This is a genomic window from Micromonospora sp. PLK6-60 (genome assembly GCF_019890675.1).
Lineage (GTDB): Bacteria > Actinomycetota > Actinomycetes > Mycobacteriales > Micromonosporaceae > Micromonospora.
This window is the reverse complement of sequence record NZ_JAIOAA010000020.1, coordinates 57540-99969: the sequence shown is the minus strand read 5'-3', so window position 1 is coordinate 99969 and position 42430 is coordinate 57540. Positions and strand designations below refer to the sequence as shown.

Genomic DNA, 42430 nt, shown 5'->3' with positions numbered 1-42430 from the left:
ACGGCGTACTGCGCGGCGAAGTTCGGGGTGGTCGGCTTCACCCGAGCCCTCGCCGCCGAACTCGCCGGCACCGTCGGCGTCACCCTGCTCATCCCCGGCGGCATGCGCACCGCCTTCTTCGACGACCGCGACGCCCAATACAAACCCGGACCCGACGCCAACCTCAACGACCCCGCCGACACCGCCACCGCCGTCATGTTCGCGTTGTCCCAACCACCCGGCTGCTCCGTACGCGAACTGGTCGTCTGCGCCGAACAGGAAACCTCCTACCCGTGATCCTCGTACTGCGCGCGCTCGGCGTCGGGGACCTCGCCACCGCCGTCCCCGCGCTACGCGCCCTACGCACCGCGTACCCCGACCAGGAACTGGTCCTGGCCGCACCCCACTGGCTCGCCCCACTGGTCGACCTCGTCGGCGGGGTGGACCGCCAGATCCACACCGACGACCTCGGCCCACTCGACCAGCCCGCCCCACCACCGCACCTCGCCGTCAACCTGCACGGCCGCGGACCCCAGTCCCACCGGATGCTCGCCGCCACCCGACCCGACCGGCTGCTCGCCTTCACCAACCCCGACGCCGACCACCACGACGGCCCGCCCTGGTGGGCCAACGAACACGAGGTGGACCGCTGGTGCCGACTGCTCGGCTGGTACGGCATCCCCGCCGACCGCACAAACCTGGCGCTGCACCGGCCCGCGCGGGGCGGCCAGCCGGCCGGGGTGACCGTCCTGCACCCGGGCAGCAAGATCGAGGCGAAGCGGTGGCCGGCGGAGCGGTTCGCCGCGCTGGCTCGGGCACTGGCCGACCGGGGGCACCGGGTGGTGGTCACCGGCTCGCCGGACGAGCGGGCGCTCGCGGTCCGGGTGGCGGCCGGGGCGGGGCTGCCGGCGGACGCGGTGCTCGCCGGCCGTACCGATCTCGGCGCGCTGGCCGCCCTGGTGGCCCACGCCCGGCTGGTGGTCAGCGGCGACACCGGGGTGGCGCACCTGGCGACCGGCTACGCCACCCCGTCGGTGGTGCTGTTCGGGCCGGTCCCGCCGGCCCGCTGGGGGCCGCCCCCGGAGCGGGCCCGGCATCGGGTGCTGTGGGGCGGTGACCAGGAATGGAGCCGGTCCGGCGGGGTAGCAGGCCCGGCGACGATGGCGGCGATTCCGCTGGACGCGGTGCTCGCCGCCGTGGCCGACGTGGAACGGGTGGTGCGGGTCTCCGGTGCGGTTGCGGCGTAGCGATCCGGGCCGGCCGGGGTACGGCCGCCGGCGGCGGGGCGAGGGCTGGCGGTACGTCGACCAGGCCGGGGCGCCGCTGCGCGACCCGGCGGAGATCGCCCGGCTGGACGGGCTGGTGATCCCGCCGGCCTGGCAGGACGTGTGGATCTCGCCGTACCCGAACGGGCACATCCAGGCGATCGGCGTGGACGCCGCCGGTCGCCGGCAGTACGTCTACCACCCCCAGTGGCGGCGCAAGCGGGACGAGGCGAAGTTCGACCACGTGCTGGAGGTGGCGCGCCGGTTGCCGAAGCTGCGCGAACGGGTCGCCGGCGACCTGGACGGCCGGGGCCTCAACCGGCTCCGGGTGCTGGCCACGGTGGCGAGGCTGCTCGACATGGGCATGTTCCGGGTCGGCAACGACCAGTACGCGGTCGGCGACGAGGCCACCTACGGGGTCTCCACGCTGCGCCCGGAGCACGCCCGGTCGCGGGGCGGCTGCGTGGTCCTGGAGTTCCCCGCCAAGGGCGGCGTGGAGCAGGTACGGCGGATCGAGGACGCGGAGCTGTGCCGGGTGCTGATGAACCTGCGGCGTCGGCGCCGCCGGGAGGATCGCCTCTTCGGCTACTGGGACGGCCGGGCGTGGCGGGACGTGCGCAGCGACGAGGTGAACGACTACCTGCGCGACGCCAGCGGCGGCGAGATGACCGCCAAGGACTTCCGCACCTGGCACGCCACGGTGCGGGCCGCGACCGAGTTGGCGGCGGCGGGACCGGCCGGCTCGGCGACCGGCCGGAAGAAGGCGGTGGCGGCGGTGATGCGGACGGTGGCCGAACTGCTGGGCAACACCCCGACGGTGGCCCGGACGTCGTACGTCGATCCGCGGGTGGTGGATTTGTTCCACGACGGCGTGGTGGCGGAGATCGCGGCCGGGACGCCCCGGGAGGACGCCGAGCGGCGGGTGCTGGCCCTGTTGGAGGACGCCTGACCGGCCCCGCCGGGGAACCTGGGGGATCGGCGGCGGGGCCGGAGTCGGCAGCGGCCGCTGGCTGGTCGGCCGGTCGGTGGCGTCACCGCGCCGAGGCCGCCCGCGGCCGTGGCCGCGGGCGCCTCGCCACGCCCCCGATACGCGGGGCCGCACCGGTCACCCGGCCTCGGCCCGTATTGATTATCGCCGGCCGGAGTTGACCGTGGACGCCACGAGGTTGACGATCCGCGCCGGCCCCGCCGCACGCCCGTCACCTCGCCGGTGGTCGACACGTTTCCCGCCGGTGGCCGGGGGACCAGCCGCCGTCGGCGGCCAGCGGGGGATCAGCGCCGGTGCCCGTGCCGCCAGGCCCGGGGGCTCATCCCGTACGCGGCGCGGAAGGCGCGGCTGAAGTGGGCCTGGTCGGTGAAGCCCCAGCGGCGGGCGATGGTCCCGACGGGCTGGTCGGCGAGCAGCGGGTCGGCGAGGTCGCGCCGGCACCGGTCCAGCCGGCGCCGCCGGATGTGCCCGGCGACGCTGTCCTCGGACTCGGCGAAGAGCCGGTGCAGCGTACGGAGGGAGACGTGGTGGGCGTCGGCCACGGTGCGCGGGGACAACGAACGGTCGCCGAGGTGGCGGTCCACGAATTCCCGGATCCGGGTCAGCGTGACCTGCTGCCGCACCTCGGCCGGCAGGGAGCTCTCGCTGTCGAGCTGCCGGGCCAGCAGGCTGGCGACCAGGCTGATCGTGACGTCGGCGAGGTACGGCGCCTCGGCCGGATGGAACTGCTCGGGGTGGCGGTTGACCCGGTGCAGGTGCTGGGCCAGCAGCGCGCCGGTGCCCTCGGTGCCGGAGATCCGGATGCCGGAGAGGCGGTCCACCCGGTTCTCGTCGAGGGGGAGCAGGCTGCGCGGGATGGAGGCGGTGATCGAGGCGGCCGGGAACCGGCCGCCCTGGCCACCCATGTGGCGTACCTCGTGTGGCCGTCCCCAGTCGATGAAGGTCATGTCGCCGGCGGCCACGGCGGTGTTCCGCCGCCGGGCGCCGACCGTGGTGTCGCCGGCCAGGACCAGGCCGACCTGGTAGATCTCCGGGTCGGTCTGCCGGATCAGCCGGGGGGTGCGCCAGCAGGTCAGCGACTGGTAGCGGAACCGGACCAGGCCCACCGGGCCGAGGTCGACCGTGCGGGCGTCGCCCTGGAAGTCGTGGGCGTGCTCACTGTGGAACGAGAGCGGGGTGGACACCCGGCCGGTCATCGCCTGCCAGAACGGCCAGCGGTCGGCGGGCGCCAGCGGCATGGTGTCCAGTGTCTCGGTGGCTAGTCCGCTCATCGTCCCTCCCTTCACGCGCCGGCCTCCATTCTCACCCGGCGCCGTCGGCGCGCTCAGCGCGGTGTGCTCCGGCCGCGCTCGTCGATCAGCGCGGCCACCCCGTCGAGCACCCGCTCCAGGCCGAAGACGAACTCCTCGTCGGGGTCGTCCGCGCGGTCCAGCGCGCCGGCCGCCAGCAGCCGGTTCAGCGCGGGGAACCGGTGCGGGTCGGCGACCCGGGCGACCAGGGCCCGGTAGCTGGGCATCAGCTCCTCGGACGCGACGCCGGCCGCCCGGGTTCCCTCGGCGATCTGGGCGGTCAGCAGGGACTCGTTGCGGACGTAGCCGGTGAGCAGCAGGATCGCCGACAGCTTCTCGTGTTCGGCCAGGGCGGTGTCGGCCAGACAGCGCAGGCCGTCCTCCAGCCAGGCCAGCGAGTTGGGGGTCAGCGGCGGCCCGGCGATCGGCACCCGCAGGATCCACGGGTGCCGGCGCAGCACGCCGCGGTCGGCCCAGGCCCAGCGGGCCAGCCCCGCCCGCCAGTCCGGGCCGTCGTCCGCGGCCCCGGGCGGTGCCCCGTACGCCGCGTCGACCATCAGGGTGAGCAGTTCGTCCTTCGCGCCGACGTACCGGTAGAGGGCCATGGTGCCGGCGCCGAGTTCCCTGGCGACCCGGCCCATCGAGACGGCGACCAGCCCTTCGGCGTCGGCGATCCGCACCCCGGCCTCGACGATCCGGGCGAGGGTGAGCCCGGGGCGGGGGCCCTTCGGTGGGCGGCCCCGCAGCCCCCAGGCGGCCTCGATGGCCGGGGGCAGCGCCGGTGCCTGACTGTCCGTCGTCGCGTCCACATCTCCTCCTTGCCCGCCATCATATTTCTGCGTATGGTCTACGCAATGAAGCGTATGGCATACGCAGAAGGGTGCGGATCATGACGGACATGGGGGTCGCGCCGGGACGGGCCGGCCGGCGGGAATGGGCCGGGTTCGGCGTGCTGATGTTGCCGCTGCTGCTGGTCTCGATGGACGTGTCGGTGCTCTACTTCGCCGTCCCGGCCATCACCGAGCAGCTGCGGCCCACGGCCACCCAGCAGCTCTGGATCTTCGACAGCTACGGGTTCATGCTCGCCGGCCTGCTGATCACGATGGGCGCGCTCGGTGACCGGATCGGGCGGCGCCGCCTGCTGCTGATCGGTGCCCTCGCGTTCGGCGCGGCGTCGCTGCTGGCCGCGTACGCCGACAGCGCCACCACCCTGATCGCCGCCCGGGCGCTGCTCGGCGTGGGCGGGGCGACGCTGATGCCGTCCACGCTGGCCCTGGTCCGCAACATGTTCGGCGACGAGCGGCAGCGGGGCACCGCGGTCGGCATCTGGACCGCCGTGCTGACCGGCGGGGTGGCCGTCGGGCCGGTGCTCAGCGGCCTGTTGCTGGAGCACTTCTGGTGGGGCTCGATCTTCCTGATCAACATCCCGGCGATGCTGCTGCTCCTGCTCCTCGTCCCGCTGCTGGTGCCGGAGTTCCGCAACCCGGCCGCCGGCCCGTTCGACCTGTTCGGCGCGGTGCTCTCGCTGGCCGCGCTGCTGCCGGTGATCTACGCGGTCAAGGAGATCGCCCGGGACGGCTGGTCACCCCCGCGCGGCGCCGCCATCGTGGCCGGGGTGCTGGTCGGCGCGGCCTTCGTGCACCGGCTGCGGACCCGGCCGCACCCGATGATCGACCCGGCGCTGTTCCGCCGGCGGGCCTTCGGCGGCGCGCTCGGGGTCAACCTGCTGGTGATGTTCGGCCTGGTCGGCTTCGCCATCTTCACCACCCAGCACCTGCAGTCGGTGCTCGGCCTCAGCCCGCTGCGCGCGGCGCTGTGGAGCGTGCTGCCGGCGCTGGTGGTCGGCGGCGTCGCCCCGGCCGCCACCGCGCTGGCCCGGCGGATCGAGCGGGCCTGGCTGATCGCGGCCGGCTTCGTCGTCGCTGCGGGCGGCTTCGCTCTGCTGACCCGGGTGACGCCACAGTCGCCGCTGTGGCTGCTGCTGCTCGGCGCGGCCGTCTGCGCGGCCGGCGCGATGCTGGTGATGCCCCTGGTCACCGAGCTGGTGCTGGGCGCCGCGCCGGCGGAGCGGGCCGGGGTGGCCTCGGCGCTGACCGAGTCCAGCAGCGAGCTGGGCGGGGCGCTCGGCATGGCCGTGCTGGGCAGCGTCGGCGCGGCCGTCTACCACCGCGAGGTGGTGCACGGGTTGCCCGCCGGCCTGCCCGACGAGACGGTCCGGGCGGCCCGGGAGACGTTGGGCGGCGCGCTGGCGGCGGCCGAGGGGCTGCCGTCGGGCACGGCCGACGCCGTGCTGCGGGCCGCCCGCGCGGCGTTCGTCGACGGGCTGCACCTCGCCGCGGTGGTGGCCGCGCTGATGATGCTGCTGGCCGCGGCGCTCGCGGTGGCCGTGCTGCGCGGCGCCCGGGTGCCGGCGGCGGAGCCGCCCGCCGGCCGGGCCCCCACCGGGACGGACGCGCTGGCGCCGGCGGGCCCACCCGCCGCCTGACCCGGGCCGCCTCCCGCCCGGCGGACGCAGGGAAACGCGCGTGATACCGCAGCGGGCATGTGCTGCCGCTGCGGTATCACGCGCGATGAACGCCCGGTGGGATCAGTCGTTGAGCACCTGGGAGAGCCGGTCGCGGAACCGCCGCTCGGAGTCGCTGACCACGTCGCCACCGATGCCGAGGAGGCCGCCGGTCGAGGCCGCGCCGACCACCTGCTCGGCGATCTCCACCAGCCAGTGCCGGTACGCCCCGCCCTGGCCCTCGTCCACCTTCGCCGCCAACAGGGCGGCGGCCTCGCCGGCCCGGGCCAACACGTCGTCGATCATGGCCGCCGGGTCCGGCGGCGAGATCACCGGCAGCTCCGCGCCCGCCTCCGGGTCGCCGACCCGGGAGATGACCTCACCGGCGACCGCGGCGACCAGCGGGCTGGCCGACTCCCGGCCGGCGGAGATGGTCTCCATCCCGGCGGCGTTCTCGGCCATCGTCCGGCGGGTGCCGTCGGATTCCGCGGCGCTCGCGGCGGTCACCACCGCCTGCGGCAGGCCGACCAGCAGCCCCCACTCCTCGTCGGAGAAGCCGAACCCGGTGTACGCCGGCTGCTCGATCACGGCAAAGCCTCCTCAGCACAGATGTCACGGTCAGCTGGCCCGGCCGGACGGCCGACCCGGCTCAGGCTAGTCCAGCGTCAGCAGGCCCTGTTCGGACACCACGCGCACGGACAGCGTCTTGTAGCCCACCTCGTCGAAGAGCACCGTCATCCGGTCCTCCTCGTAGTTGAGCACCAGGCCGGCACCCCACTCCGGGTGCCGGACCTGGCTGTGCACCGGGAACGGTCCGACCGCGCCGTCGTCGGCGGTGCTCGTCCCGGCGTGGCAGTTGTCGCAGTGCCCGCACACCTGGCTCATCTGCTCACCGAAGTAGGCCAGCAGGGCCTGCCCGCGGCAGCCGGTGGTCTCGGCGAAGGCGCGCATCATGTCCGTACGGGACCGGGTGACCGCCTGCTGGCGCTCCGCCTCGGCCAGGGCCGCCCGCGCCGAGTCGGCGGGCGTCGGGGCGTACCGGGGGGCGCCGATGCGCTGCTTCGCGCGGGGCTCGGCGGCACCCACCTGCTCCAGCAGCGACAGGTACTGGCCGAGCTTGCGTGGGCCCAGCCCGGTCAGCTCGCGCAGCTCCTTCTTGTTCCGGGGCTGCTTGCGCAGCACCGCCGCGAGCTCCTGGAGCTCCTGCTGGTCGGGCAGCCCGCCGGAGAAGTAGCGCTGCAGGCCGACGTCCTCGGCGCGCCAGAGCAGCAGCACCCGGGCCTGCTCGCCGTCGCGTCCGGCCCGGCCGATCTCCTGGAAGTAGCTGTCCGGGGAGTCGGGCAGGGCCATGTGCACCACCCAGGCGATGTTCGGCTTGTCGATGCCCATGCCGAACGCGGAGGTGGCCACCATGATCGGGACGCGGTCGGCGAGGAACGCCTCGTGCAGCTCGTGGCGGGCCGCGGTGGGCATGCCGCCGTGGAAGAACTGCGCCGGGAAGCCGGCGTCGGTGAGCTTGCCGGCCAGCTCCTCGGCGGCCCGCCGGGTGGGCACGTAGATGATGCCCGGCCGCCCGTCCTCGCGCAGCAGCGTGGTCAGCCGGCGCCACCGGTAGTCGTCGGTCGGGCAGTATGCCACCTCGAGGAAGAGGTTGGGCCGGTCCAGCCCGGAGACCACCACCTCGGCGTCGCGCAGCCGCAGCCGGGAGATGATGTCGTCGCGTACGGGCGGTGAGGCGGTCGCGGTCAGCGCCACCACCGGCGGCCGGCCGAGGCCCTCGATGAGGTGACCGAGGGCCAGGTAGTCCGGCCGGAAGTCGTGCCCCCAGGCCGAGATGCAGTGCGCCTCGTCGATCGCGACAAGCGCCGGCTTCAGCTCGCGTACCTCGGCCATCCGGTCCGGATTGCTCAGCGCCTCCGGGGTGATGAAGAGGAACTCGGCCCGCCCGTCGCGGATCTCGGCGATCGCCTGCGCCTGCTGCGCGGCGGTCTCGTCCGAACTGATCCGCACCGCCCGCAGCTCGGGACGCTGCCGCTCGTTGAGCGCGGCGATCTGGTCCTGCTGGAGGGCGAGCAGCGGGGAGATGACCACCGTGGGTCCGGGGATCAGGCTGGCCGGGATCTGGTAGATCGCCGACTTGCCGGCGCCGGTGGGCAGCACCACCAGCGCGTCGCGTCGCTTCATCACCGCCCGCATGGCGGCGAGCTGGTTGGGCCGCAGCGTGGTCCAGCCGAAGAGGTTCTTCGCGGCGCGGCGCAGTGTCGTGGCGTTCGTGGACAGCTTCATCAGTGGGCGCAGGTACCCGAGGGCCGACCGGACGAAACCGGCATTGACCGCGGCGATTCGCGGGGGCATTATGAGTGAGCGTTCATGAACAAGCGTTCATCACGGAGGGTCGCATGGAGACGCTGGTCAACGCCCACCAGGCCGAGGCGTGGAACGGCTACGAGGGGCGGCACTGGGCCGACCACCAGGACCGCTACGACGCGGTCAACGCCGGGTTCAACGAGCTCCTGCTCGCCGCCGTACGCCCCGGCGACCGGGTGCTCGACGTCGGCTGCGGCACCGGCCAGCTGACCCGGCTGGCCGCCCGGGCCGGCCACGCCGTCGGCGTCGACCTCTCCGCGCCGATGCTCGACCGGGCCCGGGCCACGGCGGTCGAGGAGGGCGTGTCGACTGTGGAGTTCGTCCGGGCCGACGCCCAGGTGCACCCGTTCCCGGCCGCCGCCTACGACGTCGCGCTGAGCCGCTTCGGGGTGATGTTCTTCGCCGATCCGGTCGCCGCCTTCGGCAACATCGGTCGGGCGCTGCGGCCGGGCGGCCGGCTCGCGTTCGTCTGCCTCGACGACTTCCACCGCGGGGACCTCGGCGCGGTGCTCGGCGCCCTCGCCGCGCAGCTGCCGCCGTCGGGCACCGACGGGACCGGCGCCGCCGAGCCGCTCTCGCTGGCCGATCCGGCGGTCGTCGCGCGGGTGCTCACCGCCGCCGGCTTCACCGGCATCGAGTGCGTCCCGGTGCAGGCGGTGGCGCACTGGGGCCGGGACGCGGTGGACGCCGGCCGCTTCCTGGCCGGCTGGGGCCCGATCCGCCACCAACTCGACCGGGTCGACCCGGCCACCGCGGCCCGGGCCCGCGCCGCGCTGGTCGAAGCCCTCCGGCCCTACCAGCACCCCGACGCCGTACGCCTGCGCGCCACAGCCTGGCTGGTAACCGCCCGGATGCAAGGAGGGGCCCCTTGTTAACGCCTCCGGTAGAGCAGGGGCCCCTTGTTAACACCGCTGGCCGGTGGACGGATCCTCCGGCGAACAGCCTTGCCTAGGATGCCGATGATGTCCCCGAGAAGAGCGGCCGCGCTGCGCGGTGGCGGCGAGCAGAGCCTGCGGGCGCACCTGATCGCCGCCGCCGGCCGGCTCGTCGCGCAACGCGGCACCGCCGGGCTCACCGTCCGCGACATCGCCCGGGAGGCCGGCGTGGCCGACGGCGTGCTCTACAACCACTTCGCCGACAAGGAGGAGCTGCTCGCGTACGCGTTGGACGCGCACCTGCGGGCCGTCGAGGCGGGGCAGCAGGACGCGCCGCCGCGGGCGGGGGAGCGGACCGTCGAGGCGAACCTGCGGGCGTACGTCGATCGCGCGCTGGCGCTGCACGCGGCGATCCTGCCGGCGTTCGCCGGCCTGCCCACCCAGCCGAAGTTGCTGGCCCGCCTCGGTGACCTGCCCACTCCGCTCGGGGGCGGGCAGTGGCTGCGCGAGGAACTGGCCGACTACGTCCGCGCGGAACGGGCGCTCGGCCGGATGGCAGCCACGGCCAGTCCGGAGGCCGTCGCCACGCTGGTCGTCGGGGTCTGCCACGACCTGATCCTGGGCCGGCTGCTCGACCCGGCCGGCGCGCCGCCGGAGCCCGCCCCCGAGCTGGTGGACGCGCTGGTCGCCACGCTGCTGCACGGCGTCCTGCCCGGCCCGCCGGCCGCCGGCCTGCCCGGCCCGCCGGCCGCCGGCCTGCCCGGCCCGCCACCCGCCGGCCTGCCCGGCCCGCCACCCGCCGGCCTGCCGGTCGCCGGGCCGGGCGGCGCCACGTGTTAACAGGGGGCCCTTCCGCTACCGAATGCGTTAACAAGGTGCCCTTCCTTGCACCGTCAGCGGAGGTGGGGGAGCACCTCGCGGCGGTAGAGGTCGAACAGGCCGGCCCAGTTCGGGCCGGTGTTGGCCACGTACACCTCGTCGAAGCCGGCCTTGGCGTACTTGTCGATCATCTCCAGGTGCGCGTCGGCGCTGTTGCCGCAGACGAAGGACTCCTTCATCATCTCCGGCCGCACCAGCTGCGCGGCCTGCTCGAAGTGGCGCGGCGAGGGGAGCACCTGGGACAGCTCGCCCGGCACCCCGGCGTTGGGCCACTTCTCGTACGCGATCCGCACGCCCTCCTCCTCGCTGTCGGCGTACGCCGCCTTGAAGCCGGCCTGGCACGGCTTGTCGCCGCCGCCGTTGTCCCGGAAGCGGCGCACCATGTCACCGTCGGGCATGGTGCTGACGTAGCCGTCGCCGATCCGGGCGGCCAGGTCGATCGCCTTCGGCCCGAAGCCGGAGACGTACACCTTCGGCGGGGTCTCCGGCAGCGTGTAGAGCCGGGCGTGGTCGACGGTGTAGTGCCGGCCGCGGTGGTTGACGAAGCCCCCCGCCCACAGCTCGCGCATCACCTCGACCGCCTCCTCCAGCATCTGCAGCCGCACGTCGGCCTGCGGCCAGGCGTCGCCGAAGATGTGCTCGTTGAGCGCCTCGCCCGAGCCGACGCCGAGCACGAACCGCCCGGAGTGCAGGACCGCGCTGGTCGCCGCCGCCTGGGCCAGCACCGCCGGGTGGATGCGGACCGTCGGGCAGGTCACCGCGGTGGTCACCGGCAGCGTGCAGACCTGGCTCAGCGCCCCGATGGTGGACCAGACGAAGGGGCTCTGGCCCTGGGCGTCCACCCAGGGGTGGTAGTGGTCGGAGATCCACAGTGCCTCGAACCCGGCCTGTTCGGCGCCACGGGCCTGCGCCAGCAGCTCCGCCGGGGTGTACTCCTCGCTGGACAGGAAGTAGCCGATCCTCATCTCATGTTCCCCTCGTCGCGTCCGCGTGCCGGACCCGAAGGGCGGTACCCCGTCGGGTCGGCTCGAACCGCCGCCGGGGATCAGCGCTTGAACATCGCCCGGATGGCGATCAGCAGGAACAGGCCGCCCACCACCAGGCCGAGCAGGCGTACGCCGGGGATGTCGGCTGCGCTGGTGGCGTCGGCGAGCAGCGGGGATGCCATGCCCGCACTCTTTCACGCCGGCCCTGCCGACGAAACAGTAAGGTTTCTTGACTGTTAGCCGGCCCGGGTGTGACCATGGCAGGCACGTGCCCGCCACCGGCGGGTGACGGACGGTGGCCGGCGAGCGTACGGGGACGGTGGGCGATGGACGATGCGGTGACCGCTCGGTACGCGGGGACGGGGACGGCGTGAGCTTCCCGGAACGCGAGCTGGCCCGGCTGGCCGCCACCGTCCTGCAACCCGGGTTCGTCGGCACCACCCCGCCGCCCTGGGTCCGGCGCTGGCTCGCCGACGGGCTCGGCGCGGTGGTGCTCTTCGCCCGCAACGTGGTCGACCCGGCACAGCTCGCCGCGCTGACCGCCGCGCTGCGCGCCGAACGTCCCGACGTGATCGTGGCCATCGACGAGGAGGCCGGGGACGTCACCCGGATCGAGTCGGCCCGGGGCAGCTCCCGCCCGGGCAACCTGGCCCTCGGCGCGGTGGACGATCCGGCGCTGACCGAGGCGGTGGCCCGCGACCTCGGCGCCGACCTCGCCGCCGCCGGCGTCACCCTGAACTACGCCCCGGACGCCGACGTCAACTCCAACCCGGACAACCCGGTGATCGGGGTGCGCTCCTTCGGGGCCGACCCGGCCCTGGTGGCCCGGCACACCGCCGCCTGGGTCCGCGGCCTGCAGGCCGGCGGGGTGGCCGCCTGCGCCAAACACTTCCCCGGACACGGCGACACCCGGGTCGACTCGCACCACGACCTGCCCGTCATCGAGGCCACCGGTGAACAGTTGCGCGCCGGTGAGCTGGTGCCGTTCCGGGCCGCGGTGGCGGCCGGCGTGCAGGCGGTGATGACCGGCCACCTGCTGGTGCCGGCGCTGGACCCCGCGCTGCCGGCCACCCTCAGCCCGTACGTGCTCGGCGGGCTGCTCCGCGAGGAGCTCGGCTTCCAGGGCGTGGTGGTGACCGACGCGGTGGAGATGCGCGCGGTGGCCGACCGGTACGGCCTGACCGGCGCGGCCGTGCGCGCCCTCGCCGCCGGGGCGGACGCGATCTGCGTGGGCGGCGAGCACGCCGACGAGGAGACCGTCCGCGCGCTGCGGGACGCCCTGGTGACCGCGGTACGCGCCGGTGAGCTGCCCGAGGAGCGGCTGGCCGAGGCCGCCAAGCGGGTCGGCCAGCTCGCCGCCTGGACGGTGGCCGCCCGCGCCGACGGCTCGGCCCGCGTCGATGGCTCGGCCGAGCCGGCGATCGGACTGGTGGCGGCCCGCCGGGCGGTCCGGGTGACGGTCGCACCGGAGGGCGCCGACGCGCTGCCGCTGACCCGGCCGCCGCACGTGGTGGAGTTCGTCCCGCCGCACAACATCGCGATCGGTCCGCAGACCCCGTGGGGCGTCGCCGCCCCGCTCGCCGAGCTGCTGCCCGGCACCACCACGGCCCGGTACGCCCACGACGACACGCCCGCCGACCCGACCGCCGGCGCCGCCGGCCGCCCGCTGGTGCTGGTGGTCCGCGACCTGCACCGGCACGACTGGATGCGGGCGGCCGTGGGCCGGGCGCTGGCCGTCCGGCCCGACGCGGTGGTGGTCGAGCTGGGCGTCCCGCACCTGGTCACCGGCGCGGTGCACGTCGCCACGCACGGCGCGACCCGGGCCGGCGCCCGGGCCGCCGCCGAACGCCTCACCGCGCCCTGAGCCGGTGACCGAGCCGCCGCCGAACGCCGCACCGCGTCCCTCAGTCGGTGACCGGGGTCGCCGCCGAACGCCGCACCGCGCCCCTTGAGCCCGGCCCGGACCGCGGAGGCCGTCAGGCGGCCGGGACGACCAGGTCGGCGTAGTCCGGGTGGCGCTCGATGAAGCTGGCCATGAACGGGCACCGGGGGACCACCCGGCCGCCGCGGGCCCGGATCTGGTCCAGCGTGCCGCGGATCAGCGCCGCGCCGACCCCCATGTTCCGGAACTTCGCGTCCACCTCGGTGTGCGTGAAGATCAGCACCTCGCCCCGGGGAAGGTAGGCGGTGAACCCGGCCAGGGCATCGTCGACCAGGATCTCGAACCGGTGCTTGGCGGGGTTCTCCTCGACCAGGAAGCTCACCGGGCCATTCTCCCCCCACGGGTGGCGATCCTGGCCAGTTCGGCCAGCAACCGGTCGACCTCCTCGACGGTGTTGTAGTGGTACACGCTGGCCCGCACCGCGCCGCCGTCGGCCCGCAACCCCATCCGCTGGAAGTACTCGTAGGCGTAGTAGTCGCCGTGCGACAGGCAGAGCCCGGCCGCGCCCAGCTCGGCGGCGGTGTCGGCGGGGGAGAGCCCGGCCAGCCGGAACGAGACGGTCGGGCAGCGCCGGGCCGGCGAACCGAGCAGGGTGAGCCCGGGCAGCGCGGCCAGGCCGGCGAGCAGCCGGTCGAAGACCGCCTCCTCGTGCGCCTGCGCGGCGGTCAGCCCGGCCCGCACCCGGGCCCGCCGGTCACCGGCCGCCGCCGGGTCCAGCGACGCCAGATGGTCCACCGCCGCGGTGACACCGGCCAGCAGCGGGAAGCTCGGCGTGCCGAACTCGAACCGGTCCGGCACCGCGTCGGCGGAGGGCAGCAGCTTCGCCGGCCGCAGCGCCGCCCACCGGGCCGGGTCGGCGACCATCGCGGCCAGGTGCGGGCCGGACCACTTGTAGGCGCTGGTGACCAGGAAGTCCGCGCCGAGCGTGGCCAGGTCGGTGGGCCCGTGCGGCACCGAGTGCACCCCGTCCACGCAGACCAGGGCGCCGGCGGCGTGCGCGGTCTTGGCGATCGCCGCGACGTCCGGCACGGTGCCGATCGCGTTGCTGCCGGCGGTCACCGCGACCAGCCGGGTGCGCGCGCCGACCAGATCGGCGTACTGGCCGGCGGGCAGCTCGCCGCTGTCGGGGTCGAACTCGGCCCAGCGCACCGTGGCGCCGGCCGCCTCGGCGGCCTGCACCCACGGGCGTACGTTCGCGTCGTGGTCCAGCCGGGACAGCACCACCTCGTCGCCCGGCCGCCAGGTCGCGCCGAGGGTGCGGGCCAGGGTGTACGTCAGCGCGGTGGCGCTCGGCCCGAGGACCACCCCGGCGGGTTCCGCCCCGAGCAGGTCGGCCACCGCGGCCCGGGCGCCGGCGACCAGCTCCAACGCGCGGCGGCCGGGCGCGAAGGCGGTGCTGCGGTTGCCGGTGGCGCCCCGCATCGCACCGGCGACGGCGTCGATCACCGGTGCGGCGGTCTGGGTGCCGCCGGCACCGTCGAAGTGGGCGAAACCCTCGGCCAGCGCGGGGTAGGCGGCCCGGACCCGGGCGACGTCGTACGGCATGCCGGGACCCTAACCCGCCGACCCGACGGTCCGAAAAAGATGATCATCCGACTGGTGACCGGCCGGCGGGCGTCTCGTACCCTTGCCCCGTGACGAACCGACCGTTCCTCCCCTCGTTCGCCCCCGCCGCGCGACGGGCCGGCGGCCTGCTGGCCGGCCTGGTGCTCGGCGCGGCCCTGCTCGCCGGATGCAGCTCCCAGGGCGCCTCCACCGACTGCGGGCTGGACGCCTGCACGATCACCTTCGAGCGCGGCGTCGAGGCCAGCGCCACCATCCTCGGCGTCGAGGCGAAACTGGTCGGCGCCCAGGGTGACCAGGTCACCGTCGAGGTGGCCGGCGAGCAGCTCTCGCTGACCGTCGGCCAGCAGGCCGCCTCGGCGGGGGACCTCTCGGTCAGCCTGGAGAGCGTCACCGACGAGCAGGTTCAGATCCGGGTTTCCCGGTAGTACGGGCAGGTGGCGCCGCGCCCGCCGGACCGGGTGGGCACGTTTGGAAATCTTCGCGTTCGGAGATTGAGGCGCCATGTCGGTTACCCGTAATGCTGAAGCCACCGCCGCCCAGGCGGCGAACAGTCGGTGGCTCGAACTGTTGACCCGGGCCGGTTTCATCGGCTACGGCATCGTGCACCTGCTCTTCGGCTGGCTGGCCCTGCAGATCGCCTTCGGCAACTCGGGCGAGGAGGGCAACCAGAACGGTGCGCTGCGGACCCTCGGCGAACAGCCGCTGGGCAAGTTCCTGCTGATCGTGATCGCGGTCGGCCTGATCGCGATGGCCATCTGGCAGGCGCTGGAGGCGATCGTCGGGCACCAGACGAAGCGCGGCAAGGAACGGATCTTCGAGCGGGTCGTCTCGGGGGTCCGTACCGTGATCTTCCTCTGGCTGGCCTGGACCGCCATCAAGGTCTTCCAGGACGCCAGCTCCAACTCCTCCGACCAGCAGCAGGCCTTCTCCGAGAAGCTGATGTCCTCCGACGGGGGCCGGTGGCTGGTCGGGCTGGCCGGCCTGGTCCTCGCCGCCGTGGGCGTCGGCATGGTCGTCTACGGCCTGAAGAAGAAGTTCCTGCGCAACCTCAAGACCGAGCAGATGAACCCGAAGACGCTGCGGCTGACCCGCCGGCTCGGCATGGCCGGGTACGCCGCCCGGGGCACCGTCTTCGCCATCACTGGTGTGCTGATCATCGTGGCCGCGGTGAACTACGACCCGGAGAAGGCCCGCGGCCTGGACGCCGCCCTGCGTACCCTGCGTGACCAGTCCTACGGCCCGGTGCTGCTCGCCCTCATGGCGCTCGGTATCGCCGCGTTCGGCGTCTACTGCTTCGTCCAGTCCCGCTACCGCAAGGTCTGAGCCTGGTCGATGCGACATCCGCCGGGCACCATTGGGCCTTTGCCCGAAACCGGGTGCCCGGCCGGAGGAGGACGCTGTGCAGAGCTACCTGACCACGATCGCCGCCGCGCTGGGCGCGGCGGCGATCGCGCTGCTGGTGGTGGAGGTGGTGCACCGCGTGATGCGCCGCCTCGGCCGCCGCTCGTTGCTGCTGACCGAGCTCACCGAGCACGCGCACCGGTCGTTCCAGGTGGCCGTCACCATCCTCGCCGTGCAGTTCGCGGTGCGCTTCACCACCCTGTACGCGGTGGGCACCCCCTGGCGGCAGATCGTGCTGCACACCCTGGTGCTCGCCGTGGTGGCCGCCGCGGCCTGGCTGGTCGCCTCGCTGCTGGTGGTGGTGGAGGACACCGCGCTGGCCCGGTTCCGGGTGGACGTGCCGAACAACCGGCACGCCCGACGGGTCCGTACCCAGGTGGTGCTGCTGCGCCGGCTGACCATCGCGGTGATCGTGGTGCTCGCCCTCGGCGTGATGCTGATGACCTTCCCGGCGGTACGGGGCATCGGCGCCGGCGTGCTGACCAGTGCCGGTGTCGTCGGTGTGGTGGCCGCGCTGGCCGCGCAGAGCCTGCTCGGCAACGTCTTCGCCGGCCTCCAGCTCGCTTTCAGCGACGCGGTACGCCTGGACGACGTGGTGGTGGTCGAGGGCGAGTGGGGCCGGATCGAGGAGCTGACGCTCAGCTACGTGGTGGTGCAGGTCTGGGATGACCGGCGGCTGATCCTGCCCACCTCGTACTTCACCAGCACCCCGTTCCAGAACTGGACCCGGACCGAGGCGGCCGTGCTCGGCACCGCCGAGTTCGACGTCGACTGGGCGATCCCGGTGCAGGCGATGCGCGAGGAGCTGCGCCGGCTGGTGGAGGGCACCGAGCTGTGGGACGGCCGGGTCTGCGTGCTCCAGGTCACCGACGCCACCGGCGGGATGGTCAAGGTACGCGCGCTGGTCAGCGCGGCCGACGCGGGCAGCCTCTGGGACCTGCGCTGCCTGGTCCGGGAACACCTGGTGGGCTGGATCCGGGACAACCGGCCGACCGCGATGCCCCGGGTGCGTGCCGAGCTGGGTGACTCCTCGGGCTCACTGCCCTGGCAGTGGGTGCAGCCGCGCCGCCCGGTCCGTCGCCGGGCCGAGGCGGAGATGCCGGACGACGCCCGGGTCTTCGGCGGCAGCGACGACGGCGATGCCCGCAGCGAGGCGTTCATCGGCCCGGAGGACCACGCCGACGCCCGGCGCTGAGCCGCTGTTACCGCACGAGTCGCCGTCGGCGGGCGGCGGTGCGAGCGGGCGGAGCGGCGCGGCGCGGCGCGGGGCAACGCGGTGCGGCGCGGGCGGAGCGGGGCGGCGCGGGCGAGCGGGGCGATCAGCGGCCCGCAGGCGATGCGCGCCGGGCGGATGCCCCTTGCCGTGCGCCCGGCGTGTAGCGCCCTCGTCGGCCGCATGCGCCCTGGGCGGATGTCGCCCCAATGCCGCACGCCCTCGGGGTGGTCGGTGGGCAAGCTACCAACTTGATGTCGTAGACGAATCAGGGTGGCAGCGGAATCCCGCCATCCGGTTGCTACTCCGCGCACGGTGATTCGTTTACGACATCAAGTTCGTAGGCTGCCCGGCGCACCCCCCGACGTCGGTCAACGCACTGGATGGTGTCGCTTGACCCGCCACGCCTACCCCCGGCCATGCCACCCCGGGGCCCCCGGGCCGCGCGGCGCCTACCCGGCCGTGCCTCCCCGGGCCGCGCCCACCGCACTCCGCGCCGCCGGGCCCGGCGGCGGGGGGATTGCCGGGTCGGTGCGTGACCTCCGGCGGCCGGGCGCGTTGGCCCGTACGCGGCCGAAGCGGCCGGAGCGGGCGGATCGGTGGCGGGCGGGGCGTTTGGCGGCCCGTTTCCCGGGGATTGCTGCGCACGCCCCGCGTCAGGATTGACGGGCGGCGACTCCGGGCATACAGCGCGGTGATGATGAAAGGAGGACAGCATGGCTGACGTCGCGAGTCGCAGCGCGTCCCGGACCGGGAGCGAGCCGTCCACCGCCGAGCTGGTGCAGCGGGCCACCGAACAGGTCTCCCGCCTGGTGCGGGACGAACTGGCGCTGGCCCGGGCGGAACTGACCGAGAAGGGCAAGCACGCCGGGATCGGCATCGGGTTGTTCGGCGGCGGCGGGGTGATGGCCCTCTACGGCGCGGGCGCGCTGGTCGCCACGGTGATCCTGCTGCTGGCGCTGGTGATGCCCGCGTGGCTGGCCGCCCTGATCGTGGCGGTGGTGCTCTTCCTGATCGCCGGGGTTCTCGCGCTGGTCGGCAAGAAGCAGGTCAGCCGTGCCGTCCCGCCAGTGCCGGAGGCGGCGGTCCGTAGCGTCCGGGCGGACGTGGACACCGTCACCGCCGCGGTGAAGGACGGGAGGCGGGCATGACGGGCAACGGGACCGGTGACCTGGAGGCGCTCCGTGCGGAGATCCGCCGGACCCGGGTGGAGTTGGGTGAGACGATGGAGCTGTTGGCCGCCAAGGCCGACGTGAAGGCCCGGTTGCGGTCCTCGGCCGAGCAGGCGAAGGACCGGGTGCGGGGGCAGGCCGCGCAGACCGTGGCCCGGGTGCGGGGCCAGGCGACGCGGCAGGCGCAGTCCGTGCGAGTGCACGCGGACGAGGGGAAGGTGGCCCTGCGCAGCGGCCCGGCGCCGTGGGCCGCGGTGGCGGCGGGCGCCGTGGCCACCATGATCGTGCTGTTGATCGTACGGGGGAGGCGTCGGTGAGCTCGAAGATCGGCAAGGCGGCGTACCGCCCCGTCGGGGTGCTGCTCGGTATCGCGGCCGGCACCCTGGCCGGGGCCATCTTCCGGAAGGTGTGGACGGTGACGGCCGGCGACGGGGAGGCCCCCAGCGCCACCGACGAGGACCGCCGGTGGGGCGAGATCCTCGCCGCGGCGGCCCTGCAGGGCGCCATCTTCGCGGTGGTCCGGGCGGCCGTGGACCGCGGCGGAGCGGTCGGGGTACGCCGGTTGACCGGCCACTGGCCGGACTGACAGCCGCGCCGAAAGACCCCCTGCCGCCGTTGTCGGGCGGGGGGTCTTTCGCCTGTCGCCGCCGTCCGCACAGCCGCTTTGGGCAACCGTCAGGTCACATGTCGGAGAATTTCGTCGGGTAGGCTGTGCAGAGTTTTTGCGTACGTGGTTTGCTGTTCCACGCTGTTGAGAGATGGCGTGGGTTGAGAGAAGTCTCCTTCACCGGGGGCCGCCTCCGGCGCCGCTGCTCGAAAACGGCCAATCGGCCGCGCCGGCGTGCTAGGCCGCCAGTTTTAGAAGGAGATACACATGGCGCAGGGAACCGTGAAGTGGTTCAACGCAGACAAGGGCTTCGGCTTCATCACCGTCGACGGCGGGGGTGCTGACGTGTTCGTCCACTTCTCGGCCATCCAGACCAGCGGCTACCGCACGCTGGAGGAGAACCAGCGGGTGGAGTTCGAGATCGCCCAGGGTCAGAAGGGTCCGCAGGCCGAGCAGGTCCGCCCCATCTGAGCAAGCAGATCCGGTCCGCCGTCGCGCTCGACGGTGCGGCTCCGGACTGATGTCAAGCCCCGTGTCCTCCCCGGACGCGGGGCTTTCAGCGTTCCGGGGCCCGGGCCGCGGGGCCCGCTTCAGGAGCGGCGACGAGAGAGCCACGGGCTCGCTTCAGGAGCGGCGACGCGAGCGCAGCCCGAGCCAGAGCACGACCAGTCCGACCAGGACGAGCACCGGTCCGATGACCGCCCAGACCCGCTGGCCGGTCATCACGCTGCCCTCGACGTAGCCGAGGCCCTGGACGGTCCACACCGCCCCGACGACCATGGCGAGCAGGCCGAGGGTGAGCGGCAGCCAGCCCTTCATCGTTCCTCCCTCCGTGCCCGTGCCGGTCCAGCATGCGGTGCGCGGACCCGCCGGGCGGGGACGCGACGCGGTGTGTTCACCACCGGTGGTGCACCTGCGGCCTGATCAGCTCGTCGTAGGTGTCGCGCACGGCCGCCTGCTCGACGTCGGTGAGCGGCGCCAGCCCGGCCGCGGCGGCGTTGCGCCGGGCCTGCTCGGCGTCGCGGGCGCCGGGGATGACCACCGTGACGCCCGGCTGGTCGAGCACCCAGCGCAACGCGAACTGGGCCATCGTGCGGCCGTCGCCGACCAGCGGCGCGAGCCGGCGTACCGCGGCCAGGCCGAGGTCGTAGTCGACGCCGGAGAAGGTCTCGCCGACGTCGAACGACTCTCCGTGCCGGTTGAAGTTGCGGTGGTCGTCGGCGGGGAAGGTGGTGCGCTCGTCGTAGCGGCCGGAGAGCAGGCCGCTGGCCAGCGGCACCCGGGCGATGATGCCGACCCCGGCCGCCGCGGCGGCGGGCAGCACCCGGTCGAGGGGCTTGAGCCGGACCGCGTTGAGGATGATCTGGACGCTGGCCACGCCGGGGCGGGCGATCGCGGTCAGCGCCTGCTCGCAGGTTTCCACGCTCACCCCGTAGCCGGCGATGCGCTGCTCGGCGACGAGGGTGTCGAGGGCGTCGAAGACCCGGTCGTCGGCGAAGACCGCAGTGGGCGGGCAGTGCAGCTGGACCAGGTCCAGGGTGTCCACCCCGAGGTTGGTCCGGGACCGGTCGGTCCAGGCCCGGAAGTTGTCCAGGGTGTACGCCTCGGGCACCTGGTCGACCCGGCGGCCCATCTTGGTGGCGACGGTCAGCCCGTGCCCGGGGCGCCCACGCAGGAACCGGCCGATCAGCTGCTCGCTGCGGCCGTCGCCGTACACGTCGGCGGTGTCCAGGAAGGTGACCCCGGCGTCCACGGCGGCGGCGAGGACGTCCATCGCGGCGTCCTCGCTGACCTGGCCCCAGTCGCCACCGAGCTGCCAGGCGCCGAGGCCGACGACACCCACCCGACGCCCGAGCCGGTCGAAGCTGCGCTGTTCCATAGCCACCGAGCTTAATGATCTGGTTGCCCGGACGCGCGTCGGGCCGCTACGGTCTAGCAAGACGTACGTACGGTTTGGAGAATGTCATGTGGGATCCGAGCACCTACCTGCGCTACGGCGACGAGCGCTCCCGCCCCTTCCACGACCTGCTCGCCCGGGTGCCGGCCGAGCGCCCCCGGGCGGTGGTCGACCTCGGCTGCGGTCCCGGCACACTGACCGCCACCCTCGCCGACCGCTGGCCGGGCAGCCGGATCAGCGGCCTGGACTCCTCCGCCGAGATGATCGACCGGGCCCGCGCCCTGACCCGGGCCGAGCCGATCTCCTTCACCGTCGGCGACGTCCGTGCCTGGCGCCCGGAGCCGGACCTGGACGTGCTGATCTGCAACGCCGTCCTCCAGTGGGTCCCCGGCCACCGGGAACTGCTCACCCGCTGGGCGGCCGAGCTGCCCGCCGGCGCCTGGCTCGCCTGCCAGGTGCCCGGCAACTTCGACGCGCCGTCGCACCGCGCGCTGCGCGAGGTCGCGGCCCGGCCGCGCTGGGCGGCGACCGTCGCCCCGCTGCTGCGCGCGGCCCCGGTGGCCGACCCGGTCGGCTACGCGGCCCTGCTGACCGAAGCCGGCTGCGCGGTGGACGCCTGGGAGACCACCTACCTGCACCTGCTGCCGGCCACCGGCGCGGACCACCCGGTGCTGGCCTGGATGGAGGGGACCGCGCTGCGTCCGGTGCGGGCCGCGCTGGACGCCGGTGACTGGTCCGACTTTCGGGCCGAGCTGGGGGCCGCCCTCACCGAGTCGTACCCGGTGCGGCAGGGTCGGGTGTACTTTCCGTTCCGCCGCATCTTCGTGGTGGCCCGTACCGGCGCCCGCGCAGAGGAGAACCCGTGACCGACCTGCCCACCTTCATCGCCGGACTGCCCAAGGTCGAGCTGCACGTGCACCACGTCGGCTCCGCCTCGCCCCGCATCGTCGCCGAGCTGGCCGCCCGGCACGAGGGGCGCAGCCCCGTCCCGGCCGACCCGGACAAGCTCGCCGACTACTTCGCGTTCCGCGACTTCGCCCACTTCATCGAGGTCTACCTCAGCGTGGTCGACCTGATCCGGGACCCCGAGGACGTCTGGATCCTCACCCACGAGGTGGCCCGCGAGCTGGCCCGTCAGCAGGTCCGGTACGCCGAGCTGACCGTCACGCCGTACTCGCACGTGCACCGCGGCATCCCCGCGCCCGCCTTCTGCGAGGCGATCGAGGACGCCCGCAAGCGGGCCGAGGCCGACTTCGGCATCGCGCTGCGCTGGTGCTTCGACATCCCCGGCGAGGCCGGCCTCCCGGCCGCCGAGGAGACGCTGCGGATCGCGTTGGCCGAACGCCCCGACGGGTTGATCAGCTTCGGTCTCGGCGGCCCGGAGATCGGGGTGCCCCGGCCGCAGTTCAAGCCGTACTTCGACCAGGCCCGGGCGGCCGGCCTGCGGTCCGTGCCGCACGCCGGGGAGACCACCGGCCCGCAGACCGTCTGGGACGCGCTGCGCGACCTGGGCGCCGAGCGGATCGGGCACGGCATCTCCGCGGCCCGGGACCCGGAACTGCTGGCCCACCTCGCCGAGCACCGGATCGCGCTGGAGGTCTGCCCCACCTCCAACGTGCGCACCCGGGCGGTGGCCACGCTCGCCGAGCACCCGCTGCGGCAACTGGTCGACGCCGGGGTGCTGGTCAGCATCAACTCCGACGACCCGCCGATGTTCGGCACCACCCTCAACGACGAGTACGCGGTCGCCGCCGAGCTGCTCGGGGTCGGACCGGAGGGGCTGGCCGGGCTGGCCCGGGACGCGGTGACCGCGTCGTTCCTGGAGCCGGCGGAGCAGGCCCGGATCAGCGGGGAGATCGACGCGTACCTGGCGGCGAACGGGCGCTGAGCCCGGCGCGGGTGTGGAGTGGCGCGCGGCGGGAGTCAGGTGTGGGGGGACCGACTCCCGCCGCGCGCGCCCCACCGGCCGTTGGATGGAACGGGGCGTGTGGCCGGCGGAACTGATGGGTTCGGATCTGATCCTGTCAGCTCCCGGCCGGTACGCCGCCGGGGTTAACCCGGATCTAAGGAAGACTTGCGTTCGGGCACAACCGTCGCGCTTGCGTCGTTCGCGACCGCGGGCTGGCGACCCGGCTCGTTCCTCGCGCTCACCGGCTCAGCCGTCCTCGGCGCGCTGCCGGGGCCAGCGCCGGCCGGTCTTCTGCTCCCGCGCCTCCCGGGCCATCCGCCCCACCAGCCCGAACCGGCTCACCTGCCGAGGGGTGGCGTCCGGGTCGGCGAGCAGCATCACCACGCTGGCCCCGCCGAGCCGGGCCCGGTCGATGCTCACCGAACCGTTGGCCTGCAACGCGACCCGTTTCGCGATGTCCAGGCCCAGACCGGTCGAACCGCGGTCGCTGGTGCCCCGGCGCAGCGCCCGGTCCGGGTCGGGGATGCCCGGTCCGGCGTCGTCGACCCGGATCGCCACCCAGCCGTCGCGGCGGGACACCGCCACCTCGAACGCGGTGCCCTGCGGGGTGTAGCGGAACACGTTGCCGATCACCGCGTCCAGCGCGGCGGCCAGCTCGGCCCGCGGCACCGGGGCGGGGATGCGCAGCTGGGCGCCGGTCACCCGGTGCGCCCGCTGCTGGTCGCCGGCGAGCGCCGACCAGAACACCATCCGCTCCCGGACCACCTCGCTGACGTCGCAGCTGCCGGTCGCGGCCTCGTGGGTCACCGCCTTGCGGGTGGTCTTGATCAACTGGTCGACCTCGCCCTCCAGGGTGGCGATGGCCTGCCGGATCCGGCGGATGCCGCGCCGACGGTCCAGCTCCGCCTCGGTGAACGTGCCGATGCTCGTGTCGTCGGACTCCAGCGCCTCGGCGTCCAGCCGCAACGCGGTCAGCGGGGTACGCAGCCGGTGCGAGAGGTCGGCCACCAGTTCCCGCTCGTCGGAGCGGGCCGACACCATCCCGTCGGCCATCCGGTTGAAGGCGTGGCCCGCCTCGGCCAGCTCCCGGGGGCCGCTCGGCGTCACCCGTACGCCCAGGTCACCGTCGCCCAGCGCGCGCGCCGCCCGGACCAGCTCCCCGGTGGCGTCGACGGCGCGGGCCGCGACCCGGTCGACCACCACCACCGACGCGCCGACCAGGGCGACCGCCACGGCCGCCAGCAGCAACCAGGTGCCCCCGGCGCCCTCGTCGAGCTGGTCCTCCGGCACGAACACCTCGATCACGGCGACCCGGTCGCCCAGCACCACCGGGTCGAGCCGGACCACCCCGCCGGGCACGTCGGTGACCACGGACCGCCGGTCCTCGCGGGCCCGGGCCAGGTCCGCCTCGCCGGCCCGCCCGGCCGGCGCGTCGGCCAGGCCGTGCACGACCGCGCGGGTCTCCGCGGAGTCGCCACTGGCCTGTACGGCCCGGCGGACGGCGGCCGGTTCGCTGCTGACCGCCAGCGCGCCGGTGACCAGGGCGGCCCGGCGGCCGGCGTCGGCGAGCAGCTCGTCGCGGGCCTCGTTGCGCAGGCTGATCCCGAGCGGGACGAGGAAGGCCAGGGCGACCAGGCTGCACATGCCGGCCGTGAGCCCGGCCAGCGCCGTCCTCAGTCGGGGGCCACCAGCCGGAAACCCACCCCCCGCACGGTGCGCAGGTAGCGGGGCTTCGCCGCGGACTCGCCCATTTTGCGCCGGAGCCAGTACAGGTGAACGTCGATGGTCTGGTCCTCGCCGACCGACGGCTGCCGCCATACCTCCTCCAAGAGTTCCCGGCGGGACACTACCCGTCCGGGTCGCGCGGCGAGATACGCCAGCAGGTCGAATTCCTTGCGGGTGAGCGCCAGCGGCTCCCCGTCGAGCACCGCGCTGCGCTCACCGACGTCCACCCGCAGCCCACCGACGGTGTGCACGGCCGGTTGCACCGTACGGCTGGCCCGGCCGACCCGGCGCAGCACGGTGGTGATCCGGGCGTCCAGGTGCGCCCCGGTGAACGGCTTGACCATGTAGTCGTCCGCGCCGGCCCGCAGCAGCCGGACGACCGACTGCTCGTCGTCGCGGGCGGTGGCGATGATGATCGGGACGTCGGTGATGCCGCGCAGCATCCGCAGCGCGTCCGACCCGTCCAGGTCGGGCAGGCCCAGGTCGAGGACCACCAGGTCGGGTGTCTCCGCGGCGACCCGGCGCAGCGCGTCCAGCGCGGTGCCCACGGCGTGCACGGCGTGCCCCCGGTCGGTGAGGGAGCGGAGCATCGCGCCGCGGACGACGTGGTCGTCTTCGACCAGGAGCACGGTGGCCACGTCAAGACCGTACTTCGCGTGGCAAGTTGATCGCGTTGCGGCACTCCCCGCGACCCGGCAAGCTGGGAAAGCGATGACGTTCACCCTGTTTCCCGACACCCGCGCGGCGCTGGCCCGGGACGCGCTGGCCGGGCTCTCGGTCGGCGACGCCCTCGGCGCGACCTTCTTCGTCCCCGGGCAGCCGGCGGCCCCGTGGGGCGAGCCGCCGGCCGGCCCCTGGCCGTGGAGCGACGACACCGAGATGGCCTGCTCGGTGCTGCGGGTGCTGGCCGAGACCGGCGCGGTGGACCGGGACGCCCTGGCCGACTCGTTCGCCCGACGCTACGACCCGGCCCGGCGCTACGGCGCCGGGGCGGTGCGGATCCTGGAGCTGATCCGCGCCGGCACCCCCTGGCCGGTGGCCGCCGCGTCCGCCTTCGAGGGGCAGGGCTCCTGCGGCAACGGGGCGGCGATGCGGGTCGGGCCGCTGGGCGCCTGGTTCGCCGACTCCACCCGCCGCGCCGCCGACCAGGCCCGGGCCTCCGCCGAGGTGACCCACGCCCATCCGGAGGGCATCGCCGGGGCGGTGGCGGTCGCGGTCGCCGCCTCGCTGGCCGCCCGGGCCCGGCTGACGGGGGACCGCCCGGCGCCGGCCCGGTTGCTCGCCGCGGTGGCCGCCGCGCTGGACCCCACCGGCGACGTCCACCAGGGGGTACGCCGCGCGGCGACGCTGCTCGGCGGCCCGCTGCCGCGCGCGGTCGACGCGCTGGGCAACGGTTCGCGGGTGACCGCCCAGGACACCGTCCCGTTCACCCTCTGGGTGGCGGCCACCCACCTGGACGACTATCCCGCGGCGGTACGGGCCTGCGTCGAGGCCGGCGGGGACGTCGACACCACCGCCGCCATCGCCGGCGCCGTGGTTGCCGCGTACGCCGGCATCGGCACCCCCGGCGGCGTGCCGGCGGGGTGGCTGGCCGCCCGGGAACCGCTGCCCGACTGGCTCGGCTGACCGGGCCCGCCGCGCTGGTCCCGGCCTGCCGCCGGCTGCGGGGCGGGCCCGGGCCCGCGCCGCCGCGGCCCTAGGAACCGGGCCGCCCGGTCGTTCCGGAGAGCACGGCCACCGGCTCCGGCCGGGTGGCATCCGGTGCCGCGCCGGAGCCCCGACCGCTGCTCGTGGCGGCGGTGGTCGCCGGTTCGCCGTCCGTGGCGGTGCTGCCCGCTGGCGCGGCGGTCGCCGGCTCGGCGTCCGTGGCGGTGCTGTCCGCTGGCGCCGCGGTCACCGGCCCGCCGTCCGTGGCCGTGGGGTCCGTGCGTGCGCTGTCCGCGGAGTCAGCGGTCGCCGGCTCGCCGCCGCCACCGCCGTCGGTCTCCGGGCGCCGGCGCCAGCGGCTGGCCGCCCAGCCGAGCACCGCGCCACCACCCAGTCCGGCCAGCAGGCCGCCGCCGAGCAGCAGGTCGGCGCTGGGCCCGTCGCCGCCGGCCGGCCGCGCGCCATCCGGTTCGCCGGCGACCGCCGGGCCGTGCCCCCCGGACTCCGGGCCGGTGAGGCCCGCGTCGTGCCCGCCGGTGCCCGGCCCGGTCCCGCCGGTGTCGTGCCCGCTCATGCCCGGGCCGGTCCCGCCGCCGTCGTGCCCGGGCGCCCCCGGCGGGGCCGCTGCCAGGGCGAGCGCCGGGGCCGGCCGCTCCCCGCCGGCCGGGTCGGCCCAACGGACCACCGTGCCGTCGGCGTACGTCTGGATCACCTCGAAGGCGAGCCGGTCGGTCTCGGGCAGCGGCCCGAGGGAGAGCCCGAGCCGGGCCGGGCCGGCCGGCGCCCCGGTGCCCCGGGTCCAGATCACCGAGGCGGTGACGCTGTCCACCTGCCCGCCGTGGATGCCGGGCATCGGCGTGTCCAGCTTCCGGTAGGTGAGTTGGGGGCCCCAACCCGGCACCGACATCGGGAAGACCTCGGCGATCGGCGCCGCCGCCGGCAGCCGTACCTCGATCTTCTCGGTGCGGCTGCCGGCCCGCTCCTCGGGCACCACGAAGGTGAGTTCGGCCGCGCCACCCCGCTGCGCCCGGTCCGGGCTCACCGTCACGTCGGCCAGCGCCGCACCCGGCCCGGCCAGCGCCCCGACCACGGCGGCGGCCAGGGCGGCGGCCGCCCGTACCCGCCCGCGACCACGGGTCCTCGTCATCCGCGTTCCCTCCCTCGCCGGCCGGCACCGGCTCCGGCCACACCTGATGGTTCGGACGGCGGGCCGAAAAGGTTCAATCCGCCGGGCCCCGACCCCGGACGGGCGGGGTGGGACGCGACAAAGACCGACGCCCGGGTGGAAAGAGGCGCCCGATAGCATCGTCACCAGCCGTCACCGGCGGTGTCCGTACGTCCGCGTCTTCTCGAGGAGTTCACCGTGTCCGCACCCCGTACCCCCGTCGTGGCCGACCCCGTCGTCGTGGCCGCCGGGACCACGGCGGCCGACGCGGTGGCCGCGGCCGGCCTGCCGATGACCGGCCCGAAGGCCGTCGTGGTGGTCCGTGACCCGCAGGGCCAACTCCGTGACCTGGACTGGCAGCCGGCCGAGGAGACCAGCGTCGAGCCGGTCGCGCTCGACACCCCGGACGGGCTGAACGTGCTGCGCCACTCCACCGCGCACGTGCTCGCCCAGGCCGTGCAGGACGTCTTCCCCGAGGCGAAGCTCGGCATCGGCCCGCCGATCGAGAACGGCTTCTACTACGACTTCGCGGTCGACAAGCCGTTCCAGCCGGACGACCTGGCCAAGCTCGAGAAGCGGATGCAGGAGATCGTCAAGTCCGGCCAGCGGTTCCGCCGGCGCCGCTTCGACAGCCTGGACGAGGCGAGGACCGAGCTGGCCGCCGAGCCGTTCAAGCTGGAGTTGATCGAGGTCAAGGGGGAGGGGCTGGACTCCTCCGAGGTGATGGAGGTGGGCGGCGGCGAGCTGACCATCTACGACAACCTCGCCGCCGGTGAGGACAAGGTCTGCTGGTCGGACCTGTGCCGCGGCCCGCACCTGCCGAACACCCGGCTGATCGGCGCGTTCAAGCTGATGCGCTCGGCCGCCGCGTACTGGCGGGGGAGCGAGAAGAACCCGCAGTTGCAGCGGGTCTACGGCACCGCGTGGCCGACCCGGGACGAGCTCAAGGCGTACCTGCGGTTGTTGGAGGAGGCCGCCCGGCGCGACCACCGCAAGCTCGGCGCGGACCTGGACCTGTTCAGCTTCCCCGACGAGATCGGCTCCGGCCTGGCGGTCTTCCACCCCAAGGGTGGCGTGATCAAGCGGGTGATGGAGGACTACGTCCGGGCCCGCCACATCGAGGAGGGCTTCCAGTACGTCGGGACGCCGCACATCTCGAAGGAAGGGCTGTTCCACACCTCGGGCCACCTGCCCTACTACGCCGATGGCATGTACCCGCCCATGGAGCTGGAGGGCGCGGACTACTACCTCAAGGCGATGAACTGCCCGATGCACAACCTGATCTACCGGTCGCGCGGGCGGTCCTACCGTGAGCTGCCGATGCGGTTGTTCGAGTTCGGCTCGGTCTACCGGTACGAGAAGTCCGGTGTGGTGCACGGGCTGACCCGGGTGCGTGGCCTGACCCAGGACGACTCGCACTCCTACTGCACCCGGGAGCAGGCGCCGGCCGAGATCAAGCACCTGCTCGGGTTCGTGCTCAGCCTGCTGAAGGACTTCGGCATCGACGACTTCTACCTGGAGCTGTCGACCCGGGACGAGTCGAAGCCGGAGAAGTTCGTCGGCTCCGACGCGGACTGGGCGACGGCCACCGAGGTGCTCGAGCGGTGCGCCCGGGAGACCGGGCTGGACCTGGTGCCGGACCCGGGCGGCGCGGCCTTCTACGGCCCGAAGATCTCGGTGCAGGCCAAGGACGCGATCGGCCGGACCTGGCAGCTGTCGACCATCCAGTACGACTTCAACCAGCCGAAGGGCTTCGGCCTGGAATACCAGGCGGCCGACGGCACCCGGCAGCAGCCCGTCATGATCCACTGTGCGAAGTTCGGCTCCATCGAGCGGTTCATCGGCGTGCTCACCGAGCACTACGCCGGCGCGTTCCCGGCCTGGCTGGCCCCGGTGCAGGTGGTCGGCATCCCGATCCGCGACGACCACGCCGACTACCTCCAGGAGTTCGTCACCACGCTGCGCAAGCAGGGGATCCGGGCCGAGGTCGACTTCGGCGACGACCGGATGCAGAAGAAGATCCGCAACGCCCAGCAGCAGAAGATCCCGTTCATGGTGATCGCCGGGGACGACGACGTGGCCGCCGGCACGGTGTCGTTCCGCTATCGGGACGGGTCTCAGCGCAACGGGGTGCCGGTGGGGGAGGCTGTTGCGCACGTGGTGGAGGTGGTGGGGTCGCGGACGAACACCGGGCCTTCGGCCACGGTGTAAGGAGGGTGCCCTTGTTAACGCATTCTGTATAGGAGGGGCCCCCGCTTAACACCCCGCCCGGGTCGGTGCCGGGCGGCGCGGCTCGGCGTGCCGGTGGCCCGGACCGTAGGATCGCCGGTGTGACAGGGGCGGAGCGGCACACCGGCGACGGCATCCAGGGCGGCCTGGCGGACGGCCTGGAACGGCTCTGGACGCCGCACCGGATGACCTACATCTCGGGAGAGGACCGGCCCGAGGGCGGCTACGAGAAGCCCGCCGGCTGCCCGTTCTGCCTGGCGCCGGACCTGCCGCCCGAACAGAGCCTCGTGGTGGCCCGGGGCGAGCGCGTCTTCGCGCTGCTCAACCTGTACCCGTACAACCCCGGGCACCTGCTGGTCTGCCCCTACCGGCACGTGGCCGACTACACCGAGCTGGACGGGCCGGAGACCGCCGAGCTGGCCGCGTTCACCCAGGACGCGATGCGGGTGGTGCGGCGGGTCAGCAACGCGCACGGCTTCAACCTGGGCATGAACCAGGGCGGGGTGGCCGGCGCGGGCATCGCCGCCCACCTGCACCAGCACGTGGTGCCGCGCTGGGGCGGCGACGCGAACTTCATGCCGGTCGTCGCCCGCACCAAGGTCCTGCCGCAGTTGCTCACCGACACCCGCGACCTGCTCGCCAAGGCCTGGCCGGCCTGACCGCCCGCGCGGCCTGACCGCCCGCGCGGCCGGGTCCGTCGGGGTAGCGCGGGGTCCGTCGGGCAACCGGCCGGTCCGCCGGGGTCAGCCGGTCGCGCGTAGCGCGGCGACCACCTCCGGCCAGCTCTCCACCCGGCGTACGGCGCCGAGGTGGAGCACGTGCGCCGCCACCTCGGCCGGGCGCGGGCGGAACAGGTACCGGTGGTCGACGGTGCCCAGGTAGCCGAGCACCTCGAGCCGGTCGTCGACGAAGTGGGTGAGCCCGAGCCGGGCGGCGATCGGCGCCTTCTCCGGCCGGGAACGGCAGAAGTGCAGCCGGTCCGGCCCGATCCCGGTCCGGGTGTGGAAGTCGTGGTGGGCCAGCCACTCCCGGGTCCGCTGCTCGGTCGCCTCGCCGCACTTGGACACCACGTGCACCTCGTCGACCAGCCCGACCAGGGTCGCCAGAGCCTCGAACGCGCCGGCCACCGCCGGGGTGCGGCGCCAGTGCGCCCCGAAGAACGAGGTGTCCTCGTCGGAGTCGGCCGGCTCGATGATCACGCCGCCGACGTCCACCCCCATGCGCCGCATGTGGTCGATGATTGCACCATCGGTGACGATCCCGCCCGCCCGCTCCGTCGAGATGGCACGATGCCCCGGTGGCAGTGACGACGCGGACGTTGGGCCGCAGCGGCATCGAGGTCAGCGCCCTGGGCATGGGGTGCTGGGCGATCGGTGGCCCCTGGACCGAGGCGGGCCGGGCGTTGGGCTGGGGGCAGGTCGACGACGAGGAGTCCGTCCGCGCGGTCCGCCGGGCGCTGGACCTCGGCGTGACGTTCTTCGACACCGCCGACACGTACGGCGCGGGGCACGGCGAGCGGGTCCTCGGCCGGGCGCTGGCCGGCCGGCGGGACGAGGCGGTGGTCGCCACCAAGTGGGGTTACACGTTCGACGAGTCCGCCCGGCAGGCCACCGGGGAGGACGCGAGCCCGGCGTACCTGCGGCGGGCGGTGACCGCCTCGCTGCGCCGGCTCGGCACCGACCGGATCGACCTGTACCAGCTGCACCTGGGCGATCTGCCGGTGCCGCGGGTCGAGGCGCTGCTCGGCACCGCCGAGGAGCTGGTCGCCGAGGGCCTGGTGCGGGCGTACGGCTGGAGCACCGACCGGGCCGACCGGGCCGCCGTCTTCGCCCAGCGGGGCCGGCACGCCACCGCCGTGCAGCACAGCCTGTCGGTGTTGCGCGACGCCCCCGAGCTGCTCGCCGTCTGCGACAAGCTCGACCTGGCCAGCGTCAACCGGGGGCCGCTCGGCATGGGGCTGCTCACCGGCAAGTACGGCGCCGGCGCCACGCTGCCCCGCGACGACGTACGGGGGAGCGCGCCGACCTGGCTGGAGTGGTTCCGTGGCGGCCGGCCCGCCCCGGAGTGGCTGCGCCGGGTCGCCGCGGTCCGCGACGTGCTGACCGCGGACGGCCGTACGCCCGCCCAGGGGGCGTTGGGGTGGATCTGGGCCCGCAGCGGCCGGACGGTGCCGATCCCCGGCTGCCGCACGGTGGCCCAGGTCGAGGAGAACGCCGGGGCGCTGCGCCTCGGCCCGCTCGCGCCGGACCACTTCGCGGAGGTGGAGCGCCGCCTCGCCGCGGTCCGCTCGGCCGCCCTGCGCGACGCCGACCGCCCGCACTGGCCGATGCCCCCCATCCCCTCCGCCCGCCCCTGACCCGCCCCCGACCCGCCCGATGCCGTTGATCATGAAGTTTGCGCCCCGGGAAGCGCTCCCCGAGGGCGCAAACTTCATGATCAACGGGGTGGGCTCGACGGTCAGGCGGGGGTGTGTTCCTTGCGGATCTGGTCGGCGAGGTGGGTGGGCATGGGGTCGTAGCGGGCGAATTCGCGGCGGAAGGTGCCGGCGCCGGCGGTCATCGAGCGCAGCTCGACCGCGTAGCGGAGCAGCTCGGTGGCGGGGACCTCGGCGCGGACCAGGGTGCGGCCCTCGGCGTCCGGGTCCGGTTCGGTGCCGAGCACCCGGGCGCGCCGGCCGGACAGGTCGCCGAGCACCGTGCCCACCGCGGAGTCGGGCACCCGGATGGTCACCTCGTCGACCGGTTCCAGCAGCGCCGGCTGGGCCTTCTCGGCGGCGTCGCGCAGGGCGAGCGCGCCGGCGGTCTGGAAGGCGGCGTCGGAGGAGTCGACGCTGTGCGCCTTGCCGTCGAAGAGGGTCACCCGAAGGTCCACCACCGGGTGCCCGGCGACCAGCCCCCGCTCCATCTGCGCCCGGACGCCCTTCTCCACCGACGGGATGTAGTTGTGCGGCACCGCCCCGCCGACCACCTTGTCCACGAACTCGAAGCCGGTGCCCCGGGGCAGCGGCTCCACCTCGATGTCGCAGACGGCGTACTGGCCGTGGCCGCCGGACTGCTTCACGTGCCGGCCGTGCCCCCGGGCCCCGGCGGTGAAGGTCTCGCGCAGCGACACCCGCACCGGTTCGGTGTCCAGCTCCACCCCGCCGCTGCGCAGCCGGTCCAGCACCACGTCGGCGTGCGCCTCGCCCATGCACCAGAGCACCAGCTGGTGGGTCTCCGGGTTGCGCTCCAACCGCATGGTCGGATCGCCGGCGACCAGCCGGGCCAGGTTGCGCGCGAGGGCGTCCTCGTCGGCGCGGCTCTTGGCCACGATCGCCACCGGCAGCAGCGGCTCGGGCATCTCCCACGGGGCGATCAGCAGCGGTTCGTCCTTGGCGGAGATCGTGTCACCGGTCTCCGCGCTGCCCGACTTGGTGATCGCGCAGATGTCGCCCGCGACGCAGGCGGGAACCTCGCGCAGGCTGGCACCGAGCGGGCTGTAGAGGTGGCCGACCCGCTCGTCGGCGTCGTGGTCGGGGTGCCCGCGGTCGGTCATGCCGTGCCCGGACACGTGGATCAGCTGGTCGGGTCGGAGCGTGCCGGAGAAGACCCGGACCAGGGAGACCCGGCCGACGTGCCGGTCGACGGTGGTCTTGACCACCTCGGCGACCAGCGGGCCGTCCGGGTCGCAGGTCAGCGGGGGCCGGGGCGAGCCGTCCACGCCGGTCACCGCGGGCAGGTCGTGCTCCGGCGGCGACGGGAAGCCGGCGGTCAGTACCTCCAGCAGCGCGTCGAGGCCGACCCCGGTCTCCGCGCAGACCGGCACCACCGGATAGAAGTGGCCGCGGGCGACCGCCTTCTCCAGGTCCTCGATGAGGATCTCCGTGCCGATCTCCTCGCCGCCGAGGTAGCGGTCCATCAGGGTCTCGTCCTCGCTCTCGGCGATGATCCCCTCGATCAGCTCGTTGCGGGACTCGGCGATGGCCGGCAGGTGCTCCGGGTCCGGCTCGCGCACGTCGGCGGGGAGCCCGCCGGTGTAGTCGAAGACCCGCTGGGTGATCAGCCCGAGCAGGCCGGCCACCGACACCCCGTCGTCGCCGAGCATCGGCAGGTAGAGCGGGAGCACGTTGTCGCCGAAGACCCGCTGGCACAGCGCCACCGCCTCGTCGAAGTCGGCGCGCGGGTGGTCCAGCCGGGCCACCGCCACCGCGCGGGGCATGTCCACCGCCGCGCACTCCTCCCACAGCGCCGCGGTGGCCGCGTCCATCCCGTCCACGGCGGAGACCACGAACAGCGCCGCGTCGGCGGCCCGCAGCCCGGCCCGCAGCTCGCCGACGAAGTCGGCGTACCCGGGGGTGTCGAGGAGGTTGACCTTGACGCCGTCGTGCACCAGCGGGGCGCAGCACAGGCTCACCGAGCGCTGCTGGCGGACCGCCGCCGGGTCGTGGTCGCAGACCGTGGTGCCGTCGACGACACTGCCGGCCCGGCCGATCGTGCCGCTCGCCACGAGCAGCGCCTCGACCAGACTGGTCTTGCCCGCGCCGGAGTGCCCGACGAGCACCACGTTGCGAACCCTGTCGGGCCCGGTCACCACCGGCGCTGCGCCGGTGACACCCTTCTCCTGATTCCTCTGCGCCATTCGGGCGCACCTCCCTCAGCCGGTGGTTGGTGGCGACCGCCGCGCGCGACGGGGAAGCGGCCCGGGCGGGTTCCGCGGCGATATCCTCCGGGGGTCTGCTGCCAAGCGGGTACGGGACGGGCGGCGGGGTGAGCTGGCTCACCCGCCTGGTCCGATCTCACACCCGTTTGCCGGGCCGGCACAAGCCTCCAGGCTGACCGGGCGTATCGCGCGACCTCGCCGGCCGTTATCGTGGGACCGCCATGGCGAAGATCTTCCAAGTGTCGGCCCGCGCGGGGATGACCCGCGTCGTCGAGCCGCTCGCGCGCGGCCTGCTCCGCGCCGGCGTGACCCCCAACGCGGTCACCGTGACCGGTACCCTCGGCGTGCTCGTCGGCGCCCTCGCCTTCGGCGCCCGCGGCCACCTGGTCGCCGGCGCCCTGATCGTGACGGTCTTCGCGCTGACCGACCTGCTGGACGGCACGATGGCCCGGATGAGCGGCGGCGCGACGCGGTTCGGCGCCTTCCTCGATTCGAGCATGGACCGGGTCGCCGACAGCGCGGTCTTCGGCGCGGTGGCCTACTGGCTGGCCACCGAGGGCGACCGGGCCGGCACCGCCGCCGCGCTGATCTGCCTGGCCGCCGGCGGGCTGGTCTCCTACGTCAAGGCCCGCGCCGAGGGCCTCGGCATGAGCTGCAACGTGGGCATCGCCGAGCGCACCGAGCGGCTGCTGATCGTCGGGGTGGGCGGCCTGCTCACCGGGCTGGGCGTGCCGCTGGCCCTGGAGATCGCGCTCTGGCTGCTGGCCGCCGTGTCGATCTTCACGGTCGGGCAGCGGATGGCGCACGTCTACCGGCAGGCCCAGTTGGTCGGCACGGAGTGAACCTCACCGAGCTCGGCTACCTGGCCGGCTGGCGCCTGGTCCGGGCGTTGCCCCGGCCGGTCGCGGCGGCGGCCTTCCGGGCGGGCGCGGACCGCGCGCACCGCAAGGGCGGCGGGGGTACGGCCCGACTCCGCGCCAACCTGCGCCGGGTGGTCGGCCCCGACCTGCCCGAGGCCGAGCTGGACGACCTGGTCCGGGCCGGGCTGCGCTCGTACGCCCGGTACTGGCTGGAGGCGTTCCGGCTGCCGTCGCTGAGCCGGGAGCAGATCCTGGCCGGCTTCCGGCTGGACGGGGTGGAGAAGCTCGCCGCCGACGTGGCCGCCGGGCGGGGCGCGGTGGTGGCGCTGCCGCACGCCGGTAACTGGGACGCGGCGGGCGCCTGGGTGGCCGCCACCGGCTGGCCGATCACCACGGTCATGGAGCGGCTCAAGCCGGAGGGCGTCTACGAGCGGTTCCTGGCCTTCCGGAATGAGCTGGGGATGGAGATCCTGCCCACCCACGGCGGCCCACGCCCGGCGTTCGACGTGCTGGTGGACCGGCTGCGGGAGGGGGCGGTGGTGCCGCTGCTGTCCGACCGGGACCTCTCCGCCCGGGGCGTGGAGGTCGACTTCTTCGGCGGCCGGACCCGGATGCCCGCCGGCTGCGCGCTGCTCGCGATCCGCACCGGCGCCCCGCTCTACGTCGCCTCGATGTGGTACGAGCCGGACGCCGCCCGCGCGTCGATCGACGGCCCGCTGCCGCTGCCCGACGAGTCGACCGGCCCGCTGGACGAGCGGGTCAGGGTGCTGACCCAGCGGATTGCCGACGGTCTGGCGGCGGGCATCGCCCGGCATCCGCAAGACTGGCACATGTTGCAGCGGATGTGGCTCGACCAGCCCGGCCGGGGTGGTGGGGCGGCCCCGACCCGGCCGGCCGCCGCCGGCCCGGTCTGAGTGGGCCCCGCGGTGGACGTGGCGCGACGGAACCCCACGGGCGCGGACGAAAGGCATTGACGTGCGGATCGGCATCGTGTGCCCGTACTCCTTCGACGTCCCCGGCGGGGTGCAGAACCACGTGGTGGACCTGGCCGAGGCGCTGATCGGGCTGGGCCACGAGGTAAGCGTGCTGGCCCCGGCCGACGACGACGCCCCGCTGCCGCCGTACGTGGTGTCGGCCGGGCGGGCGGTGCCGCTGCCGTACAACGGCTCGGTGGCCCGGATCGCGTTCGGCCCGGTCTCCACCGCCCGGGTGCGGCGCTGGATCAACCGCGGCGAGTTCGACGTGCTGCACGTGCACGAGCCGTTGACGCTGAGCCTGTCCATGCTGGCCGTGCTCTGCGCCCGGGGCCCGGTGGTGGCCACCTTCCACACCGCGATGACCCGGTCCCGGGTGCTGGCCGCCGCGCAGGGCGTGCTGCGGATCGTGCTGGAGCGGATCACCGCGCGGATCGCGGTCAGCGCGCTGGCCCGCAAGGTGCAGGTCGAACACATGGACGGCGGCGCGGTGGAGATCCCCAACGGGGTGACCGTGGCCCGGTTCGCCGGCGCCCGCCCGCTGCCCGCCTGGCCGGGGGAGTGCGGCCCCGGCCAGGGCGGCACGGTCGGTTTCCTCGGCCGGTTCACCGAGCCGCGCAAGGGCTTCCCGATCCTGCGCGACGCCTTCGTCGCGCTGGCCCCGCACCGGCCGGGGCTGCGCCTGCTGGTGGCCGGCCCCGGTGACCGGGACGACCTCTACGCGCGGTTCCCCGCCGAGCTGCGCGAGCGGGTGACCTTCCTCGGCCTGATCCCGGAGGTGGAGAAGCCGCGCATGCTGCGCAGCGTGCACCTGTACGTCGCGCCGAACACCGGCGGCGAGTCGTTCGGGATGATCCTCACCGAGGCCCTCGCGGCCGGCACCACGGTGGTCGCCAGTGACCTGGACGCGTTCCGCCGGGTGCTCGACGGCGGCCGGGCCGGGCGGCTCTTCCCCACCGGCGACGCGGTGGCGTTGCGCGCGGCGCTGACCGAGCTGCTCGACGACCCGGCCCGGCGGGCCGAGCTGACGGCCTGCGGCGACCAGGTGGTCGCGCACTTCGACTGGCCGGTGGTGGCCCGCCGGGTGCTGGAGGTGTACGCGGCCGCGATCGAGGCCACCGACGGGCGGGTCATCGACCAGGAGTGGGCCGGGCTGCCGGAACGGATGTGACGTTCGCGTGACGGCCGCCGCGTCCCCGATGACCGGAAACCCCGCCCCCGTACGATGCCGGGCATGTGGTGGCTGGTGGGTACGGGCCTGGTGCTCGGGCTGGTGGCGGCGTACCTGATCTGGACCGCCGGTCGGGTCGAGCGGTTGCAGGCCCGGGCGGAGCTGGCGGCCCGTGCGCTCGACGCCCACCTGCTGCGCCGCGCGGCGGCCGCCGCGGTGCTCGCCGAGCGCCGCTACGGCGTCGAGTTGTACGCGGCGGCCCGGATCGCGCTGGACGCCGCGCCCGACGAGCGGGAGGCGGCGGAGAACGACCTGACCCGCCAGCTGCGGACGGTGGACCTCGACCCGGCCGACCGGGACTGCGCGGCGGTGATCGCGGCCAGCCGCCGGCTGGCCCTGGCCCGCCAGGTGCACACCGACCTGGTGCGGGACGCCCGCTCGGCGCGCGGCCGGCCGCTGGTGCGGCTGTTCCGGATGGGGCGGCGGCACAGCTGGCCGCGCTACTTCGACATCGACGACCCGACCCTCACCGTCCCCGCCGACGTCACCACCGGCTGACCGCCCCGCCGAGGCCGGGCCGGTCCGCCGCATGTCGGCCGGTCCTCGTCTGGGTTGGGGGCCGGGATGCGGCATGTCGGCCGGTCCTCGTCCCGGGGTGGGGCCGGGGTGCGGGATGTCGGGCGGTCCTCGTCCCAGGTGGGGCCGGGGTGCGGGATGTCGGGCGCGAGCGGGCGGCCAGGCGGGGTGACGGCGGACACAGGGCAGGCCACGGGGGGGTTGATTGGCTGTCGGTTCCGGGTCGACGGCGTCGTAGCCTTCTCCCGAACGACCCCGGCCCGTAGCCAAGGAGCGATGCCCCGTGTCCGAATCCACCTCCCCGAACCCCGGAACCGGCCCCGCCGTCGGCACCGCGCGGGTCAAGCGCGGCATGGCCGAGATGCTCAAGGGCGGCGTGATCATGGACGTGGTCACCCCCGAGCAGGCCAAGATCGCCGAGGACGCCGGCGCGGTCGCGGTGATGGCGCTGGAGCGGGTGCCCGCCGACATCCGTGCCCAGGGCGGCGTGTCCCGGATGAGCGACCCGGACATGATCGACGGCATCATCGCCGCCGTCTCCATCCCGGTGATGGCCAAGGCCCGGATCGGCCACTTCGTCGAGGCGCAGGTCCTCCAGGCGCTCGGCGTCGACTACGTCGACGAGTCCGAGGTGCTCACCCCGGCCGACTACGCCAACCACATCGACAAGTGGGCGTTCACCGTCCCCTTCGTCTGCGGTGCGACAAACCTGGGCGAGGCGCTGCGCCGGATCACCGAGGGCGCGGCGATGATCCGGTCCAAGGGCGAGGCCGGCACCGGGGACGTCTCCAACGCCACCACCCACATGCGCAAAATCCGGCAGGAGATCCGCCGCCTGGCGTCCCTGCCCACCGACGAGCTGTTCGTCGCCGCCAAGGAGCTCCAGGCCCCGTACGAGCTGGTCAAGGAGGTCGCCGAGACCGGCAAGCTGCCGGTGGTGCTGTTCACCGCCGGCGGCATCGCCACCCCGGCCGACGCCGCGATGATGATGCAGCTCGGCGCCGAGGGCGTCTTCGTCGGCTCGGGCATCTTCAAGTCCGGCAACCCGGCCCAGCGGGCCGCCGCGATCGTCAAGGCGACCACCTTCCACGACGACCCGGACGTGCTGGCCAAGGTCTCCCGGGGCCTGGGCGAGGCGATGGTCGGCATCAACGTCGACGAGATCCCGCAGCCGCACCGCCTGGCCGAGCGCGGCTGGTGACGTGCAAGGAAGGGCCCCCTGTTAACGCATTCTGCATAGCAGGGGCCCCCTCTTAACAGCCGGAGGGAGGGACCGTGACGGTCATCGGTGTGCTCGCCCTGCAGGGCGACGTCCGGGAACACGTCGCGGCGCTGGCCGGGGCCGGCGCCGACGCCCGCCCGGTCCGCCGGCCGGCGGAGCTGGACGCCGTCGACGGGCTGGTCATCCCGGGCGGGGAGTCCACCACGATCAGCAAGCTGGTCGACATCTTCGAGCTGCGCGAGCCGATCGACAAGCGGATCGCCGCCGGCCTGCCGGTCTACGGCTCGTGCGCCGGGATGATCATGCTGGCCGCCGAGGTCCTGGACGGCCGGTCGGACCAGCGCGGCTTCGACGGCATCGCGATGACCGTGCGGCGCAACGCGTTCGGCCGGCAGGTGGACTCGTTCGAGGCGCCGGTGGCGCTCACCGGCGTCGACGGCGGGCCGTTCCACGCGGTCTTCATCCGGGCGCCCTGGGTCGAGCGGGTCGGCGACGGCGTCGAGGTGCTGGGCCGGGTCGCCGAGGGGCCGGCCGGGGACCGGATCGTGGCGGTCCGGCAGGGCAACCTGCTGGCCACCTCGTTCCACCCGGAACTCACCGGCGACCTGCGGCTGCACCGCTACTTCGTGGAGATGGTCCGCACGGCGTCCGCCGGCTGATCGTCGCGTCGACCAGCGCCGCGGGGTCCGCCGGCGACCGGGCGGAGGGCGCCGGGATGGCGGCCCAGCAGGCGGTCCAGCGCGTCGGCGGTGGCGGCGTCGGCGGGCGACTGGACCACGAGTCGCTGCTGGTCGTCGGCGAGTGCCAAGGTTTCGTACGCCAGGCGGAGCGGCCCGACCTCCGGATGCCGCAACCGGCGCACGCCGCTGGACCGCGTCGCGACCGGCCGGCGCCGCCAGCGCGAGGTGAACGCCGTGCCGACGGTGCGGCCGAGCCGTTCGGCGAACGCGTCGGTGGCGGCGTCGCCCTGGCGCAGCCGGTGCAGCTCGGCGACCTGCTGGTCGGCCAGCTCCGCCCAGTCGGGGAAGTGCTCCCGGGCGCGTTCGTCGGTGAAGACGAACCAGACCAGATTGGGTCGGTCGCCGTCGAACAGGCCGAGCGTGCGGGCCAGCCGATCGAACGGTTCGTTCCAGGCCAGCACGTCGCCCAGCCGGTTGAGCAGGTACGCCGGCCGGTCCCGCAGCGAGTCCAGCAGGGCGCGCACCTGCGGGCGGACCGTGAGCGAGGCCGACGGGCGCCGCCCGGAGCACAACTGGCTGCTGTGGTTGGCCGAGGCGAGTTGCCGCAGGTGTTCCCGGTCGTCCGCGTCGAGCCCAAGCGCGTCGGCCAGCGCGGCGAGGATCTCCGGTGAGGGACGGCTGTCGCGGCCCTGCTCCAGCCGGGTCAGGTATTCCACGCTGACCTGCGCCAACGTCGCGAGTTCCGCCCGGCGCAGTCCCGGCGTGCGCCGCCGGGGGCCGGCGGGCAGTCCCACCTGCTCGGGTCGCACCGCCTCCCGTCGGCTGCGCAGGAACGCACCCAGTTCGCCGTCCATCACGGTGCCAGTCTGCCGCTGCCGGTGGCCGCGAGGGTGTCCCCGTCAGGGCCACCCTCGCGCCGGCCTCCCGCCCGGGCCGGTGCCTCGGTTCGATGGGGGCATGGACAAGAAACCTTTCGTGATCGGCGTGGTCGTGGGCAGCAGTCGGCCGGGCCGACGGGGGCCGGCGGTGGCGGGATGGCTGACCGAGGTGGCCGCCCGGCACCCGTCGGTACGCTCCGGCGTGGCGGCCGTCGAGGTGATCGATCTCGCCGAGCAGCGGCTGCCGCTGCTCGACGAACCGGTGCCGGCGCGGTTCGGCGACTACCGGCAGGAGCACACTCGGTGCTGGTCGGCGGTGGTGGCCGGGTGTGACGCCTTCGTCTTCGTCACCCCGGAGTACAACCACTCGATCCCCGCCGTGCTCAAGAACGCCATCGACTACCTGGACGCCGAGTGGCGCGGCAGACCCGCCGGTGTGCTGTCCTACGGCGTTGATGGCGGCGGGTGGGCGGCCGGGCACCTGCGGGACATCCTCAGCGAGGTGGGGGCACGGGTGGTGGACGAGCACGTCGAGCTGGGGCTGTTCGCCGACTTCGAGTGGCCGGGCGGCGAGCTGTCCGACCCGACCGCCGTCGCGCGGGTGGCGCCCGGCGAGGACCGGGCGGCGGCGGTCACGGCGCTGCTCACCGACCTGCTCGACGCCGCACGCGAGCCGGCACCGGTGGCGTGAGCATGGAGACGGTCCTGATCCGGTACCGGGTCCGCCCGGACCGGCTGGACGAGCACCTGTCAGTGCCCGGCGAGGTGTACGAGTGAACTGTCCGGCTCCGGCCGTCCGGTTTCCGGGGCTGTCGGGCCAATCTGAAGGAGCGCTGCGAGCAGCGGGACGTGGCGGCGTTCACCGTGCTGGGGTCGTACGGCATGGGTTAGTGGTTTGAACCGAAACACGCGGTCTGTGGTGATCGGCGCGGTCGGCGACGTGCGGCGGGTGACGGTCACCCGCCGCACGTCGGTAGGATTGTCGAGATTCGGCAGGGCCATCTGCCCGTCACGGCTTCCACCAGAGCTGACCGGCACCTCCGCGTGCGCCGGCGGGAGCGGGACGTGCGCGGTGCGGTCGATGCAGACGGCGGGTAGCAACGGAGGTAACAGATGTCCGGCCACTCAAAGTGGGCGACGACCAAGCACAAGAAGGCGGTCATCGACGCCAAGCGCGGCAAGATGTTCGCCAAGCTGATCAAGAACGTCGAGGTCGCGGCGCGTACCGGCGGCGGTGACCCGGCCGGCAACCCGACCCTCTTCGACGCCATCCAGAAGGCCAAGAAGAACTCGGTCCCGAACGACAACATCGACCGCGCGGTCAAGCGCGGCTCCGGCCTGGAGGCCGGCGGCGCCGACTACCAGACGATCATGTACGAGGGCTACGGCCCGAACGGCGTCGCGCTGCTGATCGAGTGCCTGACCGACAACCGCAACCGCGCCGCCACCGAGGTACGCACCGCGCTGACCCGCAACGGCGGCTCGTTCGCCGACGCCGGCTCGGTGTCGTACATGTTCTCCCGCAAGGGCGTGGTGATCGTGCCGAAGGCCGGCACCACCGAGGACGACGTGATGCTGGCGGTCCTCGACGCCGGTGCCGAGGAGGTCAACGACCTCGGCGAGGCGTACGAGGTGGTCTCCGAGCCGACCGACCTGATCGCGGTCCGCACCGCCCTGCAGGACGCCGGCATCGAGTACGAGTCGGCCGAGTCCTCCCTGATCCCCAGCGTCAGCGTGCCGCTGGACGAGGAGGGCGCGCGCAAGATCTTCAAGCTGATCGACGTGCTGGAGGACAGCGACGACGTGCAGAACGTCTACGCCAACTTC

At 74.3% G+C, this 42430-nt stretch carries 44 protein-coding genes (1 of these 44 running past the window's edge); 28 read left to right on the top strand and 16 right to left on the bottom strand.

What is annotated here, in order from left to right; translation table 11 throughout:
• The 3 genes from K7640_RS26585 to K7640_RS26575 form a co-directional block, all read left to right on the top strand.
• Nucleotides 1-276 (top strand): SDR family oxidoreductase (locus tag K7640_RS26585; RefSeq protein ID WP_222957660.1); only part of this gene is annotated, 276 nt, incomplete at its 5' end.
• The gene (locus tag K7640_RS26580) at nucleotides 273-1226 is read left to right on the top strand and encodes a glycosyltransferase family 9 protein (protein WP_222957659.1); all 954 of its coding nucleotides are present in this window, start codon (nucleotides 273-275) and stop codon (nucleotides 1224-1226) included. The genes K7640_RS26585 and K7640_RS26580, both read left to right, overlap by 4 nt.
• On the top strand, nucleotides 1210-2193 hold the full coding sequence (locus K7640_RS26575; protein ID WP_222957658.1) for a DNA topoisomerase IB: 984 nt from the start codon (nucleotides 1210-1212) through the stop codon (nucleotides 2191-2193). The genes K7640_RS26580 and K7640_RS26575 overlap by 17 nt, the downstream gene beginning before the upstream one ends.
• Nucleotides 2194-2516: 323 nt before the next feature.
• Here K7640_RS26575 and K7640_RS26570 read toward each other — a convergent pair whose 3' ends face one another.
• Complete coding sequence (locus tag K7640_RS26570) at nucleotides 2517-3503, bottom strand: helix-turn-helix domain-containing protein (protein WP_222957657.1); 987 nt, start codon at nucleotides 3501-3503, stop codon at nucleotides 2517-2519.
• A gap of 53 nt (nucleotides 3504-3556) precedes the next feature.
• Entirely contained in the window at nucleotides 3557-4330 is a 774-nt protein-coding gene (locus K7640_RS26565) for a TetR/AcrR family transcriptional regulator (protein WP_222957656.1), read from the bottom strand.
• Nucleotides 4331-4410: 80 nt separating this feature from the next.
• Here K7640_RS26565 and K7640_RS26560 point away from each other — a divergent pair, with 80 nt between their 5' ends.
• Nucleotides 4411-6006 carry an MFS transporter gene (locus K7640_RS26560; RefSeq protein WP_255609994.1) on the top strand — a complete coding sequence of 532 codons (1596 nt, stop codon included), beginning with the start codon at nucleotides 4411-4413 and terminating at the stop codon, nucleotides 6004-6006.
• Between the two features lie 102 nt (nucleotides 6007-6108).
• Here K7640_RS26560 and K7640_RS26555 read toward each other — a convergent pair whose 3' ends face one another.
• Together K7640_RS26555 and K7640_RS26550 are read right to left on the bottom strand one after the other, a co-directional pair.
• Complete coding sequence (locus tag K7640_RS26555) at nucleotides 6109-6612, bottom strand: hypothetical protein (protein ID WP_222957655.1); 504 nt, start codon at nucleotides 6610-6612, stop codon at nucleotides 6109-6111.
• A gap of 66 nt (nucleotides 6613-6678) precedes the next feature.
• Nucleotides 6679-8310: an ATP-dependent DNA helicase RecQ gene (locus tag K7640_RS26550; RefSeq protein ID WP_222957667.1), complete on the bottom strand. Its 1632-nt coding sequence runs from the start codon at nucleotides 8308-8310 to the stop codon at nucleotides 6679-6681.
• Nucleotides 8311-8423: 113 nt separating this feature from the next.
• On the opposite strand from K7640_RS26550, the gene K7640_RS26545 reads away from it, so the two are divergent.
• Both K7640_RS26545 and K7640_RS26540 read left to right on the top strand, forming a co-directional pair.
• Nucleotides 8424-9266 carry a class I SAM-dependent methyltransferase gene (locus tag K7640_RS26545; protein ID WP_222957654.1) on the top strand — a complete coding sequence of 281 codons (843 nt, stop codon included), beginning with the start codon at nucleotides 8424-8426 and terminating at the stop codon, nucleotides 9264-9266.
• Nucleotides 9267-9353: 87 nt separating this feature from the next.
• Nucleotides 9354-10106, top strand: a complete 753-nt coding sequence (locus K7640_RS26540) for a TetR/AcrR family transcriptional regulator (RefSeq protein WP_222957653.1) — start codon at nucleotides 9354-9356, stop codon at nucleotides 10104-10106.
• A gap of 53 nt (nucleotides 10107-10159) precedes the next feature.
• Here K7640_RS26540 and K7640_RS26535 read toward each other — a convergent pair whose 3' ends face one another.
• Both K7640_RS26535 and K7640_RS30435 read right to left on the bottom strand, forming a co-directional pair.
• Entirely contained in the window at nucleotides 10160-11110 is a 951-nt protein-coding gene (locus K7640_RS26535) for a TIGR03557 family F420-dependent LLM class oxidoreductase (protein WP_222957652.1), read from the bottom strand.
• Nucleotides 11111-11190: 80 nt separating this feature from the next.
• Complete coding sequence (locus tag K7640_RS30435; protein WP_255609993.1) at nucleotides 11191-11313, bottom strand: hypothetical protein; 123 nt, start codon at nucleotides 11311-11313, stop codon at nucleotides 11191-11193.
• A 188-nt stretch (nucleotides 11314-11501) separates the two neighbouring features.
• Between K7640_RS30435 and K7640_RS26530 the strand changes: the two genes are divergently transcribed.
• The gene (locus tag K7640_RS26530; RefSeq protein ID WP_222957651.1) at nucleotides 11502-12995 is read left to right on the top strand and encodes a glycoside hydrolase family 3 protein; all 1494 of its coding nucleotides are present in this window, start codon (nucleotides 11502-11504) and stop codon (nucleotides 12993-12995) included.
• A gap of 112 nt (nucleotides 12996-13107) precedes the next feature.
• Here K7640_RS26530 and K7640_RS26525 read toward each other — a convergent pair whose 3' ends face one another.
• Both K7640_RS26525 and K7640_RS26520 read right to left on the bottom strand, forming a co-directional pair.
• Nucleotides 13108-13395 (bottom strand): GNAT family N-acetyltransferase, encoded by a 288-nt coding sequence (locus K7640_RS26525; protein WP_222957650.1) that lies wholly within the window; start codon nucleotides 13393-13395, stop codon nucleotides 13108-13110.
• Nucleotides 13392-14618, bottom strand: coding sequence for a cysteine desulfurase-like protein (locus K7640_RS26520; RefSeq protein ID WP_222957649.1), 1227 nt, complete (start codon nucleotides 14616-14618; stop codon nucleotides 13392-13394). Before K7640_RS26520 ends, K7640_RS26525 begins: the two co-directional genes overlap by 4 nt.
• Nucleotides 14619-14707: 89 nt before the next feature.
• On the opposite strand from K7640_RS26520, the gene K7640_RS26515 reads away from it, so the two are divergent.
• From K7640_RS26515 to K7640_RS26485, 7 genes are all read left to right on the top strand, one after another.
• A complete protein-coding gene (locus K7640_RS26515) occupies nucleotides 14708-15064 on the top strand; it encodes a hypothetical protein (RefSeq protein WP_222957648.1) in 357 nt (118 codons plus the stop codon).
• 76 nt (nucleotides 15065-15140) lie between these two features.
• Nucleotides 15141-15962 carry a DUF1206 domain-containing protein gene (locus K7640_RS26510; protein WP_222957647.1) on the top strand — a complete coding sequence of 274 codons (822 nt, stop codon included), beginning with the start codon at nucleotides 15141-15143 and terminating at the stop codon, nucleotides 15960-15962.
• A gap of 76 nt (nucleotides 15963-16038) precedes the next feature.
• Entirely contained in the window at nucleotides 16039-17235 is a 1197-nt protein-coding gene (locus K7640_RS26505; protein ID WP_222957646.1) for a mechanosensitive ion channel family protein, read from the top strand.
• Nucleotides 17236-17969: 734 nt separating this feature from the next.
• On the top strand, nucleotides 17970-18404 hold the full coding sequence (locus tag K7640_RS26500) for a phage holin family protein (RefSeq protein WP_222957645.1): 435 nt from the start codon (nucleotides 17970-17972) through the stop codon (nucleotides 18402-18404).
• Nucleotides 18401-18742 carry a DUF3618 domain-containing protein gene (locus K7640_RS26495; RefSeq protein WP_222957644.1) on the top strand — a complete coding sequence of 114 codons (342 nt, stop codon included), beginning with the start codon at nucleotides 18401-18403 and terminating at the stop codon, nucleotides 18740-18742. The genes K7640_RS26500 and K7640_RS26495 overlap by 4 nt, the downstream gene beginning before the upstream one ends.
• Complete coding sequence (locus K7640_RS26490) at nucleotides 18739-19011, top strand: DUF4235 domain-containing protein (protein WP_222957643.1); 273 nt, start codon at nucleotides 18739-18741, stop codon at nucleotides 19009-19011. The genes K7640_RS26495 and K7640_RS26490 overlap by 4 nt, the downstream gene beginning before the upstream one ends.
• A 288-nt stretch (nucleotides 19012-19299) precedes the next feature.
• Entirely contained in the window at nucleotides 19300-19503 is a 204-nt protein-coding gene (locus K7640_RS26485) for a cold-shock protein (protein ID WP_007075740.1), read from the top strand.
• Nucleotides 19504-19656: 153 nt separating this feature from the next.
• Here K7640_RS26485 and K7640_RS26480 read toward each other — a convergent pair whose 3' ends face one another.
• Both K7640_RS26480 and K7640_RS26475 read right to left on the bottom strand, forming a co-directional pair.
• Complete coding sequence (locus tag K7640_RS26480) at nucleotides 19657-19851, bottom strand: hypothetical protein (RefSeq protein ID WP_222957642.1); 195 nt, start codon at nucleotides 19849-19851, stop codon at nucleotides 19657-19659.
• A 76-nt stretch (nucleotides 19852-19927) separates the two neighbouring features.
• Nucleotides 19928-20911: an aldo/keto reductase gene (locus K7640_RS26475; RefSeq protein WP_222957641.1), complete on the bottom strand. Its 984-nt coding sequence runs from the start codon at nucleotides 20909-20911 to the stop codon at nucleotides 19928-19930.
• A gap of 86 nt (nucleotides 20912-20997) precedes the next feature.
• Between K7640_RS26475 and K7640_RS26470 the strand changes: the two genes are divergently transcribed.
• Both K7640_RS26470 and K7640_RS26465 read left to right on the top strand, forming a co-directional pair.
• Nucleotides 20998-21795 carry a trans-aconitate 2-methyltransferase gene (locus K7640_RS26470; RefSeq protein WP_222957640.1) on the top strand — a complete coding sequence of 266 codons (798 nt, stop codon included), beginning with the start codon at nucleotides 20998-21000 and terminating at the stop codon, nucleotides 21793-21795.
• Entirely contained in the window at nucleotides 21792-22817 is a 1026-nt protein-coding gene (locus K7640_RS26465) for an adenosine deaminase (protein WP_222957639.1), read from the top strand. The genes K7640_RS26470 and K7640_RS26465 overlap by 4 nt, the downstream gene beginning before the upstream one ends.
• 267 nt (nucleotides 22818-23084) lie before the next feature.
• Here the strand turns inward: K7640_RS26465 and K7640_RS26460 are convergent, their stop codons facing one another.
• Both K7640_RS26460 and K7640_RS26455 read right to left on the bottom strand, forming a co-directional pair.
• Nucleotides 23085-24482: an ATP-binding protein gene (locus tag K7640_RS26460; RefSeq protein ID WP_222957638.1), complete on the bottom strand. Its 1398-nt coding sequence runs from the start codon at nucleotides 24480-24482 to the stop codon at nucleotides 23085-23087.
• A 29-nt stretch (nucleotides 24483-24511) separates the two neighbouring features.
• Complete coding sequence (locus K7640_RS26455) at nucleotides 24512-25201, bottom strand: response regulator transcription factor (protein WP_222957637.1); 690 nt, start codon at nucleotides 25199-25201, stop codon at nucleotides 24512-24514.
• A gap of 73 nt (nucleotides 25202-25274) precedes the next feature.
• Here K7640_RS26455 and K7640_RS26450 point away from each other — a divergent pair, with 73 nt between their 5' ends.
• Nucleotides 25275-26189, top strand: coding sequence for an ADP-ribosylglycohydrolase family protein (locus K7640_RS26450; protein ID WP_222957636.1), 915 nt, complete (start codon nucleotides 25275-25277; stop codon nucleotides 26187-26189).
• Nucleotides 26190-26259: 70 nt separating this feature from the next.
• Here the strand turns inward: K7640_RS26450 and K7640_RS26445 are convergent, their stop codons facing one another.
• Nucleotides 26260-27357: a YcnI family protein gene (locus K7640_RS26445; protein WP_222957635.1), complete on the bottom strand. Its 1098-nt coding sequence runs from the start codon at nucleotides 27355-27357 to the stop codon at nucleotides 26260-26262.
• Nucleotides 27358-27573: 216 nt separating this feature from the next.
• Between K7640_RS26445 and thrS the strand changes: the two genes are divergently transcribed.
• A complete protein-coding gene (gene thrS, locus K7640_RS26440; RefSeq protein WP_222957634.1) occupies nucleotides 27574-29586 on the top strand; it encodes a threonine--tRNA ligase in 2013 nt (670 codons plus the stop codon).
• Nucleotides 29587-29705: 119 nt separating this feature from the next.
• A complete protein-coding gene (locus tag K7640_RS26435) occupies nucleotides 29706-30263 on the top strand; it encodes an HIT domain-containing protein (protein WP_374198127.1) in 558 nt (185 codons plus the stop codon).
• Between the two features lie 84 nt (nucleotides 30264-30347).
• On the opposite strand, the gene K7640_RS26430 is transcribed toward K7640_RS26435, so the two are convergent.
• Nucleotides 30348-30833 carry a hypothetical protein gene (locus tag K7640_RS26430; protein WP_255609992.1) on the bottom strand — a complete coding sequence of 162 codons (486 nt, stop codon included), beginning with the start codon at nucleotides 30831-30833 and terminating at the stop codon, nucleotides 30348-30350.
• Between the two features lie 125 nt (nucleotides 30834-30958).
• Between K7640_RS26430 and K7640_RS26425 the strand changes: the two genes are divergently transcribed.
• A complete protein-coding gene (locus tag K7640_RS26425) occupies nucleotides 30959-31960 on the top strand; it encodes an aldo/keto reductase (protein ID WP_222957664.1) in 1002 nt (333 codons plus the stop codon).
• Between the two features lie 101 nt (nucleotides 31961-32061).
• Here the strand turns inward: K7640_RS26425 and K7640_RS26420 are convergent, their stop codons facing one another.
• Complete coding sequence (locus K7640_RS26420; protein ID WP_222957633.1) at nucleotides 32062-34221, bottom strand: elongation factor G-like protein EF-G2; 2160 nt, start codon at nucleotides 34219-34221, stop codon at nucleotides 32062-32064.
• A gap of 242 nt (nucleotides 34222-34463) precedes the next feature.
• On the opposite strand from K7640_RS26420, the gene pgsA reads away from it, so the two are divergent.
• The 6 genes from pgsA to pdxT all read left to right on the top strand — a co-directional run bounded on the left by pgsA (nucleotide 34464) and on the right by pdxT (nucleotide 39704).
• Nucleotides 34464-35084 (top strand): phosphatidylinositol phosphate synthase, encoded by a 621-nt coding sequence (gene pgsA / locus K7640_RS26415; RefSeq protein ID WP_222957632.1) that lies wholly within the window; start codon nucleotides 34464-34466, stop codon nucleotides 35082-35084.
• Nucleotides 35081-36016, top strand: coding sequence for a phosphatidylinositol mannoside acyltransferase (locus K7640_RS26410; protein ID WP_222957631.1), 936 nt, complete (start codon nucleotides 35081-35083; stop codon nucleotides 36014-36016). The genes pgsA and K7640_RS26410 overlap by 4 nt, the downstream gene beginning before the upstream one ends.
• 61 nt (nucleotides 36017-36077) lie before the next feature.
• Nucleotides 36078-37247 carry a glycosyltransferase family 4 protein gene (locus K7640_RS26405; protein ID WP_222957630.1) on the top strand — a complete coding sequence of 390 codons (1170 nt, stop codon included), beginning with the start codon at nucleotides 36078-36080 and terminating at the stop codon, nucleotides 37245-37247.
• 54 nt (nucleotides 37248-37301) lie between these two features.
• Nucleotides 37302-37805: a hypothetical protein gene (locus K7640_RS26400; protein ID WP_222957629.1), complete on the top strand. Its 504-nt coding sequence runs from the start codon at nucleotides 37302-37304 to the stop codon at nucleotides 37803-37805.
• Between the two features lie 301 nt (nucleotides 37806-38106).
• The gene (gene pdxS, locus K7640_RS26395; protein WP_222957628.1) at nucleotides 38107-39024 is read left to right on the top strand and encodes a pyridoxal 5'-phosphate synthase lyase subunit PdxS; all 918 of its coding nucleotides are present in this window, start codon (nucleotides 38107-38109) and stop codon (nucleotides 39022-39024) included.
• A gap of 74 nt (nucleotides 39025-39098) precedes the next feature.
• Nucleotides 39099-39704 (top strand): pyridoxal 5'-phosphate synthase glutaminase subunit PdxT, encoded by a 606-nt coding sequence (gene pdxT / locus K7640_RS26390; RefSeq protein WP_222957627.1) that lies wholly within the window; start codon nucleotides 39099-39101, stop codon nucleotides 39702-39704.
• Here the strand turns inward: pdxT and K7640_RS26385 are convergent.
• Nucleotides 39665-40579, bottom strand: a complete 915-nt coding sequence (locus tag K7640_RS26385; RefSeq protein ID WP_255610005.1) for a helix-turn-helix transcriptional regulator — start codon at nucleotides 40577-40579, stop codon at nucleotides 39665-39667. The two genes, pdxT and K7640_RS26385, sit on opposite strands and share 40 nt — an antisense overlap.
• Before the next feature lie 103 nt (nucleotides 40580-40682).
• Between K7640_RS26385 and K7640_RS26380 the strand changes: the two genes are divergently transcribed.
• Entirely contained in the window at nucleotides 40683-41294 is a 612-nt protein-coding gene (locus K7640_RS26380; RefSeq protein ID WP_222957625.1) for an NADPH-dependent FMN reductase, read from the top strand.
• Between the two features lie 422 nt (nucleotides 41295-41716).
• On the top strand, nucleotides 41717-42430 hold the 5' portion of the coding sequence (locus tag K7640_RS26375; protein WP_222957624.1) for a YebC/PmpR family DNA-binding transcriptional regulator. Its footprint extends 36 nt past the window's final position; only the first 714 of its 750 coding nucleotides appear in the window; its start codon is at nucleotides 41717-41719; its stop codon lies beyond the right edge, outside the window.

Bases quoted from the DNA above. Each gene is read 5' to 3' on its own strand.
- K7640_RS26570 (WP_222957657.1), bottom strand. From the start codon at position 3,503: ATGAGCGGACTAGCCACCGAGACACTGGACACCATGCCGCTGGCGCCC.
- K7640_RS26560 (WP_255609994.1), top strand. From the start codon at position 4,411: ATGACGGACATGGGGGTCGCGCCGGGACGGGCCGGCCGGCGGGAATGG.
- K7640_RS26550 (WP_222957667.1), bottom strand. From the start codon at position 8,310: ATGAAGCTGTCCACGAACGCCACGACACTGCGCCGCGCCGCGAAGAAC.
- K7640_RS26545 (WP_222957654.1), top strand. From the start codon at position 8,424: ATGGAGACGCTGGTCAACGCCCACCAGGCCGAGGCGTGGAACGGCTAC.
- K7640_RS26540 (WP_222957653.1), top strand. From the start codon at position 9,354: ATGTCCCCGAGAAGAGCGGCCGCGCTGCGCGGTGGCGGCGAGCAGAGC.
- K7640_RS26535 (WP_222957652.1), bottom strand. From the start codon at position 11,110: ATGAGGATCGGCTACTTCCTGTCCAGCGAGGAGTACACCCCGGCGGAG.
- K7640_RS30435 (WP_255609993.1), bottom strand. From the start codon at position 11,313: ATGGCATCCCCGCTGCTCGCCGACGCCACCAGCGCAGCCGACATCCCC.
- K7640_RS26520 (WP_222957649.1), bottom strand. From the start codon at position 14,618: ATGCCGTACGACGTCGCCCGGGTCCGGGCCGCCTACCCCGCGCTGGCC.
- K7640_RS26510 (WP_222957647.1), top strand. From the start codon at position 15,141: ATGTCGGTTACCCGTAATGCTGAAGCCACCGCCGCCCAGGCGGCGAAC.
- K7640_RS26500 (WP_222957645.1), top strand. From the start codon at position 17,970: ATGGCTGACGTCGCGAGTCGCAGCGCGTCCCGGACCGGGAGCGAGCCG.
- K7640_RS26495 (WP_222957644.1), top strand. From the start codon at position 18,401: ATGACGGGCAACGGGACCGGTGACCTGGAGGCGCTCCGTGCGGAGATC.
- K7640_RS26485 (WP_007075740.1), top strand. From the start codon at position 19,300: ATGGCGCAGGGAACCGTGAAGTGGTTCAACGCAGACAAGGGCTTCGGC.
- K7640_RS26480 (WP_222957642.1), bottom strand. From the start codon at position 19,851: ATGAAGGGCTGGCTGCCGCTCACCCTCGGCCTGCTCGCCATGGTCGTC.
- K7640_RS26475 (WP_222957641.1), bottom strand. From the start codon at position 20,911: ATGGAACAGCGCAGCTTCGACCGGCTCGGGCGTCGGGTGGGTGTCGTC.
- K7640_RS26470 (WP_222957640.1), top strand. From the start codon at position 20,998: ATGTGGGATCCGAGCACCTACCTGCGCTACGGCGACGAGCGCTCCCGC.
- K7640_RS26460 (WP_222957638.1), bottom strand. From the start codon at position 24,482: ATGTGCAGCCTGGTCGCCCTGGCCTTCCTCGTCCCGCTCGGGATCAGC.
- K7640_RS26450 (WP_222957636.1), top strand. From the start codon at position 25,275: ATGACGTTCACCCTGTTTCCCGACACCCGCGCGGCGCTGGCCCGGGAC.
- K7640_RS26445 (WP_222957635.1), bottom strand. From the start codon at position 27,357: ATGACGAGGACCCGTGGTCGCGGGCGGGTACGGGCGGCCGCCGCCCTG.
- K7640_RS26430 (WP_255609992.1), bottom strand. From the start codon at position 30,833: ATGCGGCGCATGGGGGTGGACGTCGGCGGCGTGATCATCGAGCCGGCC.
- K7640_RS26425 (WP_222957664.1), top strand. From the start codon at position 30,959: ATGGGGTGCTGGGCGATCGGTGGCCCCTGGACCGAGGCGGGCCGGGCG.
- K7640_RS26420 (WP_222957633.1), bottom strand. From the start codon at position 34,221: ATGGCGCAGAGGAATCAGGAGAAGGGTGTCACCGGCGCAGCGCCGGTG.
- pgsA (WP_222957632.1), top strand. From the start codon at position 34,464: ATGGCGAAGATCTTCCAAGTGTCGGCCCGCGCGGGGATGACCCGCGTC.
- K7640_RS26400 (WP_222957629.1), top strand. From the start codon at position 37,302: ATGCCGGGCATGTGGTGGCTGGTGGGTACGGGCCTGGTGCTCGGGCTG.
- K7640_RS26385 (WP_255610005.1), bottom strand. From the start codon at position 40,579: ATGGACGGCGAACTGGGTGCGTTCCTGCGCAGCCGACGGGAGGCGGTG.
- K7640_RS26380 (WP_222957625.1), top strand. From the start codon at position 40,683: ATGGACAAGAAACCTTTCGTGATCGGCGTGGTCGTGGGCAGCAGTCGG.